Raw genomic sequence first — 57,671 nt, 5'->3', positions numbered from 1 at the left:
CGTCACCCGCGGCGGCGACGGTGCCCTGGCCGTCCTGCCCGGCGGGCGGGTCACGGCCGACGCGTTCGCCACCGAGGTCGTCGACACCGTGGGGGCGGGCGACGCCTTCATGTCCGGCACCCTGCACGCCCTCGCCGCGCACGGGCTGCTCGGCCCGGACGGCCGGGAGCGGCTGCGCACGGCGGACCGGTCCACTGTCGCCGACGTCCTGCGCCACGCCGCCGCCTGCGCCGCCGTCACCGTGGCACGGGCCGGGGCCAACCCGCCGGACGCGGCCGAACTGCGGGCGGCGCTCGCCCGCGACCGGTCGCGGCGCGGCGGACGGGTGAACGCGTCACCCGCGCATGGCCCGGACGGCCGAACCGTGACCCGTTCGGGTCATTGAGCGCATCCTCCTCGGGGCTACGGCCGTTCGACAACCGGTAGGCGTGATCGATTACGAGGAGGGGGCGGAACATGGGGCGGGCCGACACGGGTGTCGCGGTGACCGGCGTGGGGATGGTGACTCCCGCGGGAGCGGACGAACGGACCCTCTGGGAGGGGCTGTGCGCCGGGGTGTCGCTGGCCCGGCGCTGTGAACAACTGGCCGGGCTGCCGGTCGACTTCGCCTGTCCGGTGGACGGGATCGACCTGGACGAGGCCGTCGGCGGGCGTTCGGTGTGGCGGATGGCGCGGTTCGTGAAGATGGCGCTGGTCGCCGCCCGCACGGCGGTCGCCGACGCCGGGCTGTCACCGCGGCGGTGGGACGGCGGCCGGGTGGGAGTGGTGCTCGGGGTCGGCGTGGGCGGGGTGGCCGTGCTCACCGACAACGCGCGCAGGCTGGAGCACGACGGACCGGAGGCGGTGTCGCCGCTCCTCGTCCCGATGATGATGCCCAACGCCGCCGCGGGGGAGGTCGCCATCGCGCTGCGGGCGCACGGCCCCAGCCTCGCCCCTGCCACGGCGTGCGCGTCCGGGGCGACCGCGATCTCCCTGGCCCGCGACCTGCTGACGAGCGGTCGGTGCGACGTGGTGGTGGCGGGCGGCGCGGAGTCGGTGCTGACCCCGCTGGTGGTGAGCGCCTTCGCGGGCATGGGCGCGCTCTCGCTGCGGACCGCCGACCCGGCGGCGGCGTCGCGCCCGTTCGCCGCCGACCGGGACGGATTCGTGATCGGTGAGGGGGCCGCCGTACTGGTGCTGGAGCGCACGTGCGACGCGTACGCCCGCGGCCGGCATCCGCGCGCCCTGCTGGCCGGCACGGGATCCGGCACCGACGCGCACCACCCCACGGCCCCCTCCCCGGACGGGTCCGGTGCGCGCCGGGCGGTGGAGGCGGCGCTGCGCGAGGCCGGGTGGGCCGCCCACGAGGTCGACCACATCAACGCCCACGGCACGTCCACCCGTCTCAACGACGCGATGGAGGGCGGCCTGATCTCCGGCATGTTCCCGCACCGGCCGTCCGTGACCGCGCCGAAGGGCGTGCTCGGACACACCCTCGCGGCGGGAGGCGCGATCGAGGCGGTGGCCACCGTACTGACCCTGGAGCACGGCCTGGTGCCCCCGGTCGCCAACCTGGACTCGCTGCCCGACGGCTCCGACCTCGACTGCGTGGTCAAGGAGCCCCGGGCGCAGGACGTCGAGCGCGCGCTCAGCCATTCCTTCGGCTTCGGCGGGCACAACGTCGTGCTCGCCTTCCGGCGCGCCGACGAGGACCGTCCGCTGCCCCGGCGAGGGCATTCCGGCGCGGGGCGCGACGGCGTACCGGCCCCGGTGTCCTAGCCGTTGACTGAATCGTTGATGTCTCATGACCGCAACGATCGACGGCCCGTTCACCGAACGGTCCACGGAACTCCTCACCGCGGTGCTCCTCGGCGAGGACCACCACCGCGAACACGGTTTCTGGCGGCGGCTGATCGCCACAGAACCGTTCCGGCGACCGGACCGCCCCACCACCGAGCAGCGTCTGCGCCTCGCGTACGACCGCTTGCGCGCGCTCAACGACGGCCTCGTCCACGGCCTCGACGGCGACGGCGACGACGGCCTTGCCACCGGCCCCGACGGCGGCGCGCGGCTCGCCACCGACCCGCGCGCCCTCGCGGCCCTGCACGAATGGCTCGGCCCGGTCGACCCGGCGCTCACGACCGTGGCCGCCATCCACTACAACCTCTTCCTCGGCAGTCTCCTCGACCACGACGGCCCCGGCCGCCGCGATCTGTCGGACTTCCTCCGGCTGCGCAGCACCGGCACCTTCCTGTGCACGGAGGTGGCGCACGGCAACGACGCGGCGGCCATCGAGACCGTCGCCCGCTACGACCGCGCCCGCGACGCGTTCGTGCTGCACACCCCGCACGCCGGGGCGCAGAAGTTCATGCCCAACACCAGTCCGGCGGGCGGCCCCAAGGCGGGGCTCGTGGCCGCCCGGCTGCTCGTCGACGGCGCCGATCACGGGGTCTTCCTCTTCCTCGTACCGCTCACCGACGCCGAACGCCCCCTGCCCGGTGTGCGGGTGCGCAGGCTGCCCGCGCGCATGGGGAGCCCGGTGGACCACTGCCTGACCTCCTTCGACCGGGTCCTCGTGGGGCGTGACGCGCTGCTCGCCGGGGACCATGGGCGGATCGGCGACGACGGTGTGTTCAGCAGCGCGATCGGCAACCGCAGGCGGCGCTTCCTCGCGTCGATCGGGAGGGTGACCGCCGGAAAGATCTCGATGAGCGCCTGCGCGGTCGGCTCCGCGCGGGCCACGCTCGCCGTCGCCGTCCGCTACGGCGGCCACCGCCACGTCTCCGGGCCGCGCGGCACGGGACAGGTGCCGGTGATGGCCCACCGCAGCCACCACGGGCCGCTCGTCCGCGCCATGGCCACCGTCTACGCGATGAGTCTGCTGCATCGCAGGGCCCTGGACCACTGGGAGGCGGCACGCAAGGACGCGGCGGAGACCTGCCGGGAGGACGCGGAGCGGCTGGTCGCCGTGGCCAAGGGGTGGATCACCTGGCAGGCCAGGTCGGTGATCGTGGAATGCCGCGAACGCTGCGGCGCGCAGGCGCTCCTGGAGAACAACGGCATGAGCGCGCTGCTCACGGGGGTGGAGGGCGCCATCACCGCGGAGGGCGACAATCTGGCGATCCACGCCAAGGCGGCCGCGGAGATGCTCCTGGCCGCCGAACCGGCCGGGCACGAGGCCCCTTCCGGCGGCGAACCGGGCGAACTCTCCGACCCGCGGTTCCTCGTCGGGCTGCTGGCGGCCCTGGAGCGGATCTGGTTCGACCGCGCCGGGCGGCGCATGGGAAGCGCTCCGCACGGCGATCCGCTGACGCGGTGGAACGCCGCCTCCGGTCCCGCGCTGCGAGGCGTCGAGGCCCACGCCCACCGGCAGGCGGCCGAAGCGTTCACGGACGCGGCGGAGCGGCTGCCGCAGGGCCGCGCCCGTGAGCAACTCATTTGGCTGCAAAGGCTGTTCGCGCTGGACCGGATCGCTCTCGGCAGTGGCGACCTGCTGGCCGCCGGTTACATGACTCCCCATCAGGTCGACGAACTGCCGGACGCGGCGGACCGGTTGATCGCCGCCCTCGTCGACCGGCTCCCCGAACTCGCCGACGCCTTCGCCCTGCCTGCCGAACTCCTCGCGGACTGGCCCATCGCCGGGGACGGCTACATCGACGCCTACGACGACCCGGAGGCCGCCTGGCACCGGAACGGAGGAGGGGGCCCGGCCGCGGTCGCGGACGAGCGGCGGGAGCGGTGAACGACACGGGGACCACCGGCCACGGCCATCGGGTCAGGGAGGCGGCCGGTGTCCTCGTGGTCCGTGTCGTGCTGCTGCTCTTCTGGGGGACGCCGGCCGTTCTGGTCCGCTGGCACGCGTCGCCGCCGACCGGCCGTGCCGAATCGGTTCGCCATAAGGCGTAACTGGATCGACGTCACTCAGTTGATCCGGCGTCGGGACGATGTCGTCCCACTGCGCCGACAGTCGTACCGAATGACGGAGAGGAAGCTCATGAGTACGATTCATCCGCGGATCACCGAGGTCCTGACCCATACCTTCAAGGTGCCGCCCTCCGAGATCCACCCGGATTCCACGATGGACAGCCTGGAGATGGACTCCCTCGCCGTCGCCGAGTTCGCCGTCCTGCTCAGGGAGACGACGGGGGGCGAAACGGACCTGGACAGGATCCCCAAGGACGCCACGCTGGCCGAGATCTCGCGCTTCATCGACCCGCCGCGCGGCTGCGTGACGACGGCCCGCCCCGAGGCACACCTGAGCAACGCCCGATGAACAAGCCGGACATCGCCGTCACGGGCCTGGGAATGATCACCCCGGTCGGCAACGACACGGAATCCACCTGGAAGGGCGTGTGCGCCGGGGTCTCGCCGGTGCGCACCGTCCCGGAACTCGACGGCTGCGCGATCGACTTCGCCTGCACGGTCGACGGGATCGACCTCGACGCCGCGATCGGCGGCCGTACGTCCTTCCGGATGGGAAAGTACGTCAAGCTCGCCGTCGTCGCGGCCCGGGAGGCCGTCGCCGACTCCGGACTGGACCCGCAGCGGTGGGAGGGCGACCGGGTGGCGGTCGTCGTCGGCACCAGCAGCGGGGGTTCCGCGGCACTGACCGAACAGGCCGTGGTGCTCGACCGGCACGGGCCCGACGCCACGTCGCCCTCGGGGATCCTGCTCACCATCCCGAACATGCCCGCGGCCGAGATCGCGATCCAGTTCCGGGCCACCGGTCCCAGCCTGGCACCGTGCACCGCCTGCTCGTCCGGCGCCACCGCCCTGTCCGTCGCCCGTGACCTGCTGGCCACCGGGCAGTGCGACGTTGCGATCGCCGGCGCGACCGAGTCGATCGTCTACCCGGTCGCCATGACCGGATTCGCCCGGTCCGGTGCCGCGGCCCGGGCGGTCGGCGACCCGGCCCGGCTGTGCCGTCCCTTCGCGGCCGACCGGGCGGGACTGGTCATGGGTGAGGGCGCCGCCGTCATGGTGCTGGAACGCGCGGACGACGCGGCGGCCCGGGGCGCCGCGCCGAGGGCCCTGCTCGCCGGTACCGGCGCCACCACCGACGCCCACCACCCCACCAGCCCGCATCCGTCCGGCGCGGTGGCCCAGGCCGCCGTCGAGGCCGCGCTGCGGGACGCGGGCTGGGCGCCCGACGACGTCGACCACGTCAACGCGCACGGCACGGCGACACCGAGCAACGACGCCACCGAGGCCGCCCTCATCGGCCGGGTCTACCCGCACCGGCCACCGGTCACCGCGCCGAAGGGGGTACTCGGCCACTGCATGGGGGCGGCCGGGGCGATCGAGGCGGGGCTGACCGTCCTGACGCTCCAGCGCGGCGTCGTGCCCCCGATCGCCAACCTGGACGCCCCGGCGCCCGAGTTCGACATCAACTGCGTCGTCGGGCAGCCGTTGCGGCAGCCCGTCCGGCGGGCCGTGAGCCACTCCTTCGGTTTCGGCGGGCACAACGCGGTGCTCGCCCTCCAGCGGCCGTAGACCGCGGCCGGCACCTCGCGTGGCCGACCGTACGGCGGCGCACACCGGCCGGGTCGTGCCGGACCCGGTCACGACCCGGCCGGCCACCATCCCGGTGCCCGGCACCGGCGCGATCCGCCCGTGCCGGACACCTCACGCCCCGGTCCCGCGGGGCGTGAGCCCGCGGACGCGGAAAGGGCGGACCCGTGACACGCCCGGGTCCGCACTGCCCGCTCTCCGGCTCCCGGCACGGCGGCCGGGAGTGCGCCGGACCGGCTCAGAGCCTGTCGGGTGACCTCCGACCGGGCGGCCACGCCCTGGCACACGCTCCCCCAAGGCATTGAGGGCCAGGGGACCCCCCTCCGGCGTCGCCGGGATGCCCTGCTGGCTCCTTCCCCGAGCTCTCAACTCCGTTCGAGCGGGGGAGACCCCGTCCGAGGACATCCCGGCGCCTTGGAACCGCACGCACCGTGCCGCGTCCGCTTTCCGGCCGAAGGCCACCCGACAGGCTCTCAGCGGTGGCGTCCCCGGCCGGGCTCACTGCCGGGGCTCTCGCGACCGATGTTCTTGCCGTCCGTGTAGTCGATCTGTTCCTTGCGGAGTTCGGCGGAGATCTCCTTCTGCTCGGTCACCCGCTCGGTCTCCAGGCGCACCCGCTCGACGGGCACGGTCTCCTTGCGTGTGGTGGCGCGCTCGGCGTGCAGGGTGACCTCGACGTCCTGCTCGCGGATGTTCGTGGGTCCCGTCGTCCTCTCGCCGGGCTGCAGCGGCTCGCGGACCACCCGTACCTCTTCGTGCGTCAGCGGCACCGTCCTGGTGACGTTCTCCGTGACGACGTACTTGTGCAGGTGGGCCCTGCCGCTCTCGTACTCCTCGGTGCTGACGCGCAACTGCTCCTCGGAGCGGATCAACTCCTCCTTGCCGCGGAGTTCGGCGGACCGCTCGGTGCCCGCTCCGGCGCCGGCCAGCGGCCGGCCGGCCGCTGTGGTGTCACGGTGCCTGCCCGTGCCCGAACCGGCTCCGGCCATGCCGGACGTGCGCGGCGTGGTGCGGGAGGTGTCCGTGCCCGGGGCGGAGGAGCCGGTCGTGGCCGATGTCCCGCGCCCGGTTCCGGCCGCGCCCATGGCCCCGGTCGTGGTTCCGGTGCCGGCCGGGCCGCCGAGCCTGCCCGTGATGTTCCTGGCGAGGCCGTAGTGACGGTAGAGCTCCTCCTCCTCCGCCACGGACAGATGCGCGTCCGCGTCCACCCGAGGGGCCTCCTTGACGCGGTCCTTCGGATGTGAAATGTGCAGGTCGGAGCCCACGCGGCGGGCTCCGGCAAGGGGTACGAAACTCTCCTTCATGCCGAACAGGCCGGTCTTCACCGTGATCCAGTCCGGGCGGCCTGTGCTGTCGTCGACATACACCCGTCCCACACTGCCGACCTTCTCGCCCGCGGTGTCGTACACCGTCAGACCGTCGAGTTCTCCGGAATCCGTGAATCCGTCAGCGGCTCCCATGACCGATTCCTCCTCACCCGGGCGCGTCCTGTGGCTGGGTCCATCAGGGGAGGCGCGTCCGATTCCCATCGCGCCTCACCCGGATGGACGCTGCAACCGCCCCGCCTCCGGAGGCCGGCCGCCGCACGCGTGCGGCGGCGGCGGTTGCGGCCTGGCACGGCGGTGGGCGGGCCGCACCTTCGTTAGGCCAATCGGGTGAGGGCGGCATCCGGCGGGTCCCACGACGGGGCGCACCGGCGCGCCGCGGCGGTCCGGGCGGGGCGGCACGGGCCGGGCCCGGGGGTGCCACGGGCCCGGCCCGTATGATCGTCCGGCCGTCCGCCGGCCTCGTCCTGCCGTACCACCCGGGGGTGTCCCATCAGTTCCGTACGCATCCGGCTGCCCCAGCAGCGCGGTGAGCTGCTCGCCCGACGCGAGGACGGTCTGGACCTCCACCACCTTGTGTGGCGGCTGGGGCCGGGGTGGCGGGTGTGCAGCAGCGCCGTGCTCGGCGGAGGCATCGGCCCGCGCGCGTGGATACTCAACGCCCAGGTCGCCGGTGGCTACCCGCGCATGGACCCGGACCGCCACCTCGCCGAGATCGCCGCAGCGGAGCGCCTCACCGGGCCCGGCGCGGGCCTGATGACGGCGGCCGACGTCACCGCGTACGCCCTCGCCACCGACGAGGGGGTGACGGCCACCGCCACCTGCGGCCTCGGCGTGCGCGGCTGGGCCGCAGTTCCCGCCCGGGAGACCGGTGCCGTCGACGGGGACACCGGGCGACCGCCGCGGCCGGGCACGGTCAACATCGTGGTCACCCTGCCGGTGGCGCTCTCCGACGCGGCACTCGTCAACGCGGTCGCCACGGCCACCGAGGCCAAGGTGCAGGCGCTCCTGGACGCGGGACTCGACTGCTCGGGCACCCCCACCGACGCCGTCTGCGTCGCCGCGCCCTGCCCGGGAAGCACCCCGGGCGAACCCTTCGCGGGACCGCGTTCCCGTTGGGGCGCGCGACTCGCCAGGGCCGTGCACGTGGCCGTCCGTGAAGGCGCGCTCCGGCAATCCTGGGAGTCCACCGTGCTGCGGGCCGACCGGAGCGCGGCAGACGAACCCGCTCCGAGCCCGGCAGATGAAAGGGAGTGCCCTCCTCATGCCCCCGAACACCCCCGCTGACCCCGGCGCCACCGGCCCCGGGGCCGATGCCGCCGGGCGGCCCGCCCCACGCTCCGCGTCGCCGTCCTGGGCACCGGGATCATGGGCGCCGCCATGGCCCGGAGCCTGCTCCGGGCAGGTCTCGACGTCCATGCCTGGAACCGCACCCGGGCCAGGACGGCTCCGCTCGCCGCCGACGGCGCCACGGTCGCGGAAACGGCGGCGGACGCCGTGCGCGGCGCGGACGTCGTGCTCACCATGCTGGTCGACGGCCCCTCGGTCGCCGCGACACTCGCCGCCGCCGCGCCGGGGCTGCGCCCCGGCCAGGTGCTGCTCCAGAGCTCGACCGTGGGACCGGACGCCGTCGTCGAGCTCTCCCGCGTCGCGGAGGACCTGGGACTCGTCCACCTCGACGCACCGGTCTCCGGCACCAGGGAGCCCGCCGAGCGAGGCGCGTTGACGGTCCTCGTCTCCGGTCCGTCCACCGTCCGGCCGACGGTGGAACCCGTGCTCGACGCGATCGGGCGGCGCACGGTCTGGATCGACGAGGAGCCCGGTGCGGCCTCGCGCCTGAAGCTCGTGCTCAACGCCTGGGTCATCACGATGGTCGACAACATCGCGGAATGCCTCGAACTGGCGGAGGGCCTCGGGGTCGATCCGCGGACCTTCCTCGACACCGTCAAGGGCGGCCCGCTGGACTCCGTCTACCTCCAGGACAAGTCCGCGGCCGTGCTCTCCGGCGACCTCACCCCCAGCTTCGCCCTGACCACCGCGCTGAAGGACGCCCGGCTGATCCTGGACGCGGCGGGGAGTTCGGGGGTACGGCTGGATCTGCTCGCCGCATCGGCCGACCGCTTCGGGCGTGCCGAGGCGGCCGGGCACGGCGGCGAGGACATGATCGCCACGTACTACGGGGGGCGGACCCGGAAGAACGGCACCGACGGCCCGGCGTAGGACTCCGGCGCGAAGAGCGCGGAAGCCGCCGGCGCGAGGAGGGCACGGGGGAGGACGCCGGGTACGGTCCCGTAGGCGCGCGGGCCGCGGCCGGCGGTCCTCTCGCGTCGCAGGATCACACCTCCACGCACATCCCGCTGCGCAGCTTCCGCAGGATCCGCCTGATCAGCCGTGACACGTGCATCTGCGAGACGCCGAGCTCCGCCCCGATCTGGGACTGCGTCATCTCCCGGCCGAAACGCATGTCGACGATGCGGCGCTCGCGGTCGTCGAGACCGCCCAGCAGCGGCGCGAGCGCGTGCAGGTTCTCCACCGTCTCGATGGCGGGATCGGGGCCGCCCAGGACATCGGCGAAGGTGCGCCCCGGACCGCGGTGCCGACGCGTGCCCACCGGTTCGGCCGGCATGTCCAGCGAACCCGCCGTGTACCCGTTGGCCGCCACGAGACCCTCGCCGACCTCGTCCTCGCCCAGCCCCAGCCGTTCGGCGAGCTCCCGGACGGTGGGGTCGCGGTCGAGCTCCGCGGCCAGCGACTCCGTGGCCCTGGCGATGTCGGCCCGCAGCTCCTGGAGCCGGCGCGGCACATGGACGGCCCAGCCGGTGTCGCGGAAGAAGCGCTTGATCTCCCCGGTGATGTAGGGGACCGCGAAGGAGGTGAACTCGACCTCCCGGGAGAGGTCGAAACGGTCGATGGCCTTGATGAGCCCGATCGTGCCGACCTGGACGACGTCCTCCATATCGCCGCCGCCCCGGCTCCGGAACCGCCCCGCGGCGAACCGGACGAGGGAGAGGTTCATCTCGATGAGGGTGTTGCGCGCGTACTGATGGGCCGGGGTGCCCTCCTCCAGGGCCCGCAGGCGGTCGAAGAACAGCCGGGACAGTTCCCGTGCGTCCAACGGGGCGAGCCTGCCCGCGTTCTCGATCCACGGCAGCTCGCCGTCGTCGGCGGCGCTCTGCGGGCCGCTCTCGATCCTCCCGGCTCCCGCACCGTCCGTACGGCCGGTCCGCGCGGTGTGCGCCGTCATCTCGTCACACTCCCCTGGTCGTAGGTGAGGTGTGAGCGCCTGCCCCCGAAAGCGGGCGCTCATGCGGAGGAGCGGCGGCCGGACGACGGGAGCGGCGGTCAATGGCCGGGAACCGTCGTGATGGCCGGTCAGGAGCACGGGGGGACCGCGCCACGCGCGGGGGCCGTCGGCCGCGCCGGGCACCGGAACCGCCCCACCGGTACGGGGGAGCCCGGTGGGGCGGCCGTCTCCAGACTGCCACAGTCCACGGCCGGCCGGGGCCGACCTCCGTACATCCGCTGGTGGTTGAGTCGAAATCGACGGTGGACGAACCACGCCCCGCCGACGACCGCCGCGAGGGTGCCCCGGAGAACCGGAACAATCCGTTCGAGTGGCTGGGAGTTGTGCGAGCCGACCCGCGGGCCGGAGCCGATAGGCTGTGCAGGAACGTTTCTTGACTGCGAGTTCGTGAGGGGTGCGTCCAGGTCATGGTGGGTCAGCGGCGTTGGTGGGGGCAGGCCTTGGCGACCGTGGCCGTTCTCGCGTTGGCCGGGTGCTCGGCGGTCGATGGGGCGACGTCACCCGCCACGACGGACGGTAAGCCGACCGCCACGGCCTCGGCCGGTTCGGGCGGCGGCCGGGCCGGCGGGCCCGCCTCGACCCTGCCGGGCGTGCCGACCGCCGAGCGGGCACGGCAGGACCTGGCAGGACTGAAGGTGGCCGCACACGGCTCGATGTCCGGCTACAGCCGCTCCAAGTTCCCCCACTGGGCCTCGCAGGGCGAGTCCTGCGACACCCGGGAGACGGTGCTGGGGCGCGACGGGACCGGCGTCGAACGGGACGACAAGTGCCGGGCGGTGTCCGGGAAGTGGGTCAGCGTCTACGACGACGAGACGTTCACCAACGCCTCGGACCTGGACATCGACCACATGGTGCCGCTGGCCAACGCCTGGCGCTCCGGGGCCCGCACTTGGACGCAGGACCGGCGCAAGGCGTTCGCGAACGACCTGACCCACCCGCAGCTGCTGGCCGTCTCGGCGGCCTCCAACCGCTCCAAGGGCGACCAGGGGCCGGACGAGTGGCAGCCGCCGTCCAAGACGTACTGGTGCACCTACGCCCGCTCCTGGGTCTCGGTGAAGGCGACGTACGAGCTGTCGGCGACCGCGGCGGAGAAGGACAGGCTGGGCGAGATGCTGGACACCTGCGGCTCATGAACGCGCGCGAACCGGCACGTCCGGGGCGGCTCGTGGACGACATCGTGGCGGGCCCCGGCGGGGCGATGACCGACGAGGTCGGTGTCATCACCGGGGAGTTGACCGTCGCGACCGTCCCGCGGCCCGATGGGCGCGCCGACATCGCCGTCCAGTACACCGAAGCCGACGAGTGGTACACCCTCACCGGCAGCCCCGTGCCGCTGCCGCCCGAGGGACTGGACGCCCTGCACCAGGCCGTCCTCGCCCGGATCCGCCACGGGGGCGCCGCGCGGGCCACGCCCTGAACCGGCCGCCCGTGGGCCGACGCCGGCCCACGGCTTCCCCGATCCTCCGGGCCCGTCCGCCGGGGACGGCTCTCCCGTGCGTGTACCGCTCGACGGCGCACCTGCTGCCGGACACCGGCGTCGGACCGCCGATCTGGTGATCGCCGCGCCGCACGGCCGTACCGTCGCCGTCAGCGGCGGCGACGACGCGACCGTCCGCGCACGGGATCCGCGAACGCTCCGTCGGATCGGCGGGGCGCCGCACTTCCCGTACCGGGGGCACACCCTGGCCCCGGTCGACGACGGCGGTCCGCTCGTCGGCTTCGGAGACGAACTCGCACTGCTCGCCGCACGCCCCGCCGGACGCCGACCGAAGCCGCAGCGCCGTGGTCCGGAGAGGGCCGTCCCGATCGCCGCGCCCTCGTGAACATGTGCCCGGCCCGGGAATACGGGCGCCGGGAGCGGCCTTCCCACTGCTGTGGCGAGCAGTGGCCGGACCGGCCGTGAGCACTGCGGACCCATGACCACCAGGCGCAGGAGAGAGGGAACCCATGCCCAAGGCTTACGTATTCACCCGTAACGGCGGTCCGGAGGTGGAGGCGCTGGTCGACCGGGACGTGCCCGTCCCCGGTCCCGGTGAACTGCTTGTCGCCGTCCGGGCGGCCGGGGTCAACCCGGTCGACTGGAAGCTGCGCACGGGCTACGTGAGGCCCGGCAGCGAGCCGCAGCCGTTCCCCACCGTGTTCGGCAGCGAGGCGGCCGGAGTCGTGGAGGGCGTGGGGCCGGGCGTCGAGGGGTTCACGGTCGGTGACGAGGTCTTCGGCAATCCGGTGACCGGCGGGTACGCCGAGTACACCCTCCTGCCCGTCGCCGTGACCGCGCACAAGCCGGCCGCGCTGTCGTTCACCGACGCGGCCGTGCTGCCCGTCGCGGCGGCCACCGCCTACGACGGCGTGCGCCAGATCGGTCCGGCCCCCGGCTCGACGCTGCTGGTCACCGGCGCCGGGGGCGGCGTCGGATCGGCCGCTGTACAGCTCGCCCGGCACGCGGGCGCCCGGGTGATCGCCGCCGCGAGCGCGGCCAAGAAGGACTACGTCGAATCGCTCGGCGCGGTGCACGTCGAGTCCGGCGACGGGATCGCCGACCGGGTACGGGCCGCGGCCCCGGACGGCATCGACGCGATCTTCGACCTGGTCGGCGGCGACACCCTGCGGGCCGTGGCGCCGCTGGTCGACCCGGCCCGGCTGATCAGCGCCGGGGACAAGCCGCTGGCGGTGGAACTGGGCGGGGCGGCCGTGGCCCGGGCCCGCGACGCCGTGGTCCTCGAGGCGGTGGGGGACCTCGTCGTGCGCGGAGTGCTGCGCACCCACGTGACCCGGACGTTCCCGCTCGCCGAGGCCGGTGCGGCCCTGCGCGCGGTGGAGAGCGGGCACACCCGCGGCAAGATCGTGATCGAGGTGGCCGGGTGACCGCCCCGGTGCCACGCACCCGCTGGACCGTCCGGTGCACGCCGCGCCGACCGGTCCGCAGGCCTCCTTCGCCGAACGGCGCGGCCGTGTTCTGCGCCACCCGGCGGACGCGGCCACCCGGCGGACGCGGCCACCCGGCGGACGCGGCCGCCCGGTGCGCGCTGCCGGACGCACCGGAGGCGGAGGACTGGGCGGACGCCGCGGCCCTCGCCGGACCCGGCGGGGTCGTGTCCCTCACGGCCTTCCGCGAGCCGCCGCCCGAGGACTGGGAGGTCACCTTCCACGCCGAGGGCGCCCAACTCGTCGACGCGGGCGTGGAGGCCGCGCCGTTCCCCGAGGCCGTACGGCTCGGGCCCGCCGACGTACCCGAGATGCTCGACCTGGTCGCCCGCACCCGCCCGGGACCCCTTCCTGCCCCGCACGGTGGAGCTCGGCACCTTTCCCGGTGCACGGTGCAGTCATGAATCTGGAACAGAAGCCTCCGGAACGGCGGAGCCGCAAGGCGCGCAGGACCTGGGACGCACTGGCGCGGGCCGCGGTCGAGGACTGGAACCGGGTCGTCGCCACCAGCTTCAGCGGCGTCTTCTCCTGCCTGCGTCACGAACTCCCCGCCGTCGTCGAGGCGGGCGGCGGCGCCGTCGTCACCATGTCGTCGGTCCTCGGCACCAACGGCTTCGCCGGATCCCCGGCCCATGTGGCCGCCAAGCGCGGCGTCGTCGGCCTCACCAGGACCGCCGCCCTCGAGTGCGCGGCGCGGAACGTCCGGATCGGGCGCGCACGGCCGCTCCGGGCCGGGCGCCGGGGGAGCGCGGGTGCCCGTGTCCTCAACGGGCCGCCACCAGCGGCCGCAGCGGCGAATCCCGCAGCCGGACCACCACCGGCCCGCAGCGTCGCGCCGCCACCGTCAGAACCCAGGCCACCAGGCCGCCGGTGACCAGCCCGATCAGCACGTCGTGCGGGTAGTGGACGCCGATCCACACCCGGGACGCCGCCATCAGCAGCGCGGCGGGAACGGCGATCGCGCCGAGTCTGCGGTCCGTCAGCCAGATCGCCGTCGCCGCCGCCGCCGCGATCGCCGCGTGGTTGCTGGGGAAGGACCAGTCCCCGAGCGGGGGACACGCCTCCACCGTCACGACGTCCAGGGTCCGGCACGGCCGCTGCTCGTGGAAGAGCGACTTCACCAGGTCGTTGACGACGAACGCGGCCACCACCGCGAGTGGGGCGCAGAGCGCCGCGGCGGTACGGGCGGGCGCCGCGGCGCGCGAGCGCCACCAGGACGCGAGCATCAGCAGGGCGAACAATGTCAGCCCGTAGTCCGACCAGAGACGGACGGCCGAGTCGAGGGCGTCGGGGGAGCTCCGGGCCAGCTCGTTGACCCAGACGTACAGGCCGCCGTCGAACGAGGCGGCGGTGGAGGCGAGCGGCATCAGCGGGTGTCTCCTTCGGCGGTGTGCCGACCGCGCGGGCGGGGCGGTTCGGTGCCGGGCGGGAAGAGGGAGACCGTGACCGCGACGGTGACCGCGACGACCGGCGGCCTGCGGGCGCCCCGTGACGTGTGGGCGACGGGCAGCGGGCGGGCGACCGGCGACGGGCCGCGGGGCGCCGGGCGCCCCGGTCCGTTCCCGGGGAGGGCCGGGGGCGCGGATGCCGGTGAGGAATCGGACACGACGGAGGGCCTCCCATAATGGTGAGCGGGCGACCTCGCGGCACGCCCGGACTGACTACAGTGGTGTAGACGGTCTACATCACTGTAGACGCCCGGAGCGGGAGGAGAGTTCCCATGACCCAGGTGAAGGGGATATCCGACGAAGAGCCCGGCCGTCGGCCGGACCGCGGAGCCGACGGGGAGCCGTCGCCCGGGGCCGCTCCGGAGAGCCCCTCGCGGTCCCGCGCAGGCTCGGAGCGGCGCCCGTCCGGTGAACTGGAGTCCGCGATCCTGGCGGCCCTATGGGCGGCCGGTACCGCGCTGACGCCCGGCCAGGTGCAGGCCGCGATCGGGCCGGAGCTCGCCCGCACCACCGTCACCACGATCCTGTCGCGGCTCCACGAGAAGGGCGCGGTCACCCGCACCCGTGCCGGGCGCGGCTTCGCGTACACCCCCACCGAGGACGCCCCCGGGCTGACGGCCCGCCGGATGCACAGCGAACTGCGCAAGGAACCGGACCGCGGCACCGTGCTCGCCCGCTTCGTGTCCCAGCTCAGCGACGAGGACGAGCGTCTGCTGAGGGACCTCCTCGACGGGGACCCGCGTTGATCTATGCCGTATGGGTGCCGCTGCTGACGCCCTTCGTCGCGGTGCCCGCCGCCCGCCGTCTGGCGGACGCCCTGCCGCCGGTACGGGCCGTGCGGCTGCTTGCCGCGACGGGCATCGGCCTCGCCCTGTGCGGCCTGCTCGCGCTCGCCCTGCTGGTGGTGCCCGGCGCGACCCGGTTCCCCGCCGTCTCCTCCTTCGGTGACCTCGTCGGGCCGCTGTCCGCGATCGCTCCCGCGGCGGCCGTGCCCCTCGCCGCCGCGGCGCTGGCCGTGCTCGTGGGGTGCGCCGTCGCCGTCGCCCGCGCCTCCCGCCGCCACTGGGCGCAGCTGCACCGGCCCGCCCGGCCCGGACGGACCGAGGGCGAACTCGCCGTGGTGCGCGACAACCGTCCCGACGCCTACGCCCTGCCCGGCCGCCCCGGAACCTCCGGCCGGATCGTCGTCACCACGGGCATGCTGCGCGCCCTGGACCCGGACGAGCGCGACGCGTTGCTGGCCCATGAACGTGCCCACCTCGCGGGCCGGCACCACCTCTACCTCGCCGCCGTCGAGCTGGCGGCACTCTGCCACCCCGCGCTGCGGTCCCTGCGCGCTCCGATGGGCTACGCACTGGAGCGCTGCGCCGACGAGGCCGCCGCGGCGGCCGTCGGCGACCGGCGGATCGCCGCCCGGGCCATCGGCCGTGCCGCCCTCGCCGCACGCGCCGCCGAGGGAGAGGAGCGCCCCCGGCCGCGGGTGGCGCTCGGCGCCGCCGTCGGGCCCGTACCGCGCCGCGTCGCCGCGTTGCTCGGCCGCGGCACCCCGCGCCCCCGCGTCGGCCGGGCGGCCGCCGCGGCGCTGCTGGCCTGCCTCGTCGTCTCCGGAGCCGCGGCCCTCGACGCCACGAGCGATCTCCACAGCAGCATCGAAGTGGCCCAGGGCGAGGCCCCGCACCACTGACCTGGCGCCACCGCCCCGGCTGTTCGCACGCCCCGGCTGTTCCGGTGCGCCTGCTGTTCCGGTGCGCCTGCTGTTCCCGCGACCCCGCCGTTCCGGCCGGCTGGGCCGGCCGTCTCGCGACGCACGTACGGACGCCGGTCGCTCACCGGCCGGGTGCCGACGGGTGTGTACCACCCGCTTTCACTCTTTCGCGCCGGTGTGCGCCCTTTCGCGCTCCGTCGCGCCACCTCGACGATGAACTGCCGCACCCCCGACATCCGTTCCGGCCGTGCCGGGCGACGTCCGTCCCGGCCGTGCCATGCGCAGTGAGGAGATCTCCATGAGGCAGCGGCCGGTCGTCATCGATCCGGCGGGACGCGACATCCACGGCGAGGCGCGCTCGCTCCGCCGCCACGGTTGCGTCGCCCCGGTCGAGCTCCCCGACGGCATCAGGGCCTGGGCGCCCACCGGCTACCAGGTGCTCCGCCGCCTGCTCGCCGACGACCGGGTGTCCAAGGATCCGAACCAGCACTGGCCGCTCTGGCGGAACGGGGAGTTCCGGGAGAGCTGGATCAACACCTGGGTGGGCGTGTCGAACATGCTCACCGCCTACGGCGCCGACCACCGCCGACTGCGCAGGCTCATCTCGCCCGCCTTCACCCGACGGCGGGTCGACGCCCTGCGTCCGCGCATCGAGGAGATCACCACGACGCTGCTCGATCGGATGGCCGCCGCCCCAGACGGCCGGGCCGAGTTGCGCACCGACTTCGCCCATCCGCTGCCGATGGGGGTCATCTGCGAACTCTTCGGCGTGCCCGAGAACCGGAGGGCCGACACCGCGCGCCTCGTCAGCGAGATCTTCGACACCACCGCGACGGACGAGCAGGCCCTCGCCACCCTGCTGGAGGTCCAGGACCTTCTTGTGAGGCTGGTCGCCGCCAAGCGCGAGCACCCCGACGACGACCTCACCAGTGTGCTGATCGCCACCCGCGACGAGGAGGGATCCGGCCTCACCGAGACCGAACTCGTCGGCACCCTCCTGCTCGTCATCGGCGCGGGCCACGAGACCACCGTCAACCTCATCGGCAACGCCGTCCACGCCCTGCTCACCCACCCCGCGCAGCTCGCCCGGGTGCGCGCCGGCGACGTGCCCTGGAGCGACGTCATCGAGGAGACCCTGCGCTGGGCCCCGCCGATCGCCAGCCTGCCGCTGCGCTTCGTCGTCGAGGACATCGAACTCCCCGACGGCGCCACCGTCGCTCGCGGTGACGCGGTCCTCGCCACGTACGCCGCGGCCGGCCGGGACCCCCTGCGGCACGGCCCGGATGCGGACAGCTTCGACATCACCCGCTCCGACAAGGAACACCTCGCCTTCGGCCACGGCGTACATTTCTGCGTCGGCGCCCCGCTGGCCCGGCTGGAGGCGTCGATCGCCCTGCCCGCCCTGTTCGCACGCTTCCCCGGTCTGCGTGCGGACGAGGAGTCGGCACCGGCCGCCCGCCTCGACTCGTTCATCGCGAACGGCTTCGCCACCTTCCCGGTGCGTCTTCACTGAACCCGCGGCGGCGAGGACGGGCCGGAGGACAAGCGGGCGGGAAAACCGGAGGCCCGCCCGAGCCACCGCCTCTACACTGCGTCCCATGGGTTCGCGTCACTACTACTTCCGCTGAGTCCGGGCACGGACGCGCCACGCGACACCGGGTGACCCGAGGGCTGCCCCTCCCGCGTGCGACGCGCCGCTGCGCCCGTCCGACAACCCAGCCCGCCGCGCACGTGTGCACGTGCGCCGCCGCGGCATGTCATCTCAGGGAACGCGCCCATGAACCACGAACACCCCCGTGCCCAACTCGCCCTCAAGGACGTCTCCAAGCGCTACGGGGACCGTACCGTCCTCGACCAGGTGACGTTCACCGTCCGCCCCGGCGACAAGGTCGCGGTGATCGGCGAGAACGGCTCCGGGAAGTCCACCCTCCTCCGCCTGATCTTTGGAACGGAGGCACCGGACGGCGGAGAGATCACCGTCCGCTTCCCCGGCGGCACCGGCCATCTGCCCCAGACCCCCGCCCTCGACCCCGACCGCACCGTCCAGGACGTCGTCGACCTCGCCCTGGCCGAACTGCGCGCCCTGGAGCGCGAGATCCGCGCCGCCGAGGAAGCGCTCGGCGCCCCCGGAACCCCCGACCCGTCCCGGCTCGCCGCCTACGGCGAACTGCTGACGGCGTACGAGGAACGCGACGGCTACCGCGCCGACAGCCGCGTGGACGCCGCACTGCACGGCCTCGGGATCGGCCACCTCACCCGCGGACGGCTCCTCGGCACCCTGTCCGGTGGTGAACAGTCCCGGCTTGCGCTCGGCTGCGTGCTGGCATCCGCCCCCGAACTCCTGCTGCTCGACGAACCCACCAACCACCTCGACCTCCGCGCCACCACCTGGCTGGAGGACCACCTGCGCGCGCACCGCGGCACCGTCGTCGTCATCACCCACGACCGGGCCTTCCTGGAGCGGACCACCCGCGTCGTCCTGGAGGTCGACCGCGACCCGGGCCGGGTCGTCCGGTACGGCGGCGGCTGGGACGGCTACCGCACCGCGAAGGCCGCCGCCCGCCGTCGCCGGGTCCAGGACCACCGGGAATGGCTGGACGAGCTGGCCCGTGCGGAAGAACTCGTGAACGCGGCGGGGCAGCGCCTCGCCAGGACGGGGAAGGACCCGCGGCAGGGCTTCGGCAAGCACCGGCGGTCGCACGAGGCCAAGCTGTCGGGCCGGGTCGGGGCCGCCGCGAGACGGCTGGACGAACTGCGCGGGAATCCCGTGCCCGCCCCGCCCGAACCACTGTGCTTCCACGCCGACATCGCCGTCGCCGCCGGAGAGGAGACGGCGGCCCCCGGTCCGCTCGCCGAACTCGACTCCGTCGTCGTCGGCGACCGGCTCCACCTGCCCGCGCTGTGCGTGGACCCCGGGCAGCGCCTCCTGGTCACCGGTCCCAACGGTGCCGGGAAGTCGACCCTGTTGCGGGTCCTGGCGGGCGAACTCGCCCCCGACGCGGGCACGGTGCGCCACCGTGGCCGCATCGGGTACCTGCCGCAGGAACTCCCCGCCCGGCCGACCTGCCGCACCCTGCTGGCGGCGTTCGCGCAGGGGCGGCCCGGTCACCCCGACGAGCACGCCGAGAACCTCCTCGCCCTGGGCCTGTTCCGCCCCGAGGACCTGGCGGTGCCGGTCGCCCTGCTCTCGGCCGGGCAGCAACGCAGGCTCGCGCTGGCGCGCCTGGTCACCCGCCCGGCCGATCTGCTGGTGCTGGACGAGCCGACGAACCACATCGCCCTCGGTCTGGTGGAGGAGATGGAGGCGGCGCTCGCGCGGTACCGGGGAGCGGTGGTGGTCGTCTCGCACGACCGCGCCTTCCGCAGCCGGTTCACCGGCGACCGGATGGAACTGCGCGACGGCCGCCCGGTCGTGGCGGGCACCGGTGCGTACACAAGCGCCGGCGGCCGGGAGCACGGCGGCTGAACCGACGCCACCGCGGCACCGGCGGGAACGCGCCGCCCCCGGTCGGCGGCATCGCGCAGGAGGCCGGCCCGACGAGGGCCGACGGCCCGCCCGGGGACCGTCCCGGGCGGCCGTCACCCGCACCCGCGCAGGTGCTCGCCCAGCCGGGCGAGGAACACCCGCTGCCCCGCCACGAGCCGCCGCTCCGCCTCCCGGGGAGCGCACCAGGCGAACCGGTCCACCTCCGGGAACTCCCGCAGCACACCGGAGCCCCTCGGCCACTCCATGGTGAACGTCCCCGGCACGGCCGCCGCCGGATCCACGTCCGCCTCCACCGCCCACACCACCACGGTCTTGCCGCCGGACTGCCGGGCCTCGCCGAGCGCCACCCACGCGCCGTCCGGCACCGCGTGACCGAACTCCTCCTCGAACTCCCGGCGGGCGGCGTCCCGCGGCTCCTCCTCCGGGCCGTACTCGCCCTTGGGGACCGACCACGCGGCGTCCTCGCGTCCCGCCCAGAACGGGCCGCCCATGTGCGCGAGCAGCACCTCGAAACCGGCGCCGTCGTCCGTGGCCCGCACGCCCTCGGTCCGGTCGTCCGCGGCCCCGTCCGGACGGCGGAACAGGAGGAGGCCCGCACTGCGCCGGGCGCGTTTCGGAGGTGGCATGCCGTCAAGTCTGCGCCGCCCTGCGGCGGACCGTCGCGGACAGTGCCGCCGTCCAGGTGATCGTTCCCGTCACGGAGCCGACCCGACGTGTTCTCCCCGTGGTTCCCGAGTCCCTCTGGTGCGCGGCCCCCGGCGCGGGCCAGGCTGGCGGCCGGCAGTGCCCCGCCCGTGGCCCGGGCCGGGCAACCGACGAAACCGCAGGAGGACTTGTGGCCCTTGGAACAGTCGGCAGGAGCACCGCATCACCCGGGGGAGCGGCGCGGCGGCGCGGGAGGGCGACGCGTTCGCTCGTGCTGCTCGCGACCGTGTCCGCGCTGACGGCCGGCGCGATCACGCCCGCCCTCGCCGACACGACCCCCGACCCCCGCCCCCGTACCTCGGCCGAGATCCTCAGACCCGTCGCCCCGCCGCCCGCGAGCGGCCAGGCGGGAAGGCCCCGCTCGGTCGTGGACGGCGACGGCATCGAGACCGCGCGCACCTCGCGCCCGATCGCCCCGGGCGTCCGCCTGGACTCGTACGACCGGCTCGAATCCGACAAGTGGCTGCGGGTCGACTCGCTCTCCGTCGACCTCGACGGCGGCGGCGTGCGCGCCGACTACCTCTCCTCCGGCAAGGTCTCGGAACGGCGCACGGTCTCCGAACTCGCCGCCGGGCACGACCCGGGCCGGGGCCGCCGCACCGTCGCCGCGATCAACGCCGACTTCTTCGACATCAACCAGACCGGGGCCCCGCAGGGCATCGGCATCAAGGACGGGGCCGTCGTCCAGTCACCGGCACCGGGCGTCGACCGGGCCGTCGGCATCGGCCCCGGCGGCGCGGGCCGCATCCTGAACCTCTACTTCGAGGGGACGCTCACCCTGCCCTCGGGCAAGCGTCCGCTCACCGCCTACAACGCCGCCAATGTGCCCGCCGGGGGAGTGGGCGCCTACACCTCCGCCTGGGGAAGCGCCGACCGTGCGCTGACCGTGGACGACGCCGCCCCCGTCGCCGAGGCCGTCGTACGGGACGGCACGGTGGTCTCCGTGTCGGACACCCCCGGATCCGGGGACATCCCGGGCGACACCACCGTGCTGACCGGCCGTGAGGCCGGGGCCGCCGCACTGAGCGCCCTGAAGCCCGGCGACCCGGTGTCCCTGACCTACCGGGCCCGCAGCGACGGCGGATCCGTGCCGCGCACCGCCGTCGGCGGCCGGGAACTCCTCGTCGTCGACGGGGTCGCCCAGAACCACGAGGGCGAGGGCAACAACACCGCCGCGCCCCGCACCGCCGTCGGATTCTCCAGGGACGGCCGGACCATGCAGATCATCACCGTCGACGGCCGGCAGGCCGACAGCGGCGGCGTCACCCTCACCGAACTCGGCCTGATGATGCGCCGCGCCGGCGCGTACAGCGCGCTCAACCTCGACGGCGGCGGCTCCTCGACCCTCGTCGCACGGGAACCCGGGAGCGACGCGCTCCGCGTCGAGAACAGCCCGTCCGACGGCAGCGAACGCACCGTCCCCAACGGCCTCGCCCTCACCGCCCCCGACGGCAGCGGCCGGCTCAAGGGCTTCTGGGTCCGGCCCCGCACCGCCGCCGCCTCCGCGCCGGGCGTCGACCCGGTCAGGGGCGGTCACCCCGGCCGGGTCTTCCCCGGGCTGACCCGCCGCCTCACCGCGAGCGGATACGACGAGACGTACGGCCCCGCCGAGGGCACCCCGCGCTGGCGGTCCGTGCGCGGCTCGGTCGGCACTGTGGACCGGAGCGGCCTGTTCACCGCGCGGCACGGCGGCACCACCGAGATACGCGCCGAGAAGGGCGCCGCGCGCGGTGGCACCACCCTCACCGTCCTCGACGAACTGGCCCGCATCGAGCCGACCACCCGGCGCATCGGCCTCGCCGACGCGAACGCCACCGGCACGTTCGGGATTGTCGGGCTCGACGCCCACGGCACCTCCGCCCCCGTCGAACCGCGCGACGTCTCCCTCGACTACGACCAAACGCTCCTCGACGTCCGGGACGACGGCCGGGGCTCCTTCACCGTCACCTCGCGCGCCGGGAGCGGCGCCGGGCGGATCAGGGCCACCGTCGCCGGCACCACCACCGTCCTCGCCGTCACCGTCGGCCTTGCCGAACAGGCCGTCTCCTCCTTCGACGACGCGGACTCCTGGGCCTTCAGCCAGGCCCGGGCGAGCGGCTCCCTCTCCGCCACCCCCGACGGCCGCACCGGCACCGGGCTGAGACTCTCCTACGACTTCACGCAGTCCACCGCCACCCGCGCCGCCTACGCCGCCCCGCCCCGGCCGGTCGCCGTACCCGGGCAGCCCCAGTCGTTCACGCTGTGGATCAAGGGCGACGGCAACGGCGCCTGGCCGACCCTGCAGCTCAAGGACGCCGCCGGCTCCGACCAGTTGCTGCGCGGGCCGTACGTCACCTGGACCGGCTGGCGGCAGGTCACCTTCGCCGTGCCGCAAGGGGCCGCCACGCCGCTCACCGTGTCCCGCTTCTACCTTGCCGAGACGGCCGCCACGAAGCAGTACACGGGCGAGATCGTGATCGACGACCTCACCGCCCAGGTCCCGCCCGCCGTCGACCTCCCCGAACAGGCCGCACCGGCCGACCCGCTGATCGACCCGGCGGCCGTGACCGGGCGGCGCGACTGGCGGTTCGCGGTGATGTCCGACGCCCAGTTCGTCGCGCGGGCCCCGGACAGCGACATCGTCGCCCAGGCACGGCGCACCCTGCGCGAGATCAAGGCGGCCCGCCCCGACTTCCTGGTCATCGACGGCGACCTCGTCGACGAGGGCTCGCCCGCGGACCTTGCGTTCGCCCGCCGCGTCCTCACCGAGGAACTCGGCGACGCGCTGCCCTGGTACTACGTCCCGGGCAACCACGAGGTGATGGGCGGGAGGATCGACGACTTCGTCGACGAGTTCGGGCCCGCCCGGCGGACGTTCGACCACAAGGGCACCCGGGTCATCACCCTCGACACGTCCAGCCTCGGCCTGCGCGGCGGCGGCTTCGACCAGATCAAGGAGTTCCGCGCCCAGCTGGACGCGGCGGCGAAGGACCGGAACGTCGGCTCGGTCGTGCTGATCGAGCACGTGCCGCCGCGCGACCCGACCGTGCAGAAGGGCAGTCAGCTCGGCGACCGCAAGGAGGCGGCCCTCGTCGAGCAGTGGCTCGCCGACTTCCGCCGGACGACGGGCAAGGGCGCGGCGTTCGTCGGCGGTCACGTCGGGGTGTTCCACGCCTCGCACGTCGACGGAGTGCCGTATCTGATCAACGGCAACTCCGGCAAGGCACCGGCCGGTCCCGCGGACGAGGGCGGGTTCACCGGCTGGTCGCTGATCGGCGTGGACCGCGTGACCCCCGGTGAACAGGCCGCCGCCCGGCAGCGGCCGTGGCGGGGCGGCCCCGACTGGGTCTCCGTCCAGACCCGGGCCCATGTCGACGGCCTGTCGCTCGACGCGCCGGAGGTCGTCGGAGCCGGGAGCCGTACGAAGGTCACGGCGACCGTCACCCAGGGCTCCCGCGAGGTGCCCGTCGGCTTCCCGCTGTCCGCCGACTGGACCGGATCCCCGAACGTCCACATCGGCCGCGGGGACGACGCCCGGCACCGCCACACCGCGGTCCTCGACCCGTCGACCGGCACCCTCACCGCGCTCCGGCCCGGCACCGTCACGCTCGCCGTGACCGTCAACGGCACGACACGCAAGGCCGTGATCAGGATCGCGGCGGCCCGAACCGCCCCGGCGGCCTGATCGGCCCGGGCACCGTCCGGCCCGGGGCCGTCCCGCACCCGCCACGGGGGCGCGGGACGGCCCCGGGCCACCCGCCTACACCTTGCGGTACGCGTACGCCTCCGAGGCCGCGGCCTCCACCGCGTCGACGTCCCCGCCCGCCGACGCGGTCACCACGGCGGCCACCGCGCCCTCCAGGAACGGCGCGTCCACCAGCCGCGCCTTCTCGGGCAGTTCGTCGCCCTCGGCCAGCATCGACTTGACCGTCAGCACGGCACTGCCCAGATCGACCAGCAGCACCACGCCGACCCCCGAGTCCACCGAAGCGGCGGCCCCGGCGATCAGCTCCGCGCTCGTGCCGAGCCCGCCCTCGGCGGTTCCGCCGGCGGCGGCGACCGGAGCGGTCGCACCACCGGCCGCGAGCCCCTTGGCCAGCTCGGCGACCGACTCGGCCACCGGGCCGCTGTGCGAGACCAGCACGATCCCGACCTGGTTCACGCCGCTCACGCCCCGCCTCCGTCCGCCCCGGCCGTCTCGGCGAGCGTGGCGATCAGCAGGGCGGAGGACGTCGCCCCCGGATCCTGGTGCCCGATGCTGCGCTCGCCCAGATAGCTCGCCCTGCCCTTGCGCGCCTGCATCGGCACCGTCGCCAGCGCCCCCTCCTCGGCGGCCTTCCGGGCCTCCTCGAACGACGTCCTCAGCGCGTCGGCCACCGGCAGCAGCGCGTCGAGCATCGTCTTGTCCCCGGCCTGTGCCCCGCCGAGCTGGGCCACGGCCGCGACGCCCACCCCGAGCGCCTCCGCCAGCTGCTGCGGCGTCACCTCGGGCTCGTCGCCCAGGGCCTTTCCGGTGCGACGCAGCAGCGTCCCGTACAACGGCCCGGAGGCCCCGCCGACCGTCGACACCAGCTGCCGCCCGGCGAGCATCAGCACGGCTCCCGGGGTAGCGGGCGCCTCCCTGTCCAGGACGGCGGTCACGGCGGTGAACCCGCGCCGCATGTTGGTGCCGTGATCGGCGTCCCCGATCGCCGAGTCGAGTTCGGTGAGACGGTCCGCCTCTCGGTCCACGGCACTCGCGGCCGCGGTCATCCAACGGTGGAAGAAACCGGCGTCGAGCACATGATCTCCTTGTCGTCGGGTCAACGGCCCCAGCGCAGCGCGGGCGTCTCCACCGGCGCGTCCCAGAGGCGCAGCAACTCCTCGTCCGCCTGGCAGACCGTCACCGAACAGCCCGCCATGTCGAGCGAGGTCACATAGTTCCCCACGAGCGTACGAGCCACCACGATCCCCCGCCCGGACAGCGCCCGTTGCACCTCGGCATTGAACCCGTACAGCTCCAGCAGCGGTGTCGCACCCATGCCGTTGACCAGGACGATCACCGGTGCCGTCGGCCGCAGGTCGTCGAGCACCGCGTCCACCGAGAAGTCCGCGAGCTCGCGGGACGTCATCATGGGACGCCGTTCCCGTCCCGGCTCGCCGTGGATCCCGATGCCCAGCTCCAGCTCCCCCGGCGGCAGGTCGAACGTGGGGGACCCCTTGGCGGGCGTGGTGACGGCACTGAGCGCCACGCCGAAACTCCGTGAGGAATCGTTCACTCGGCGGGCCACGGCCGCCACCTGTTCCAGCGGCGCCCCCTCGTCGGCCGCCGCCCCGGCGATCTTCTCCACGAACAGGGTGGCGCCGGTGCCCCGGCGCCCCGCCGTGCAGAGGCTGTCGGTCACCGCGACGTCGTCGTCGACGACCACCTGCGTGACCCGCACCCCCTCGTCCTCGGCGAGCTCGGCGGCCATCTCGAAGTTCAGCACGTCACCGGTGTAGTTCTTGACGACGAACAGCACCCCCGCGCCGCCGTCCACCGCGGCGGCGGCCCGTACCATCTGGTCCGGCACCGGCGAGGTGAACACCTCGCCCGGGCAGGCGGCGGACAGCATGCCGGGGCCGACGAACCCGGCGTGCAACGGCTCGTGACCGGATCCGCCCCCGGAGACGAGCGCCACCTTCCCGGCCACCGGCGCGTCCCGCCGCACGACGACGCGGTTCCCGACGTCGACGGCCAGCCCGGGATGAGCGGCGGCCATCCCGCGCAGCGCGTCCGCGACGACGGTTTCCGGGGCATTGATCAGCATTCTCAACGGAGCCTCCTAGCGAGGGTGGCGGGCTGTCGCTGAACCGCAGCCGACTCTACTGAGGGAGGGGCACGTCGCGGGGGAGGCCGACGGAAGGATGTCCGACTCGATGCTGTGCGGGGGACCCCGGCGCACGAGGAACGAGGGCGCTGCGACGCGCGGCGGCGAAGAAGGGGAATGGTCCGTTCCGGTCAGCCCAGGACGCTGGGCCGGTCGATCACCCACAGCCACGTGCCGTCGGGCTGGCGGCGGGCCACCTCGACCGTGGCGTCCTTCCCGTCGGCCAACTGCACCGAAGTGAGCGCCAAGTCGCCGTGATGCAGCGTACGTTGCTGTTCACCATGCTGGAAGACGGGCCGGCCGGCCGTGAATCGCTCGTAGGCCCTGCGGATCTCCCGCTCGCCGGTCGCCACCGTGCCGTCGGGGAGGGCCAGGACCGCGCCGGGTTCGTACAGGGCGACGAGGCCGTCGACATCGCCCGTGTTGAGTCTCTCGACCACGAAACGGCCGAGGTCCTCGGGCTCGACGGCCCGCTCGCGCGACCTGTCACCGCTCATGTCCCGCATCTCCCTGTCAGGTCCATCCGGCCCGGGAACAGCACCCGGCTCCGTGATCCTGGCAGGTGGCGCGACCCGCTCCCGGCAGCCGACACCCACGTTCATTCGAACGCGTGAACTCACGAGGTGAAGATCATGTACAGGCCACTGATACGCACCGTCACGCTCGGGGTCGCCGAGCCCCATCCGCTTCCGGAGGCGGTCGTCGAGGAGAAGGCCCTCCTCGTCCGGCGGGCGGAAGCGGCCTTCCGTGCGGCCGGGTACGAGGTCCAGACCGTACGGCTGTCGACCCGGTCCGTCTTCGCCGACCTCGCGGGACGGACGCCGTCGGACATCGTCTCCTACGCCCACCGCCTGCAGACCGTCCTCGACGGGGCCGGGATCGGCTACTGCTCGCTGGGCCCGGCGGACGCGGCCGATCCCGGCTTCCCGCTGCACACCCTCGACACCGTCGGGGACCTGCTGATCGGCGCGGAGGCGCTGAGCTGCACCGTCCGCACGGGAACGCTGCGGCACGGGGTCCGCTCCGAGGCGTCCGGACCCGTGGCGCGGATCGTCCGCAGGCTCGCCGAGGAGACGGACCAGGGACTGGGGAACTTCCGCTTCGCCATGGTGGCCTGTGTCGATCCCGGCGGGCCCTTCTTTCCCGCGGCCCACCACGACGGGCCTTCGTCCCTCACGGTCGGCCTGCAGGGCGCGGGAATCGTCGCGGAGGCGCTGCGGGAGGTCGGCCGCCTCGACCCCGCCGCCATCACGCGCCGGGTCGGGCGGGCGCTGAGCGAACATGCCGCGCCCGTGGTGGAGCTCGCCGAGCGGATCTGCGAGGAGACGGGCCCGGCGTACGGCGGCATCGACCTGTCGCCCGCGCCCGCGGGCGACGACAGCATCGCCGCGGCCATGGAGCTCTGCCTGCCCGGACCGCTGGGCGGCCCCGGAACGCTGGCCGTCACCGCGGCACTCACCGAGGCGATCCGGAGCACGGGCCTGACCACCTGCGGCTACAACGGGGTGATGCTGCCGGTCATGGAGGACACCCGGCTCGCGCAGCGCTGGCACGAGGGCACGGTCGACGCCCAGCTGCTGCTGGCCTGTTCGGCGGTGTGCGGCACCGGACTCGACACCGTTCCCCTTCCCGGCGACATCCCCGAGGAGGAGATCGCGGGACTTCTGACCGACGTGGCCGCCATGGCCGTACGCCTGAGGAAACCACTGTCGGCCCGTCTCTTTCCCGTAGCCGGCAAGAAGGCCGGCGACCGCACGACGTTCTCCTCCCCCTATCTGGTGAACACCACTCTCAGGCGCTGAGCACCGTCCGGCAATACCCGGTGGACCGGTGATCCCGGACGAAGACAATCCCCACCGGCTTGTTCTGTCCCGCCGGCGGGACAGAACAAGCAACATGGTTGACGGCTCCCGGACGACAGTGCAGGGTCGGCGGCGACGAGTTCGACGCGATGCGATGTTCCTTTCCGCAGCGACGCGTTCCGGAGGCGGGCATGAAGTTCGGAATCGGAATCGGGCGCACCCTCACGGCCCGCGAATCGGCGAAACTGGCACGACAGGCCGACGAATTGGGGTACGAACACTGCACATTCATTGATTCACAGAACCTCTGCCGCGACTCGACCGCGATGATGGCCCTGGCCGCGGCGGCGACGACCCGAATACGCATAGGCCAGGCGGTCACCAATCCGTACACCCGGCACGCCTCCGTGCTGGCCAATGTGATCGCGACCCTGGACGAGATCTCGGAGGGCCGGGTATTTCTCGGCATCGGCGCCGGAGGAAGTGCCGTCGCCATGGTCGGAAAGAAGCCGAGGCCGCTCACGGAACTCGCCGAATACGTCCAGTTCTTCAGGGATTTCACCGGAGGAAAGGAAACCGAATGGCAGGGCCTGCCCATGCGTTCGGAGTGGGCCGAGCGCGAGGTACCGGTCCTCATCGGCACCCACGGCGCCAAGAGCTGCCGGCTCGCCGGAAGAATCGCGGACGGAGTGTTCCTGCCCGGCCTCTCACCCGAGATCACCACGTGGAAACGGGCACGCGTCGCCGAGGGCGCGCGGAGCGCCGGGCGTGAACTCGCCGATCTCGACGTGTGGTCACGCGGCACGGTGTTCGTGCACGACGACGTGGAAGAGGCGCGCGAATACCTGCGCTCCTACGCCGCCACCTCGGCGTACTTCCTCTGGCGCTCGGTGCTCGGCCGCTCCACCCCCGAGTCCGAGGAACTGGCCGCCATGCTCCCCGACGCGGTGCTGTCGGACATGGCCGCCCTGGCCGAGCGCTACGACTGGTACCAGCACGAGGTCGTGGGTGCCCCGCACGCCGCCGAACTCTCGGACCGCCTCATCGACTGCTTCGCGATCTACGGTCCGCCCTCCCGGTGCGTCGACCGGCTCCAGGAGCTGCGCGAGACCGGAGCCGATCAGGTCTCCCTGGTGCTCTACGGGGTCCCGGACCAGACGGCCATGATCAGCCGCTTCGTCGAGGACGTCGCCGCCCGTCTCGGGTGACGCGCGACGCCGACTGGAAGGAACCCCCATGCCGTTCATCACCGTGCTCGCGCTCAAGGGGCGCACGCTGGATCAGCGGCGCCTGTTCGCCGACGAGATCACCCGGCTCGCCGTGAAATGCCTGGACGCCGAGCCCGAAGAGGTGCGTGTCCGGTTCGTCGAGATGGACGCGACCGAATTCGCCCGGGGCGGGCGACTGTTCGCGGACCAGTCCTGAGACCCCTGGGGTGTTGCGAACATGACTCTGTCGGCCACCACTCTGTCGCCCGGCCAGGAACGCGTATGGCTCCTCGACGAGCTGCGCCCGCAGGACCGGACCCTCACCGTCGGTGAACTGATGCTCGTCACCGGCCCGTTGGAAGCGGACACGGTCCGGGACGCGCTGGCGGAGCTGACCGCCCGCCACCCCGCGCTGCGCACCGTCTTCCGGACGGGACGGGGCCGCCCCGAGCCGGTGGTCCTCCCCGCCGGGGAGATCGCGCCGCCGCTCGCGCGCGAGAGGGACACCACGGCACCCGACGACCGGATCCGCCGGGTCCAGGACTGGGCGAAGGACCTCTGCGCCCGGCCGTTCGACAAGGAACGGGGCCCGCTGTGGCGGGCGGGGCTGCTCTCGCTCGGCACGGGCGAGCACGCCCTGCTGCTCTGCGCGCACCAACTGGTCGCGGACCGGCGTTCCCTGGCGGTCCTCTTCGAGGAACTGGGCGAACTCTGCGCCGGGCCGCCGCCGGGCCACGACCGCACCCGGCCGTCGGCGGAGCACCACGCCGGTCCTCCCGCAGCCCCCCGGCACCGGCTCGAATCCCGCGCCGAGGCCCTGGCCGGCATGCCCGTCGGCGTCGAACTGCCCGCCGACCGGATACGCCCGCGCGCCCTGGCCCTGACCGGCGCGCACACCTCGCTGCGTCTTCCCGGGGCGACGGCCCGGGCACTCGCGGAGTACGCCCGCGCCCAGGACACCGACACCGGGACGCTGCTGCTCACCGCGTTCGCCGTCCTCGTCCACCGCTACACCGGTGTGACCGACATCGCCCTCGGCACCCCGCACCGCGCCCCCGCACACACCGTGGGCCCCCTGACGAACCTGCTGATCGTACGTGCCACGCTCGACGGGGATCCCTCGTTCTCCGAGACGCTGGAGCGGATCAGGCATGCCTGCGCCGAGGCACGGGCGTACGCCGACGTACCGTTCGCACAACTCGTCGAACGGCTCGACCCCGAGCGCGACCCGAGCCGCCGCCCGGTCTGCCAGGTCGGCTTCGAGATCCGGCCGGAGCCCGTCTGCGCGCTGCCGGGCGCCACCACCGCACCGCTGCCCCTCGACTCCACAACGGCCGACTTCGACCTGGCCCTCGTCGTGTCGCCCGGGGACCACGGAGCCCGGCTGACCCTCGCCTACGACACCGAACTCTTCGAGGAGGAGACGGTCCGCCGCCTCGCCGGGAACTTCGGCACCCTCCTGGCCGGGCTGCTGGCCAAGCCGGGCGAGAGCATCGGCCGCCAGTGGCTGCTCGCCCCCGAGGAGGAACACCGGGTGCTGCACGACGGCAACGACACCCGCGTCGACTTCCCGCACGACCGGCTGATCCACCGGCTCGTCGCCGACCAGGCGGCCCGCCGCCCCGGGGCGGTCGCCCTCGTCGGCGGCGGGGAGCGGGTGACCTTCGGCGAGCTCGACCGGCGCGCCAACCAGGTCGCGAACCATCTGCGCGAGCTGGGCGTGGGCCCCGAGGTCCCGGTCGGCATCTGCCTGCGCCGCTCGGTCGACATGGCCGTCGGCGTCCTCGGCATCCTCAAGGCCGCGGGCGCCGCGGTCCTGCTCGACCCCTCGCAGCCGACCCGCCGCCTGGCGTCCATGCTCGACGACGCGCGGACCTCCGTACTGCTCACCTCCGAAGCCCACCTCGGCCACCTGCCCGCCGAGTTCGGCGGGCACGTCCGCTGCCTCGACCGGGACCGCGCGCTCTTCGACGCCGCCTCCCCGGCGGCCCCGCCCGAGCGGGCGCACCGGCTGGGCCTGTGCCAGATCGCGTACACCTCGGGCTCCACCGGCGAGCCGCGCGGCGTCGCCTTCCACCACGGGGCGGTGCTGCTCGTCTCCCAGGGCACCCAGCGGGCGTACTCACTGACCGAGAAGGACCGCGGCACCTGGATCTCCGCCCCCGGCTTCGGGATCTCCTACGTCAACGAGCTGTGGCCCTTCCTCAGCGCGGGCGGTGCCGTGCACATCGCGGACGAGACCACCACCGCCACGCCCTTCCGGCTCCGCGACTGGCTGATCGACGCCGGGATCACCGTCACCGTCCTGGCCAAGGCACTCGCCGAGCGCGTGTGCGCGGTCGACTGGCCGGGCGAGGTACCGCTGCGCGTCCTGATGGTGTCCGGCGAACGCGTCGGCTGGCTTCCGTCGACGGTTCCGTTCGAGATCGTCACCATCTACGGCTCCACCGAGACCACGAACGCCACCACCTGCCTCAACGAGGCCGACGGGGTGCGCATCACGCCGAAGAGCGTGCCGCCCGCCGCGCGGCACGGCTCCAGCACCCCCGTGGGCCTGCCCGTGCCCAACGCCCGCGTGTACCTGCTCGACGACGCCCTCCAGCCCGTGCCGCTGGGCGTGGCCGGACAGATCCACGTGGGCGGCGACCTGATCCAGAGCGGATACCTGCACCGGCCGGAGCGCACGGCCGAGAAATGGATCCCCGACCCCTTCGCGGCGCGGCCCGGCGCGCGCATGGTCGCCACCGGCGACATCGGCCGCCGGCTGCCCGACGGAGCGATCGTCGTGCTGGGACGCGCCGACGAACAGGTCGGCCTCAACGGCTACCGCATCGAGCTCGGCGAGGTCACCACCCGGCTGCTGGAACACCCCGCGATCCGGCAGGCCGTCGTCACGGTCAGGGAGGACCGGCCCGGCGAACGCCGCATGGTCGCCCACCTCGTGACGGACACCCACCGGCGCCCGACCGGCGGGGAACTGCGCGACCTGCTCAAGGAGCAGCTGCCCGCCTACATGGTCCCCACCGCGTTCGTCGTGGTCGACGCCCTTCCGCTGCTCCCCAACGGCAAGGTCGACCGCCGTGCCCTGCCCGCACCCGACGCGCCCCGCGGCGGCACGGGCCCCACCGTCGCCCCCCGCACCGACACCGAGAAGACTCTGGCCCGGGTGTGGTGCGAGGTCCTGCACCAGGAACGGGTGGGCGTCCGCGACAACTACTTCGAACTGGGCGGCGACTCGCTCACCGGCATGGAACTCATGGCGTCCATCGGCAGAGTCCTCGGGGTGGACCTCCCGCTGCGCGTCCTGTTCGAGGCACCGACCGTCGAGGAGATGGCCGTGGTGGTCGAGGGCGCGGGCCGGGGGACACCGGGCGCGGGACCCGCCCCGGCGGGCGCGCCCCCGATCGTGCCCCGGCCGGACCAGCGGTACGAGCCCTTCCCGCTCACGGACATCCAGCACGCCTACTGGATCGGCCGCAGCGGCGGCATCGAACTCGGCGACGTGGGCTGCCACGGATACCAGGAGTGGGACGTCCCCGCACTCGACCCCGAGCGGCTGCGACGCGCCGTCGACCTGCTGGTCGCCCGGCACGACATGCTCCGCGCGGTCGTGACCCCCGACGGACGCCAACGCGTCCTGGAGGAGGTGCCGCCCTACGACCTGCGGGTGACGGACCTGCGCGGGCTCCCGGCCACCGAACGCGACGGACGCCTCGCCGGGATCCGCGAGGAACTGTCCCACGAACTCCTCCCGGTCGACCGCTGGCCGCTCTTCGACCTGCGGGTCACCCGCGTCGACGAGACCGTCTCCCGCGTACACGTCAGCTTCGACCTGCTGATCTTCGACGCCCGGAGCGCGCGGATCTTCACCCAGGAACTGTCCCGGCTGTACGAGGACCCGGACCTGGAACTGCCCGCGCTCGAACTGTCCTTCCGTGACTACGTCCTCGCCGAACGAGCCGCCCAGGACAGCTCCCCGCTCCACGCCGCGTCGCGCGCCTACTGGCAGGACCGCCTGGACGGCCTCCCGCCCGCCCCCCAACTGCCCTATCTGCGGAGCCTGGCATCGGTGCGCCGGCCGCGCTTCGTACGGTGCCCGGGGCGGCTGGAACCGGACGTCTGGCAGGCCCTCCGCCAGGCCGGGGCGGCGGCCGGCATCACCCCGTCGGCCCTGCTCCTCGCGGCCTTCACCGAGGTGCTGGGCACCTGGACCGCCACCCCCCGGTTCACCGTCAACCTCACTCTCTTCAACCGCCCCCCGCTGCACCCCCGGCTGAACGACCTGCTCGGCGACTTCACCTCCGGGCTGCTGCATGCCGTGGAGGGCGACGGCGCCACCTTCCTGGACCGGGCCCGGCAGGTCCAGGACCGGCTCTGGAGCGATCTGGAGCACCGCCACACCAGCAGCGTCCAGGTCATGCGCGACCTGGCGAGGCGCCAGGGCGGGGGGCTGCCGCGGGCGGCGATGCCGGTGGTCTTCTCCAGCCTGGTCGGCGTCCCGCGCATGGAGTGGGGCAGCCTCGGCACGTACGCGTACGGCGTCACCCAGACACCGCAGGTCGCCCTCGACCACCAGGTGATGGAGGTGGACGGCGGCCTCGACTACTGCTGGGACGCCGTGGCCGAACTCTTCCCCGACGGCCTGCTCGACGACATGGCCGCCGCGTACGGAAGCCTGCTGAGGGACCTCGCCGCGCGGCGGGAGACCTGGTCCCGGGAGCGGCCCGCGCAGCCGCCCGCCGACCAGCTCGAACGGCGCGCCCGGATCAACGCCACGGACACACCGGCGACGGCACAGGCGCCGGACACCGGCCTGCTGCACGAGCCGTTCCTGCGCCGGGCCGCCGAGAACCCCGGGGCCCCCGCCGTCGTCCAGGCCGGGCGCACCCTGACCTACCGGGACCTCGACACGGCCTCGGCCGGGATCGCGAACCGGCTCCTCGAACTCGGCGCCCGGCCCGGCCGGCTCGTCGCGGTCGTGATGAACAAGGGCTGGGAACAGATCGCCGCCGTGCTGGGCGTGCTGCGCGCCGGAGCGGCCTACCTCCCGGTCGACCCCGCACTGCCCGCCGCGCGGATCCGCTACCTCCTGGAGAACGGTCAGGTGGAGACGGTCCTCACCCAGCCCGCCGTGGACCGGGAGCGCACCTGGCCGCCGGGCGTCACCGCCGTCCCGGTCACACAGACCTCTCCGGCGCCGCCGGCCGGGCGGCCGTGCCCCGCCCCGGTCGGCCCGGAGGACCTGGCGTACGTCATCTACACCTCGGGCTCCACGGGCGAACCCAAGGGCGTCATGATCGAGCACGGGGCGGCCCGCAACACCGTCCTCGACATCAACCGGCGCTTTCGCGTCGGCCCCGACGACCGGGTCCTCGCGATCAGCTCCCTCAGCTTCGACCTCTCGGTCTGGGACGTCTTCGGCACCCTGGGCGCGGGCGGCACGCTGATCGTCCCCGAACCGTCCGAGAACCCGGACCCGGCGGCCTGGGCGGAACTCCTGCGCCGCCACCGCGTCACCGTCTGGAACTCCGTCCCCGCGCTCCTGCAGATCCTCCTGGAGTACATCCGGGGCAGGGGCGAATGCCTGTCGGACGACCTGCGGACCGTGCTGCTCAGCGGGGACTGGATCCCCGTCGCGGCCTACGGACAGCTGCGCGAGACGGCCCCCGGGGCCCGGCTGGTCTCCCTCGGCGGCGCGACCGAGGCGTCCATCTGGTCCATCGCGCACGAGGCGGGGCCGCCCGGCCCCGAATGGGCGAGCGTGCCCTACGGCAGACCGCTGGCCAACCAGCGCTGGCACGTCCTCGACGACCGGATGAGGCCCCGCCCCGACTGGGTGACCGGCGGGCTGTACATCGCCGGGCACGGCCTGGCACGCGGCTACTGGGGCGACCCGGAGAAGACCGCCGCCCGGTTCGTGACCGACCCGCACACCGGGGAACGCCTCTACCGCACCGGCGACCTCGGCCGATGGCGGCCCTCGGGCGACATCGAGATCCTCGGCCGCGAGGACTTCCAGGTGAAGATCCTCGGCCACCGGGTGGAGCTCGGCGAGATCGAGGCGGCGCTCCAGGACCATCCGGGGGTGGCGGGCGCTTGCGTCGTCGCGCTCGGCGCCCCCGGCGCGGCCCGGCGCCTCGTGGCGCACGTCGTGCCCGAACCGGACACCACGGCGCCGGAGGCGGACGAACTGCGCGAGTTCCTGGCGCAGCGGATCCTGGGCGACATCGTGCCGTCGCTCTTCCACTTCCTGCCCGCCCTGCCGCTCACCTCCAACGGCAAGGTCGACCGCACCGCGCTGGCGGCGCTCGGCGAACCCGCCGCACCCGGCGCGGCGTCCGAGCCGCCCGCCACCCCCACCGAGCAACTGCTGCTGCGCATCGAGGCGGACGTCCTCGGCGCCGACCGGCTGGGCCCCGGGGACGACTTCTTCACCTCGGGAGGTGACTCGCTCCGCGCCATCGCGGTGATCAACGGGGCCGCCGACGCGGGCCTCGACATCCCGGTCGAGCTCTTCTTCCAGCACCGCACGGTGCGCGAACTCGCGGCCCGGCTCGACGCGGAGACCACTCAGGACGGCCCGACGATCCTCGACATGAGGGACGAAACATGACGCTGCTGATCCACCAGCTGATCGCCGAACAGGCGGCACGGAGGCCGGACAAGCCCGCCGTGGTCTCCGCCGCCGCCTCCCTGACCTACGCCGAACTCGACCGGAGGGCGAACCGGCTCGCCGCCCACCTGCGCACCCTGGGAGCCGCCCCCGAGGTCCGCGTCGGCGTCTGCCTGCCGCGCTCCGCCGACGCCGTCGTCACCCTGCTCGGCGTCGTCAAGTCCGGGGCCGCGCCCGTCCTCCTCGACCCGGCCGCCCCCGGCAACAGGATCGCGCTGATGCTCCGCGACTCGGGCGCGCGGGCCCTCGTCACCACCACGGACGCGGTCCCCGGGGAGATCCTTGGCGAGGCGGCGGCCGACGGCATCCGCCCGGTGCTGCTCGACCGCGACACGGCAGCCGTCGACGCCCACCCGCCGACGGATCCGGGGACGGCCGGTCTCACCCCGGACAGCGCCGCCCACGTCGTCTACACCTCCGGCTCCAGCGGGGAACCCAAGGGCGTCGTCGCCCGCCACGGAACGGTGCTGCACTGCGCCCGCTGGACGCACCAGGAGTTCGCCGTCACCGCCGACGACCGCTCGACCTGGGTGTCGTCACCGGGCTTCGGGGTGTCCCTCGTCAACGAGCTGTGGCCGTTCCTCTCCGCCGGGTGCACCGTGCACCTGCCCGACGAGGCGACCCTGCTCTTCCCCGAGCGGCTGCGGGACTGGCTGACCGCGCGCCGGATCACGGTCGTCCAGCTGGTGGCGACGCTCGCGGCCGGACTGTGCGCGACCGCGTGGCCCGACGGCCCCGCGCCGCGGCTGCTCCTCGTCACGGGGGAGCGGTTCGAACCGGCGGCGGACGGCCCGCCCTTCGACGTGGCCGTCACCTACGGCTCCACGGAGACCACCCACATCACCTCCCGCGGCCGCCCCGTCCCGCACACCCGCGTGCACCTCCTCGACGAGAACCTCGCCGAGGTGCCGCCCGGCACGGAGGGCGAGATCCACATCGCGGGCCCCGGACTGGCGCGCGGCTACGCGGGAGACCCCGTCCTGACCGCGCTGCGCTGGCTGCCCGATCCGTTCGCCCCCGAGCCCGGGGCCCGCATGTACCGCACCGGGGACGTCGGCCGGCTCCTCGGCGACGGCACCCTCGACATCGTCGGCCGCACCGACCGGCAGGTGAAGATCCGCGGCAAGCGCGTCCACCTCGACGAGGTCGAACGAAGCATCCTGCGCGGCGGGGAGGCCGCCGAGGCAGCCGTGGTGGCCCGCGACGAGGGGGACCGGCGGCGCCTGGTCGCCTATGTCACCGGCGTCGCCCCGGACCGGGTGCCGCACCTGCACTCCGGGCTGCGGCGCGAACTGCCCGGCCACATGCTGCCGTCCGACTTCGTGCTCCTGGACTCCCTGCCCCGCACCCTGCACGGGAAGCTCGACCGGCAGGCGCTGCCGGAACCCGGACGCGACCGCTCGGCGTCCGCCGCCCCCATGAAGGAGGCACGCGACGAACTGGAACGCGAACTGACGCGGATGTGGTGCGCATTGCTCGGCCTCGACCGGGTCGGCACCGCGGACGACTTCTTCGACCTCGGCGGACACTCGCTGCTCGCCGTACAGCTGGTCGGCGCCGTCGAGGACCGCTTCGGAGCCTGCGTCGACCTGCCCGCCTTCTACGAACGGCCGACGGTCGCGGACCTCGCGGAACTGATCACCGCCGCCGCCCCCGGCCGGTCCGGCGCCTGCCTGGTCCGGACCGGCACCGGCCCCGGTGCCGACCTGCGCCTCGTCTGCTTCCCCTTCGCCGGCGGCGGCCCGGCCGCGTACCAGAGCTGGACGGACGCCCTGCCGCCGGAGATCGAACTGGTCCGCGTGCAGCCGCCGGGCCGGGGGGAACGCCTGGCCGAGACGCCCCTGGAGCACGTCGACGAGCTGGTGACCGAGGTGGGCAAGGCCCTCGCCGAGCTGGACCCGCTGCCCACCGCCTTCTTCGGACACAGCTCCGGGGCCGTGGTCGCCTACGAACTGGCGCGCTGGCAACGACGGCACGGCCACACCCCGCCGGTGCACCTCTTCGCCTCCGGCTCCGCGGCCCCGCACGTCCCGGTGACCACCCGGGTCCACCGCATGACCGACGGCGAACTGCGCGAACACCTGCGAGGACTCGGCGGCACCCCGCCCGAACTGCTCGACGACCCGAGGCTCCTCCAGGTCATGCTGCCGACGCTGCGCGCCGACTTCGCCCTGCACGAGACCTACACGCACCGGCCCGAACCGCCGCTCGACTGCCCGATCACCGTCTTCGCCGGCACCGAGGACACCGAGGTCGACCGGGCGGAACTCCCGCCGTGGCGGACCCTGACCCGGGCCGCCTTCGAAACCCTCCTGGTGACGGGCGGCCACTTCTACCTGGACACGGCACGCGACGCGCTCCTCTCCCGGATGCTCGACGCGCTCGCCCCGCCGCTCGCCCGCCCGCGGAGCGGGAGATGACGGCCGTCGTGGCGCAGGAGCCGGAGATCGTCGAATCGGCCGACGGCGTACCGATCGCCTGCTGGCGCTCGGGCACCGGCCCCCCGCTGGTCCTCGTCCACGGCAGCGGCGAGGACCACACCCGCTGGCGGCCGGTACTGGCCCGGCTGAGCGCCCGGTTCACCGTGTACGCCGTCGACCGCCGGGGCCGCGCGGCCAGCGGCGACGCGGACCCCTACGACCTGCGCGACGAGGCACGCGACATCGCCGCCGTGATCGACCGGGCCGGTCCCGGAACCTGTCTGATCGCCCACTCCTACGGCGCGATCTGCGCGCTGGAGGCGGCGACGCTCACCTCCGGGATCGGCCGGATGGTCCTCTACGAGCCCCCGATCCCGGTCGGCGGGAGCAAAGAGCCGTCCGGGCTGGGCGCGCGCCTCGGCGCGCTGATCGAAGCGGGCGAGGAACTGCGCGCCCTCGGCCTGTTCCTCGTCGAGGTGGCGGGCGTGAGCCCGCGCGAGGTGGACGTGCTGCTGCGCATCCCCGGCTTCCGTGAACGGGCACCGCTCGCCCGGACGCTGGCCCGCGAGATCGAGGGCGCGCGGCGCTACGTCATCGAACCGGACAGGTTCCGTCACCTGACGGTCCCCGCCCTGCTGCTGGCCGGTGGCGACAGCCCATGGGAGCTGCGGCAGGCGGTCGACGCGGTGGACGGGATGCTCGCGGACTCCCGGGTCGCCGTCCTCCCGGGCCAGACGCACCGGGCCATGGACACCGGCCCCCGGCTCTTTCTCGACACCGTGCTCGGCTTTCTCCAGCGACAGTGACACCCCGTCAACCACTCAGGACAGGAAAGGAATCCGGAATCATGAAGCGTTCCGCCGTGAACCCGTGGGAATGGTCGCTCAAGTTCGGCTTCAACCAGGGCGAGGCCGTCGAGGAGCACACCCGGATGCTCGTCTGCGCCGGGCAGACGTCGCTCGACGCCGACGGCGAGGTGGCGCACCCCGGTGACATGGCCCGGCAGATCGGTCAGGCGCTCGACAACGTGGAGGCGGTTCTCGCCGAGGCCGGCATGGACCTCACCAACGTCGTCCGGCTCAACATGTACACCACCGACATGCAGCTGTTCCTGGAGCACGTGAGCGTCATGGGCAAGCGCCTCGAAGCGGTGCGGGCGGCCCCGCCCGGATCGCTGCTCCAGGTCTCCGGGCTGGCGTTCCCGGAGCTTCTGGTGGAGCTCGAGGCCACGGCTGTGAGCTGACGGATGAGCGGGCAGGAGCAACGGGCGGTGCCGCTCCGGCAGGTCTTCCGGCTGCACCCGGGACCCCGCTCCGGGGCGGAACCGCAGGCGGGGCGGCACTCCGGGGACACCCCGGAGCCGGGCCGGGGCCGTACCGCGGACCCGGCCGCCGGGCACACCCCGGCCCCGGAGGGAAGCGGGGGGCCGGTGCCGGAACGCGGCCCGGTGGCGCGGCTGTGGGCGGCGGGCCGCCTCTCGATGACGGTCCTCCTCGACGACAAGGAGCCGCTGTACACGCTCCTGCCCCGCACCCGCCCCCCGGCCCGGCCGGACACGGCCCCGCCCGGCGCCCTCGCGCTGTCGCGGTTCGCCGTGATCCGGTGGTACGGGGACGCGTTCGTCATCGAGTCCCCGCGCGCCTGGTGCGACGTCCGGCTGCGCGACCCGGCGCTGCTCGGCGTGCTGACCGGCGCCGGCGGACGGGGCCGCGACGGCCTCCCGGACGCGGTCGTGGAGCGGCTGGGACGGGATCTGTGGTGGGCGGGCCTCGCCGTCCCCCCGGCGGACACCGAGGGCACGGAGCCGTCGCTGCGCCAATGGGCCCCGCACGAGCTGTGGTTCCACAGCCGCACCCGGATGTCGGGACGGCAGCCGGACGAGGGCTTCGGGAAGACCGACTGGGCACGGGGCGCCTTCGCCCCGCTCCCCGCCCGGCGCCCGTCGTTCCCCGGCCCCGGCATCGGGCTCCGCCGTCCCGACCTGGGCCTGCTCCGTACCACCGACCCGTCCCTGACCACCGTCATGGAGACCCGCAGGACGATCCGTGCCCACGACGACGCGTCCCCGCTCACCCGTGACCAGCTCGGGGAGTTCCTCTTCCGCTGCTGCCGCAACCGGTGGAAGGCGGAGCTGCGGGGGGTCGAATACGTCAGCCGCCCCTATCCGGCGGGCGGTTCCGGGTACGAGCTGGAGGTCTACCCGGTGGTCGGGAACGTCACCGGCCTCGCCCCGGCGCTGTACCACTACGACCCGCAGGATCACCGGCTGGAGCGGGTGTGCGGGCGGACGCCCGACGTGCGGCGCCTGCTCGCACTGGCGGCCCGGCTCGCCGACCAGGAGCGGCCGCCGCAGGTCCTGCTGGTGGTGGCGGCCCGGTTCGGCCGCCTGATGTGGTCCTACCAGGGCATGCCGTACGCGCTGATCATGAAGCACACGGGAGTGCTGTTCCAGACGATGTACACCGTCGCGACGGCGATGGGACTGGCACCGTGCGCGCTGGGGACCGGGGACTCCGACGCGTTCGCACGGGCCACGGGCCTCGACCCGTACGCCGAGGCGAGCGTCGGGGAGTTCATGCTCGGCAGCCGGCCGACGACCGGATCCATGTGAGCGCCGATCAGGGGAGAGCCGTATGCAGACACCGTTGATCACGAGTGAGGGCCGGTGCGCGGTATGGGAGGAGCCGGTCGGTCCCGCGGGCGTGCGCATCCGCGAGCGCGCCGTGTCGGACCCGCTGCCCGGTCAGGTGACCGTCAGGGTCAGGGCCGCCGGACTCAACCACCTCGACCTGTGGGTGGTCACCGGGGCCCAGCGCGTCGAACCGCCCCGGGTCATCTCCGCGGACGGCGCGGGTGTGGTGGAGGCCAGCGGCTGCGACGAGTGGCCGGTGGGCGACGAGGTCCTGTTCTACCCCGTGTCGGCCTGCTGGCGGTGCGAGCACTGCCGGGGCGGGCAGCAGGTGCGGTGCAGCAGGTTCGCCGTCCTCGGGGAGCACTCCGACGGCGCGGCCTGCGAGCTGGTCCGGCTCCCCGGCCACGCACTGCGGCGCAAGCCGGCGGGCCTCGGCTGGGAGGAGGCCGCCGCCATGCCGCTGGCGTATCTGACGGCATGGCGGATGATCGTCACCCGCGCACGGCTCAAGGCCGGTGAGACGATGCTGGTCACCGGGGGCAGCGGCGCGGTGGGCACCGCGGCCGTGCTGATCGGGAAGCACCTCGGGGCGAGGGTGCTCGCCACGACCCGGTCGAAGGAGAAGGAACCGCAGCTCAGGGCAGTCGGTGCCGATGGCGTGTTCAGCTCGTCGGGCTTCTCCCGCTCCGTCCTCGACGTCACCGACGGGCACGGCGCCGACGTGGTCTTCGAACACGTCGGCGCGGCCACCTTCGACGAGTCCCTGCGCTCGGCCGCCTTCGGCGGACGCGTGGTGACCTGCGGGGCCACCAGCGGCCTCGTCACCCCGGTCAGCCTGCCGCGGGTGTTCGTGCGCCAGCTGGAGATCCTGGGGTCGACGGCGGGCAACGCCGAGGAGTTCACGGACCTGGTACGGGCCGCGGACGGGGGGCTGAGGCCCGTCGTGGCCCGGACGTACCCCTTCGCCGAGGTGAGCGACGCGCTGGCGTTCCTCGACAAGTCCGACCAGGTGGGCAAGGTGGTCCTCACCATGTGACGCGTCCTCGTGAGGCGAGGCGTCCCGACACGGCGGAGCGGGGGCGGGTCCGGTGCGCGACCGGACCCGCCCCCACACACACACGGCCTCACCCGGCGCCGGCCTCCGGGCCGGGCCCTCTCGCGGGCCCCCCGACGTGCCGCAGCGCGCGGTCGACGAGCGCGCCCGCCACCCCGAGGTAGCGGCGCGGGTCGAGCAGGTCCTCCAGCGGGTGCGAGGCCAGGAGCGTGCCCAGCTCGGGATCGATCGCCACCGCCTCGGCGAACGGCACGCCGTCCGCGGACGCCTTGTGCGTGATGCGGGTGACGCACCGCTTGGCACGGACCCGGCCCAGCTCGGCCGTGAGCCGGACGGCCAGCCGCTCGGCCAGGATCCGCCCCTCGGTCGCCCCGGCGTTGGCCCACATCCGGTCCGGCAACGGCACCAGCCCCTCGGCCAGTTCGGCCGCCGTGCGTGCGGACCCCCCGGCCAGCCGCAGCACCTCGCGCAACGGCTGCCACTCCGCCTGCCAGGCGCCGCCCGGCCGCTCGTCCTCCGCGAGCATGCACCGGGCCAGCACCGAGACGTACGCCGGGACCTGGAGCGCGGCCGACACCAGCAGCGAGGCGAGAACCGGATTGCGCTTCTGCGGCATGGCGGACGAGGCGCCCCGGCCCTCGCCGCCCGGTTCGAGGCCCTCGCCGACCTCGGTGCGCGTCATGTTCTGGACGTCGAGCCCGAACTTCCCCAAGGCGCCCGCCACGATGGCGAGTTCATTGCCCAGCGCCACGAACGGCGCCCGCGAGGTGTGCCAGGGCAGCAGCGGTTCGGCCAGCCCCGTCTCGTCCGCGAAGGCCCGGACGAGGGCCAGCGCCGCGGGCGTGCCCTCCTGCGCGGGGACCCCGTCGGCCAGGGCGAACTCGTGATAGGCCGACAACGTCCCCGCCGCACCGCCCAGTTGGGCGGGCAGCGCCGACGCCGCGGCGGCCAGCCGCCGATCGGCGTCGTCGACGGCGCACATCCAGCCCGCGGTCTTCAGCCCGAAGGTGGTCGGCACGGCGTGCTGGGTGAGCGTACGGGCCGGCATGACGGTGTCGCGGTGCTCGGCGGCGAGAGAGGCGAGCGCCTCGACCACCCGGCGCAGATCCGCCCGGACGAGGGCGACCGCACGCCCGGCGACCAGCATCGCCGCGGTGTCCATGATGTCCTGGCTGGTGCTGCCGCGGTGCACGTGGTCGGCCGCCTCGGGCGCGTACGCCGCCACCCGCTCGGTCAGGTCCGCCACCAGAGCCACCACGGGATTCGCCGCGTTCCGGGCCCGCCGGGCCAGCGAGACCGGATCCAGCCGGGCGTCCCGGGTGACCTCGGTGATCGCCTCGGCCGCGCTCCCGGGGACGAATCCGAGCCGGGCCTGGGCCCGCGCGAGGGCGGCCTCGGCGTCCAGCATGGCCTGGAGCCACGCCTCGTCCGAGACCGCGGCCTCGACCGGGGCACCGGCCCGGACCGTGGACAGCAGACCGGTGTCGGTTCCCGGCGGATGCTCGGACATGGCGGTCAGTTCCTCTCGTGAGCGGCGCGGGAGCGGGCGGATCCGGCGGCCTCGGACCCCGGCCGGGCCCCCGCGCGGAGCGCGGCCCTGGCCATGGCGTCGGAGTCGCCGAGGATCACGGAGTTCACCCCCGGACGGACCCCGGCGGCCGTGACCCAGTGGACGTGCTCGGTCGGCACGCCGTACGCGAAGCGGGCGGGATGGGGGAGGCCGGCGGCGTCCACCACGTGGTACGGAGCCCGGCTCACCGCGAGGCCGCCCGTCGGGTACCCGGCACCGTCCGGGTCGGGGACGACGTACGAGCGGCACTGCCCGCGGGCGAGCATGGACCTCATGAGCGGGTCGCGGGTGCGCCGGACGTCCGGCTCCGGAAGCCGGGCCTCGACCAGCGCGTCCACCAGCAGCGGGCGGTCGCCGGTCAGGTCCGACGCGACGGCGAAGCGGCCGGTCCCGGGGTCCGGGGCCACCGACATGCCGGGGCCCACGAGCCGCAGGACGCCCGCCTCCATGAGGGCCATCATCTCCCGGACCCGACGCACCGGCGGCCCGATGGACAGGAAGGCGTTCATGGGGGTGTACCAGCCGTCGAGGTCGTCCCGGTACGAAGCGCCGCCTATCCCGCCGTGGTCGACCACGAGCCGTATCTCGTTGCGCAGATCGCGCAGCACGTCGAGCGCGCTCTTGACGGGGTCGGTGACATTGCCGCGCACCGCGTGCGCCACGTCCCGCTTCAGATGGCCGAGCAGCCAGGCGTTGAACCCGGCGACCCCCTCCAGCGCGCCGGGCGGGCAGGGCCGGTTCACCGCGTCCCAGTCCCACCGGTCGCGAGGGCCGATCCCGTACTCGCCCAGCAGCCTGTCCTCGTCGCTCCCCCCGCCCCCGGCCAGCACGGTCTTGACGTACCGGGGGAGGAAGTCGGCGGCCGCCCCGGGGCCGCGGCGCTCCGCGAGGAGCGCCGCGTAGTACACGCTCTCGACCTCCTTGGTCACCAGCGGCCACACCTGCCGCCGGAATCCGGCCGGCGCGCCCGCGTGCGCCGCCGCGCGCAGGGAGGCGAGGACGTCGGGGGTCAGGAACAGCGGCTCGTGGCGCTCGGACACGCCCTTCTCGTTCTCGCCCCGGGCGTGGTACGGGACGCCGCGGCGCGAGCCCGCCAGCAGCCGCGGCTCCTCGCCCGACGGCTCGTACACGAACCCGCCGTCGCGGGGACGGAAGCGGCCCCCACGTCCGGACGTGAACAGGGCCATGTAGTCGAAGAAGTTGAGGCCCAGCCCGCACAGGGCGACGAGGTCCCCCGCGCCGATCGCGGAGAGGTCGACGTCGGCCGGGTTGGCCGGCGGGACGTGGACGCGGCCGTGCGCGCGGGCGTGCCCGGCCAGCGCCCGCGTCCCGTCGCCCGGGTCCGTGTCGCAGTGGCCCTGCGCCAGGACGACCGCGTCGACGCCGCTGACCGTCGTGCCGTCGTCCAGCACGACGTCCTGACGGCCGTCCGCGCGGTCGTCGATGGCCACCGCCGTCGCCCGCCGGACGTCGACCACGACGCCGGGGGGAGCGGTGCGGCAGACGAACCGGAAGGCCCAGCGCAGGTAGTGGCCGTAGAAGGCCCGGGTCGGATAGGTGTCGGGTCCCAGGCTCGCGGCCTCCCGCAGGACCCCGGCCGGCAGGCCGTCGTCGAGCCCGTCGGCCAGGGGCAGGAGGCCCGCCCACGCGTGGAGGCTGGGCCCTTCCACGATCGGCCCCGCGCAGCTGACGCCGGGGTCGGTGAAGATCGTGATCTGGGACGCCACGGTGTTCATGAGCAGCTCGCCGGACTGGTCCGTGCGCCAGACCCGGCCGGCGCCCGCCGGATACGGATCGATCACATGGATGACGCAGTTTCTCTTCCCGGCGACGACGGGCGCGTTGGCACAGAGCCTCTCCACCACGGAGAGTCCGCGAGGCCCCGCGCCGATCACGGCGACGGACATCTCGGCCATGGATCATTCGGCCTTGACGAGGACGGCCTCAAGATACTCGACCGGGGCGACGAGGCAGCCGTCGGTCGCCCGGTTCCGTTCGTGCCACATGACGACGAGATCGCGTTCGAGCGCAGCCGCCCGGTTCTTCGAGAGCACCGAGAACGTCATCCGGGTCGGCCCGAAGTTGGACCGGAAATGCTCCATCCAGTGTTCCGGCGAGCGATAACGGAAGACGAAGTCACGGGGGGTGGAACGGATTTCGGCGACGCCTTCGCCGAACAGCGCGCGCAGTGATTCCGGGTCGCCCCAGTCGGTGGGGTTCGGCACACCGGGAGTGGGCGGGATGTACGTGGACATGATCCGGAAGAGTTCGCCGAGCGCGCCGTTCCCCGTCCAGCAGGCGAGTCCGATCCGGCCGCCCGGACGGCAGACCCGCAGCAGTTCGGCCGCCGTCCTCTTCTGGTCGGGCGCGAACATCGCCCCGAAGGCGGAGACCACGACGTCGAACTCGCCGTCGTCGAAGGGGAGACGCTCCACGTCGCCCTCCACCAGCGCGGCGTGGACGCGCTCCACCTCCAGCCGCCGCCGCGCCGCCTCCAGCATGGCGGGGGAGAAGTCGAGCCCCGTCACCTCCGCGAACCGGCGGGCGGCGGCGATGGTCGCGTTGCCGCTGCCGCAGGCGGCGTCCAGGACCCGCGAGCCGGGACGCAGGTCGAGCGTCTCCATGAGCTGCTCGCTCGCGATGACCGTCGATCCGGCGACCGACGTGTAGTCGCCGTCCGACCATCCGGCCTTCTGGAAGTCCTTGAGCGAGGTCGCGCGAGGCGCGGGAACTGAGGTCATGTCGGGCTCCAGCCGGATTGAGGGTGCGTCAGCCAGTCTCTCAGGGGTGCCGCCCGGTCCCGCGCACCGCTGATCAGGTCCAGTACGCCGGGGCCGCCGAGCCAGGCGGAGGTGGGCCAGGTCCGGTCGGCGGTGAGACTCCGGTGCCGCAGGAGCCTGATGTGCGAATGGTCGGCGGAGAGCCGGAGATCCCGGTCGAGCCGGAACACGCGCCCCGCGCCGTAACGCGGCTCCGGGGCGGCGGCGAGAGCCCCGGCCGGTTCGCGGACGGCCCGCCACAAGAGCTCCCGGTGCGCTTCGAAGCAGTCCTTGCTGTTGTCACGTCCGAGACCGCCGAAGAATTCCTTGAATTCAGCGCCCCAGCCCGTGAATTCGGTCACGGGAGGTCACTCCCCCATGGCCCGCCGCAGGCTCAGCGGCCGCATGTCCGTCCACACCTCATGAATGTGGGAGAGGCATTCCTCTTTTGATCCGGAAACACCGGTCGTGTGCCAGCCGGCGGGAATCTCCTGATCGGAACGCCAGATCGAGAACTGTTCCTCGTCGTTTTTCACCACGCTGTAGGTGGCGCTTCCGCTTTCCTGCACGATGGGTTCCTTCCAGTGCTCAACTGGACCTGGGGAGCGATGCTCCCGCCTCTCACATGGGGAGTCAAGAACATGTCCGATTCAGGGGACTTGGCCATTGCGGAGGGTATAGCATGAGCCGCCGTTCGCCGTCGACGGGGGAGCGGACATCGATTCGTTCACGAATAACAGCGAGGAGCGACAGATGAATACGGGTGGGAACGCACGGGTGGCGACTCGACACGGGCCCTGGCCCGCGCTGGTGGTAATCGCCCTCGGATACTTCATGAACGTGCTCGACAGCACGGTTGTCAATGTAGCGATTCCGCAAATCGTCACCGGGGTCGGTGCGACGACCGAACAGATCCTGTGGGTCGTCAACGGCTATTTACTGCCGTACGCGATGTTACTGCTCGTCGCGGGCCGCCTGGGAGATATCAGAGGACATCGCAACGTCTTCGCCGCCGGCCTGCTCGTCTTCACCGCCGCCTCCCTGGTCTGCGGGCTCGCGCAGAACCCGGAGCAGCTGATCGCCGCCCGCGTCCTCCAGGGAATCGGTGCCGCGGCCGCGGCACCCCAGGCACTCGCCATCACCTCGGCCGTCTTCCCGCCCGCCAGGCTGGGGACGGCCTTCGGCGTACTGGCGGCGGTGATCGGTTCCGCCGCCGCCGCGGGGCCGCTCCTCGGGGGCCTGATCTCGGACACGCTGGGCTGGCGCTGGATCTTCTTCATCAACATCCCGCTCGGCCTGATCGGGCTCGTCTGCACCTTCGTGTACGTCCCCGCCACCCGCAACTGGGCCCGTCAGAAACTGGGCATCGTCCCGGTGCTCCTCGCATCGGCCGGCCTGTTCGTCGTGCTGTGCGCCCTGATCGAGGGCGAACGGTTCGACTGGGGCACGGTCCGGGGCTGGATCGGGATCCCCCACTTCCTCGTGCTGGGCGTGCTGATCCTGGTCGGCTTCACGCTCTGGGAGCGACGCAGGGCCGACGGACTGCTGCCCCGCGCCCTGTTCACGAGCCGCAACTACGCGCTGATGGTGTGGGCCTCGGCGGCCACGTACTTCGGCATCTTCGGCTCGCAGCTCGTCATGACCATCTACCTCCAGACGGCGCTCGGCGCCGGCCCGCTGGAGGCCGGACTGGTGCTGTCGCCCATGTGGCTGGCCTCGTCCCTGACCGCACCGATCGGGGGCCGCCTCTCCGGCCGGGTACGGCGCAGCCGGCTGCTGGCCGTCGGCTTCGCCGTCTTCTGCCTCGGCGTCGCCGTCACCGCCCCGTTCGCCGACGCCGACGCGGCCTGGTGGGAGTTCGTGGCGCCGCTGGTCCTGGCCGGGGCCGGGGCCGGACTCACCTTCGCGCCGCTGACCACGGTGGCGATGGGCGAGGTCGAGCCGCAGGCGGCGGGCGGTGCCTCCGGGCTCATCGAGATGTCCCGCATGATCGGCAGCGCGGTCTGCACGGCCGTCGTCGGCGCGATCCTGGCGACCGTATGGGCGTCCTCGCTGCGGGACGGCGCGGCCGACGCGGGCGGCCGGCTGTCCGGGGAGGACCGGGCGTCCCTGATCGACGGCGCCCGGCAGGCCGCCGACAGCGGGCTGAGCTCGGGGACCGAAGCGGTGGTGCCCTCCTCGCTCCCCTCCGGCCTGGTGCGCGTGTTCGAGGACCTGTCCGCGCAGAGCCTGGCCTCGGCCGCCCGGCCCGCGCTGCTCATCACCGCGGCGGTGATCGCGCTGGCCGCCGTCACGTCCCTGTTCCTCAAGGAGTCCGGGCGCACCGGGGCCCCGGTCCCGAAGGAGGCTCCGGTGACGGACCGGACGGCCTGACCCTTCCGCGTACCGCGGCGGCCCGTCCCGGTCGGTGGGGCGGGCCGCCCACGTGCGGCCCCCGGGCCCCCCCCCCCCCGCCCGCGCCCCCCCCCCCCCGCCCGGGGGGCCCCCCCCCGCCCCCCCCGCGGCCCGCGCGGGGGCAGCCGGGGCGGGGGGGCCCCCCCCCCCCGGGGGGCCCGGGGGGGCCCCCCCGGGGGGCCCCCCCCCCGCGCACGCACGTGGGCCCCGGTGCCCCTGACGACAGGGCCTAGAACCGCAGCTCCGGCCGGTAGACGTCCAGCCAGACGGCCAGGTCGAGGGTCCGTTCCAGACCGAGGCGGGTGAGCTTGTCCATCGCGCCCGCGTCCCGCCCCGTCGCCCCCTCCAGCCACGCCCGGTCGACCAGCGCGAACACCTCGTGCCCCCGGCTGCGCAGCAACTCCTTGGCCTGCTGCTGGAGGGCCCCGGCGTAGTACGGGTCCTGGGTCGACGGATAGGCGGCCTTCCTCCGGTCGGCCACCGGGCCGGGCAGCGCGTCGCGGACGGCGGCGCGCAGCAGGCTCTTCTCCCGGCCGTCGTGGTCCTTGAACGACCACGGCGCGTTGTAGACGTACTCGACGAGCCGGTGGTCGCTGAACGGCACCCGGACCTCCAGGCCGACGGCCATGCTCAGCCGGTCCTTGCGTTCGAGCAGGAAGCGCACGAACCGGGTGAGGTGCAGATGGGTCATCACCCGCATGCGGTACTCGTCGTCGTCCTCGGTGTCCAGCCGTTCGACACCGCGGACCGCCTCGGCGTACCGGTCGCGCCGGTAGCCGTCGAGGTCGAGCGTGTCCATGAGTTCCCGGCGCAGGCCCGTGCCGCCCTTGTCGAGCGGTCCCGCGTCGATGGCGATCCAGGGGAACTCCCGGGCCCGGCGCACCGCGGGGTCGTGGAACTGCCGGTACCCGCCGAAGAGTTCGTCCGCCGATTCCCCCGACAGCGCCACGGTCGACCGTTCCCGTATCGCCTTGAACAGCAGGTACAGCGAGAAGTCCATCTCGCCGAACCCCACCGGCACGTCGCGCGCGACGAGCGCAGCCCGGCGCACCTCCGGGTCGGCCAGCGCCCGGTGGTCCAGCACGATGTCCGTGTGGGTGGTGCCCACGTGCTCGACGACCTGCCGCACGAACGGGGCGTCGGGGGTGTCCCGCAGGTCGTCGGGCTGGAAGCTCTCGGTGCGGTCGGTGAAGTCGACCGAGAAGCTGCGCACGCGCTCGCCACCCAGGTGCAGCGCGGCGAGCGCGGTGAGCGCGCTGGAGTCCAGGCCGCCGGAGAGCAGGACGCCGCGCGGCACGTCGGCCACGAGCTGACGTCCCACGGTGTCGTCCAGCAGCTCGCGCACCCGGGCGACCGTGGTGTCCAGGTCGTCGGTGTGCGGCCGGGTCTCCAGCCGCCAGTAGGTGTGCTCGCGCATCCCGGCGGCGTCGACGGTGACCACCGTGCCGGGCTCCACCTGACGGATGCCGGACCAGATCGCGTGCCGCGGGGTCATGACGAACGCCAGCCATTCGCGCAGCCCGTCCGCGTCGACCACCCGGCCGGCCAGCGGATTGGCCAGGATCGACTTCGGTTCCGAACCGAACAGCACGCCCCCGGGCGTCCGGCAGACATAGAGAGGCTTGATGCCCATGCGGTCGCGGACCATCACGAGCCTGCGGCTGCGTTCGTCCCAGACGGCGAACGCGTACATGCCGTTGAGGCGCCGCGCCACGGACTCGCCCCAGCGCAGATATCCGCGCAGCACCACCTCGGTGTCGCCGGCCGTGGTGAACCGTTCGCCCGCGCGGACCAGTTCGTCCCGCAGCTCGGTGAAGTTGTAGACCTCACCGCTGAAGACGAGCGTGACATCCCCGTCCGGCAGCCGGGCGGTCATGGGCTGCACCCCGCCGGGCAGGTCGATCACGGCCAGCCGCCGGTGCCCGAGGGCCGCGTGGCGGCCCCTCCACGTCCCCGAGGCGTCGGGACCGCGGCATGCCATGGTCGCCGTCATCGCGTCGAGCGTCTCCCGCTCCCGGGAGAGGTCGCGGTCGAACGCGACCCAGCCGGTGATTCCACACATGAATTGCCTCCTGGAAAGGTGCGGTTACGGACCGGAACTCCGGATGTCAGGCGCGCTCGGGCCACAGCGTGGGAACGACGGAGCCGACGAGCAGCCGGGACGCCTCCTCGATGTCCGGCCCGAGCGGCGCCCCGAGATAGAACTCCTCGAAGCCGGCACGGCGGGCGACGGGTACGAGCCGCGCCAGACGCTCCGCGCAGTCGTCGGGGGTGCCGGAGACGAGCAGACCGTCCATCAGGTCGTCCGAGACCCTGCGGCCCGCCTCCTCTACGCCCCCGCCCTCCTCGAACGCGGCACGCACGGCGTCGGCCGACTCGACGTCGAGCCCGGCGCCCAGGAGCCCGGCCCGCAGCGCGGGGTTGCCGACGGAGAGCGCGGCCTGGCGGCGGGCGAAGGCGCGCGCGGCCCCGCGGTCGGCCGACACGCAGCAGTTCAGGCCGTACACCAGGCGCAGCGGCCGGCCCGCCCGGGCGCGCCGCGCGGCGAGTGCCGTGATCTCGGCCGGCGCGGTGTTCCCGTCGGGGCGTGTCCCGGCGCCGGACCGCAGGGCGGCGTACGACAACGGGGGATAGGTGCTCGTGCACAGCAGCCCGTCCGCGACGTCGTGGGCGAGCCGCAGCGTCCTGGGGCCGCCGACCGCGACCAGGACGGGTATCTCCCGGGTGACCGGATACGTGAGCCGGGCCGTCGCGCCCTCCCTGGCGTTCAACCGCTCGGCCAGCAGCGGGAAATCGGCGAGCGGCACCGCCTCGCCCGCCCACAGACGGCGGACGAGGGCGACCGACTGCCGCAGCAGCTCGGTCGCGTCGCGCTTGGAGAACAGTCCGGACACCAGCGAGCCCCCGGCGCCGACGCCCATCAGCACGGGGCGGCCGGGCGGCGTCAGTTCGCCGAGGGTGGCCATCGCCGAGGCCATGTCGATCGGATTGCGGGTCACGGGGAACGTGATGCCGCTGGCCACCCCGATGTCACCGGTGGCGGCGATCGCCGCGAGCAGCACGTGGGCGTTGCGGGCGAGCATCTGGTCCGGCACCCACACCACGTCGAAGGCCCTGGCGAGCACGGCGCTCGCCGACAGGACCTCACGGGCACCGGCCCAGGGGGCTATCTGGACTCCGAGCATCGCCCGGGGCTCCTTCCGGTCGGGTTCTGGTCGAGGCTGTGGCCCGGCTCGGTGATCCGGCCCAGGCAGACGAGCGTGACGACGCTGCCGAGCAGCAGTGCCGCCACGGCGTACAGGGGGAGCTGGTCCACGCCGTCGCTCAGTCCGTTGACCGCCACGGGCACGAGACCGGCGAGGGCGAAGCCCCCGTTGGTCGACAGCGCGACACCGGTGCCCCGGATCGCCGTGGGGAAGGACTCGTTGAGGAAGATCGGGAGCGGTCCGAACGCGGCGACGGTGCCGCACGACACCAGCACCGCGACCAGCGCGATGGGCAGCAGGTCGGGCGTCCCGCGCAGATCGGCGAGGTGCCAGTAGAGGAAGGGAAGCGCGACCGCGTTCACCGCGGACACGGTCAGCAGCACGGACCGTCTCCCGAACCGCTGGCTGAGGTGTCCGGTCAGCGGGGCGAAGACGAGCGTCGCCGTCGTCACGGCCACCATCAGCTTGCCGACGGCGGGGGCGCTCAGGCCGTTGACGAGCTCCAGATAGCTGGGCAGGAAGCCCAGGGTGAGCAGGAAGTGGGTGCCGATGCCGAAGACCACCAGGACGTTCACGGCCAGCACCCGGCGGTGCGGCCGTGCGACCAGGCGGCGCAGCGGCCGTTCGCTCCGCGGCGCGACGGTCCGCTGCCACGAGGGCGACTCGCGCACGTACCGCGACACGACCAGACTGAGCAGGACGGGAACCCCGCCGGCGAAGAACATGGCGCGCCAGCCCCACGCGTCGAAGGAGTCGCCCGGGAAGATCCGGGTCGCGGCCAGGAACGCCAGCGCCGCGAGCACACTCCCGATCGCCGTCGCACCGCCTCCCACCAGGCCCGAAACCAGACCGCGCCAATGGGGCCGGACGCTCTCGGTGGCCAGCGTGAGCGTGGACGCGAACACCCCGCCGACGAAGAACCCTTGAACGAGGCGCAGCGACAGCAGCAGGATCGGGGCGAGCACGCCGATCCGTTCGGTGGTCGGCAGCGCGCCGAGGAGTACCGTCACCGTGCCCACCCCTAGCAGCGCCACCACCATCGCGCGCTTGCGGCCGTGGCGGTCCGCGAGCCCGCCCAGCAGGACGGCCCCCACGGGCCGCATCAACAACGTGGCGGCGAGCGTGACATAGGCGCCGGCCAGGGAGAGAAGCCCCTGACCGGACGGAAAGAAAAGATCGGCTATCACCGGTGCGACGTACACCACCGCGTATAGGTCGTAGAAGTCCAAGGCAAATCCAATTGCCGACGAGGCAGTTGCCCCGATGCCTTGACCACGTCTTGTGACTGTGCTTGTCAATTGCATTTGTTCGGTCTGCATGACAACCCGCTCTCCGTGAATGCCGAAGTCACTGGCCGGGTGTGCGACAGGGAACGTTAGCACTGCACCGGCAATGTCTCGCCACGATCTCGCGCGTTCAATTCGGGCCTTGACAAGGCGGGTTGGGTACTTCAAAGCTGGGGGCGGTCAGGAAGCGTATCCAAGTACTGTCCCGCTATCCCGGCGGGCGTGCGACGGCGGCTATGGAGCCTCGCCGTCCGGCCGGTCCTCCCGAATCGATCCGGTATACGGAATCCCTTCACCCGCGACGCGTCGGTCCTGCGCCGCGCACCGGTCCGTCGGGGATCCGGAACACCGAGCCACCGGGGATTTCGGGACAGGCTTCAGGAAAATCAATGACGAGGTGGTCGCCCATGCCCAGCAGTGCGCCGAGCCCGAGCGGTCCGACCGCGGTGAATCTCTTCAGTCACGATGTCCTGGTCGATCCGTACCCCACGTACGCCCTGCTCCGGGAGACCGAACCGGTGCACTGGGACGACCGGCTGAACGGCTGGGTACTGACCCGGCACAGTGATGTGCACGCGGCACATCTCGACCCCGACACATTCTCTTCCCAACGGCTCGGGGCCATGGTCTCCGACCGTGTCGGACCCGACTCCTCCGCCGAGATGCAGAGGTTCATGCAGTTCGCCCCCGAATGGATGCTGTTCCGGGACTCCCCGGACCACGCCCGGGTGCGCAAACTGATGAACCGTGAATTCCGGGCGCGCGACATACGCAGGCGCGGACCCGGTATCCGGCAGATCGTCGCGGGCCTGGTCGACGACCTGCTGGAGAAGCAGGAATTCGACCTGGTCGCCGATTTCAGCTACAAGCTGCCCGGCCTCGTGCTCGCCGCGCAGTACGGGCTGCCGGAATCGGACGCGGCACTGCTCACCGACTGGTGGTACGAGATCCGCAACATGCAGCGCGTCTTCCTCGGCGCAGACCCGGCCGATGTCGCACCCACCGGCAGTTCCGTGGCGAACGCCTTCGGCGAGATGGTGCCGTACCTCGGAGAGCTCATCAAGGACCGCCGGCGCACCCCCCGGGACGATCTCGCCACCCGGGTCGTCGAGTACGCCAGGGAGACACCGGAGGAGGGCGAGGAACGGCTCAGCGAACAGGAGATGTTCGCGCACCTCCTGCTGCTGCCGCTGGCCTCGTTCGGGACCACGATGGACCTCATCGGCAACGGTCTGCTCGGCCTCTTCGACCAGCGCGACCAGTGGGAGCTGCTGAAGTCCGACCCCACGCTCGTCTTCAGCGCCGTCGAGGAAGTGCTCCGCTACGACGCCTCCGTGCAGCTCACCCACCGCGTGGCGACACGCGACACCGAGGTGGCCGGCACCACGATCCGCGAGGGCGAGCTGATCTACATGGTCCGCGGTGCGGCCAACCGCGACCCCGAGCGGTGGACCGACCCGGACCGCATCGACATCACCCGCGGCGACTCCGGGCACGTCGGATTCGGCGTCGGCATCCACCGGTGTCTGGGCGCCGGACTCGCCCAGCAGGTGACCGCCGCCGCCTACGCCGAACTGTCCGCCCGCATACCGGACCTGCGGGCCGACACCTCCCGCCCGCACCGCTGGAAGGCGGACACCCCGCAGTTCCGCGGACTCGCCGAGTTCCCGGCGACCACGGGGAAGTCATAGCCATGACCAGCCACGCGCCCACGCGTACCCGCGAGGCGTTCTGGATCGGCGGCCACTGGGCGCGGCCCCTCGGCGACGGCGCGATCGACGTCGTCGACCCCAGCACCGAACGGCCGTTGGGGTCGGTCCCGGCCGGCACGGCCGCCGACGCACAAGCCGCGGCGGCCGCCGCCCGGCAGGCCCTGCCCCGGTGGTCCGCCACCCCGGTGTCCGAACGCCTCGGCTTCCTCGAACGGCTGGTCGCCGGGCTGTCCGCCCGTGCCGACGAGCTCGCCGACGTCCTCACCGCCGAGGTCGGCGCGCCGGTGGCCGTGGCACGCCGCACCCAGGTCGGCCTCGCCGTCGCCCTGGCGGCCTCGTACCTGGACATCACCCGGGACTTCGCCTTCGAACGACGGGTGGGCAACTCGCTGGTCCTGCGCGAACCCGCGGGAGTGGTCGCGACCATCACCCCGTGGAACGTGCCGCTGCTGCTCACCCTCCAGAAGGTCGTCCCCGCGCTCATGGCCGGCTGCACGGTCGTGCACAAACCGAGCGAGCTCACCCCGCTGCACGCCTACCTGCTGACCGAGGTGATCGCCGAGTGCGATCTGCCGCCCGGTGTGTTCAACCTCGTCGTCGGCGAGGGCCCGGTGGTCGGCGCGGAACTGGCGCGCACCCCGGACGTCGACCTCGTGTCGCTGACCGGGTCGACGCGGGCGGGCCGCGCGGTGGCCGCGATCGGCGCCGAGCGCGTGAAGCGGATCCATCTGGAACTCGGCGGCAAGAACGCCGCGATCCTCCTGGACGACCTGGACGACGCCGGGCTGGAGTCGGCGGTGCGGGCGTGCGTCGACCAGATGTGCTTCAACACCGGCCAGGCGTGCCTGCAGTGGAGCAGACTCCTGGTGCCCGCCGACCGCCACGACGAGGTGGTCGACCTCGCCGCCCGGTGCGCACGGGAGTACCGGGTCGGCGATCCGCGCGACCCCGCCACCGACCTCGGCCCGCTGGTCTCCGCGGCCGCGCTGGACCGTGTACGCGCGGCCGTCGTGCGCGCGGTCGAGGAGGGCGCGCGGCTCGCCACGGGCGGCCCCGGCCGCCCCGAGGGGCTGACCCGCGGCTACTACGTGAGCCCGACCGTCCTCGGCGGCGTCGACCCCTCGATGGCCGTCGCCCAGGAGGAGGTCTTCGGCCCCGTGCTGTCGGTCATGCCCTACGACGGGGAGGACGAGGCCGTACGGATCGCCGACGGCACCCCGTACGGGCTGCACGGCGCGGTGTGGTCGGCGGACACCGCGCACGCGCAGCGGGTCGCTCGCCGGCTGCGGACCGGGCAGGTGGACATCAACGGCGGCCCGTTCAACGTCCGCGCCCCGTTCGGCGGCCACCGGCAGTCGGGGGTCGGCCGGGAGTGCGGCGAAGAGGGACTGGACGGCTTCTGCGAGATCAAGTCGCTCCAACTGCCCGTGGCCCCAGCGGATTCAGTGAAATCGGCCGGACCCGTGGTGCCCACGGGCCCCCGGCTGCGTGACGCGTCATGAAGGCCCGTCCATCGATCGGAGGAAGCAGCGTGGATCACCGCATCAGGAAGGTCGTCATCCTCGGAGGCGGCACCGCGGGCTGGATGGCCGCGGCGTACCTGGGGAGGGCGTTGCAGCGCACGGTGAAGATCACCGTGCTGGAGGCACCGACGATCCCACGGATCGGGGTGGGCGAGGCCACCGTGCCCAACCTCCACCGGGCGTTCTTCAGTTATCTCGGCATCGCCGAGGACGACTGGATGAGGGAGTGCAACGCCAGCTTCAAGACGGCCGTCAAGTTCATCAACTGGCGCAGCCCCGGCGAGAGCGCACCGCGCCCCAAGCCGCTCGGCGACCGCACCGACCAGTTCTTCCACCCCTTCGGTCTGCTCCCCTCGGCCGACCACATCCCGCTGTCCCACTACTGGGCGGCCAAGTACCTCGCCGGCGAGACCGACGAGCCGTTCGACTACGCCTGCTTCAAGGAACCGGCGATGATGGACGCCAACCGCGCCCCGCGCTGGGACGACGGCCGGCCGGCGACCAACTACGCCTGGCACTTCGACGCGCGGCTCGTCGCCGACTTCCTCCGCCGCTTCGCCGTCGACAAGCAGGGCACCGAGCACGTCGAGGACGAGATGACAGAGGTGCTGCGCGACGAACGCGGATTCATCACCGCGCTGCGCACCGCGGGCGGGCGGCTGCTGGAGGCCGACCTCTTCGTCGACTGCTCGGGCTTCCGCGGCCTGCTCATCAACCAGACGATGGACGAACCGTTCCTCGACATGAAGGACCACCTGCTGTGCGACAGCGCGGTGGCCACCGCCATCCCGCACGACGACGCGGCCCACGGCGTCGAGCCGTACACCTCCGCGATCGCCATGTCGTCGGGCTGGACCTGGCGGATCCCGATGCTCGGCCGGTTCGGTACGGGCTACGTGTTCTCCAGCGACTTCATCAGCCGCGACGACGCCACCGCCGAGTTCGGCCGGCTGTGGGGCCTCGACCCCGAGAAGACCGCGTTCAACCAGATCAGATTCAGGGTCGGACGCAACCGGCGTTCCTGGGTCAAGAACTGCGTGAGCATCGGCCTCGCGTCGTGCTTCCTGGAACCGCTGGAGTCGACCGGCATCTACTTCACGTACGCCGCCATCCACCAGCTCGCCAAACACTTCCCGGACCGCCGCTTCGACCCGGTCCTCATCGACGCGTTCAACCGCGAGATCGAGGAGATGTTCGACGACACCCGGGACTTCA

General features: G+C 73.6%; 45 protein-coding genes and 3 pseudogenes (2 of these 48 cut by a window edge). 31 read left to right on the top strand and 17 right to left on the bottom strand.

Annotated elements, in window-relative coordinates; genetic code table 11:
- The 5 genes and pseudogenes from ACFYXM_RS23365 to ACFYXM_RS23345 form a co-directional block, all read left to right on the top strand.
- On the top strand, positions 1-385 hold the 3' end of the coding sequence (locus tag ACFYXM_RS23365; RefSeq protein ID WP_389292013.1) for a carbohydrate kinase. The gene continues 626 nt to the left of window position 1, outside the view; the window shows 385 of its 1,011 coding nt (coding positions 627-1,011); the start codon falls outside the window, past its left edge; the stop codon is at positions 383-385.
- 71 nt (positions 386-456) lie between these two features.
- A complete protein-coding gene (locus tag ACFYXM_RS23360; protein ID WP_389292011.1) occupies positions 457-1,758 on the top strand; it encodes a beta-ketoacyl-[acyl-carrier-protein] synthase family protein in 1,302 nt (433 codons plus the stop codon).
- Positions 1,759-1,783: 25 nt separating this feature from the next.
- A pseudogene (locus ACFYXM_RS23355) lies at positions 1,784-3,885 on the top strand (acyl-CoA dehydrogenase).
- An 88-nt stretch (positions 3,886-3,973) separates the two neighbouring features.
- On the top strand, positions 3,974-4,252 hold the full coding sequence (locus tag ACFYXM_RS23350; RefSeq protein ID WP_389292009.1) for an acyl carrier protein: 279 nt from the start codon (positions 3,974-3,976) through the stop codon (positions 4,250-4,252).
- On the top strand, positions 4,249-5,472 hold the full coding sequence (locus tag ACFYXM_RS23345) for a beta-ketoacyl-[acyl-carrier-protein] synthase family protein (protein WP_389292007.1): 1,224 nt from the start codon (positions 4,249-4,251) through the stop codon (positions 5,470-5,472). The genes ACFYXM_RS23350 and ACFYXM_RS23345 overlap by 4 nt, the downstream gene beginning before the upstream one ends.
- Positions 5,473-5,963: 491 nt before the next feature.
- Here ACFYXM_RS23345 and ACFYXM_RS23340 read toward each other — a convergent pair whose 3' ends face one another.
- Positions 5,964-6,950, bottom strand: a complete 987-nt coding sequence (locus ACFYXM_RS23340; protein ID WP_389292006.1) for a DUF2382 domain-containing protein — start codon at positions 6,948-6,950, stop codon at positions 5,964-5,966.
- 357 nt (positions 6,951-7,307) lie between these two features.
- On the opposite strand from ACFYXM_RS23340, the gene ACFYXM_RS23335 reads away from it, so the two are divergent.
- Both ACFYXM_RS23335 and ACFYXM_RS23330 read left to right on the top strand, forming a co-directional pair.
- Positions 7,308-8,102 carry an adenosylcobinamide amidohydrolase gene (locus ACFYXM_RS23335; protein WP_389292027.1) on the top strand — a complete coding sequence of 265 codons (795 nt, stop codon included), beginning with the start codon at positions 7,308-7,310 and terminating at the stop codon, positions 8,100-8,102.
- A 93-nt stretch (positions 8,103-8,195) separates the two neighbouring features.
- Positions 8,196-9,035 (top strand): NAD(P)-dependent oxidoreductase, encoded by an 840-nt coding sequence (locus ACFYXM_RS23330; RefSeq protein WP_389292005.1) that lies wholly within the window; start codon positions 8,196-8,198, stop codon positions 9,033-9,035.
- Between the two features lie 115 nt (positions 9,036-9,150).
- Here ACFYXM_RS23330 and ACFYXM_RS23325 read toward each other — a convergent pair whose 3' ends face one another.
- Positions 9,151-10,059: an RNA polymerase sigma factor SigF gene (locus ACFYXM_RS23325; protein WP_389292003.1), complete on the bottom strand. Its 909-nt coding sequence runs from the start codon at positions 10,057-10,059 to the stop codon at positions 9,151-9,153.
- A gap of 467 nt (positions 10,060-10,526) precedes the next feature.
- Between ACFYXM_RS23325 and ACFYXM_RS23320 the strand changes: the two genes are divergently transcribed.
- The 6 genes and pseudogenes from ACFYXM_RS23320 to ACFYXM_RS23295 form a co-directional block, all read left to right on the top strand.
- On the top strand, positions 10,527-11,252 hold the full coding sequence (locus ACFYXM_RS23320; RefSeq protein WP_389292002.1) for an HNH endonuclease family protein: 726 nt from the start codon (positions 10,527-10,529) through the stop codon (positions 11,250-11,252).
- Complete coding sequence (locus tag ACFYXM_RS23315; protein WP_389292000.1) at positions 11,249-11,536, top strand: hypothetical protein; 288 nt, start codon at positions 11,249-11,251, stop codon at positions 11,534-11,536. Before ACFYXM_RS23320 ends, ACFYXM_RS23315 begins: the two co-directional genes overlap by 4 nt.
- A 76-nt stretch (positions 11,537-11,612) precedes the next feature.
- Positions 11,613-11,942 (top strand): hypothetical protein, encoded by a 330-nt coding sequence (locus tag ACFYXM_RS23310; RefSeq protein WP_389291999.1) that lies wholly within the window; start codon positions 11,613-11,615, stop codon positions 11,940-11,942.
- Positions 11,943-12,066: 124 nt separating this feature from the next.
- Positions 12,067-12,984 carry an NADP-dependent oxidoreductase gene (locus ACFYXM_RS23305; protein ID WP_389291998.1) on the top strand — a complete coding sequence of 306 codons (918 nt, stop codon included), beginning with the start codon at positions 12,067-12,069 and terminating at the stop codon, positions 12,982-12,984.
- 22 nt (positions 12,985-13,006) lie between these two features.
- Positions 13,007-13,533 (top strand): annotated as a pseudogene (locus ACFYXM_RS23300) (GNAT family N-acetyltransferase); the annotation flags it as partial.
- Positions 13,523-13,768, top strand: a pseudogene (locus tag ACFYXM_RS23295) (SDR family NAD(P)-dependent oxidoreductase); the annotation flags it as partial. The pseudogenes ACFYXM_RS23300 and ACFYXM_RS23295, both read left to right, overlap by 11 nt.
- Before the next feature lie 40 nt (positions 13,769-13,808).
- Here the strand turns inward: ACFYXM_RS23295 and ACFYXM_RS23290 are convergent.
- Positions 13,809-14,411 (bottom strand): phosphatase PAP2 family protein, encoded by a 603-nt coding sequence (locus tag ACFYXM_RS23290; protein ID WP_389291996.1) that lies wholly within the window; start codon positions 14,409-14,411, stop codon positions 13,809-13,811.
- Entirely contained in the window at positions 14,411-14,650 is a 240-nt protein-coding gene (locus ACFYXM_RS23285; RefSeq protein ID WP_389291994.1) for a hypothetical protein, read from the bottom strand. Before ACFYXM_RS23285 ends, ACFYXM_RS23290 begins: the two co-directional genes overlap by 1 nt.
- 114 nt (positions 14,651-14,764) lie before the next feature.
- Here ACFYXM_RS23285 and ACFYXM_RS23280 point away from each other — a divergent pair, with 114 nt between their 5' ends.
- The 4 genes from ACFYXM_RS23280 to abc-f all read left to right on the top strand — a co-directional run bounded on the left by ACFYXM_RS23280 (position 14,765) and on the right by abc-f (position 19,663).
- Entirely contained in the window at positions 14,765-15,238 is a 474-nt protein-coding gene (locus tag ACFYXM_RS23280) for a BlaI/MecI/CopY family transcriptional regulator (RefSeq protein ID WP_389291992.1), read from the top strand.
- Positions 15,235-16,176: a M56 family metallopeptidase gene (locus ACFYXM_RS23275; protein WP_389291990.1), complete on the top strand. Its 942-nt coding sequence runs from the start codon at positions 15,235-15,237 to the stop codon at positions 16,174-16,176. The genes ACFYXM_RS23280 and ACFYXM_RS23275 overlap by 4 nt, the downstream gene beginning before the upstream one ends.
- 319 nt (positions 16,177-16,495) lie before the next feature.
- Positions 16,496-17,710 (top strand): cytochrome P450, encoded by a 1,215-nt coding sequence (locus ACFYXM_RS23270; protein ID WP_389291988.1) that lies wholly within the window; start codon positions 16,496-16,498, stop codon positions 17,708-17,710.
- 264 nt (positions 17,711-17,974) lie between these two features.
- The gene (abc-f, locus tag ACFYXM_RS23265) at positions 17,975-19,663 is read left to right on the top strand and encodes a ribosomal protection-like ABC-F family protein (RefSeq protein ID WP_389291987.1); all 1,689 of its coding nucleotides are present in this window, start codon (positions 17,975-17,977) and stop codon (positions 19,661-19,663) included.
- Between the two features lie 113 nt (positions 19,664-19,776).
- On the opposite strand, the gene ACFYXM_RS23260 is transcribed toward abc-f, so the two are convergent.
- Positions 19,777-20,310 carry an NUDIX domain-containing protein gene (locus ACFYXM_RS23260; protein ID WP_389291985.1) on the bottom strand — a complete coding sequence of 178 codons (534 nt, stop codon included), beginning with the start codon at positions 20,308-20,310 and terminating at the stop codon, positions 19,777-19,779.
- A 290-nt stretch (positions 20,311-20,600) separates the two neighbouring features.
- Between ACFYXM_RS23260 and ACFYXM_RS23255 the strand changes: the two genes are divergently transcribed.
- Positions 20,601-24,053: a phosphodiester glycosidase family protein gene (locus tag ACFYXM_RS23255; protein WP_389291984.1), complete on the top strand. Its 3,453-nt coding sequence runs from the start codon at positions 20,601-20,603 to the stop codon at positions 24,051-24,053.
- Positions 24,054-24,128: 75 nt separating this feature from the next.
- On the opposite strand, the gene ACFYXM_RS23250 is transcribed toward ACFYXM_RS23255, so the two are convergent.
- From ACFYXM_RS23250 to ACFYXM_RS23235, 4 genes are all read right to left on the bottom strand, one after another.
- Entirely contained in the window at positions 24,129-24,539 is a 411-nt protein-coding gene (locus ACFYXM_RS23250; RefSeq protein WP_389291983.1) for a PTS-dependent dihydroxyacetone kinase phosphotransferase subunit DhaM, read from the bottom strand.
- Positions 24,536-25,150 (bottom strand): dihydroxyacetone kinase subunit DhaL, encoded by a 615-nt coding sequence (gene dhaL / locus ACFYXM_RS23245; protein ID WP_389291981.1) that lies wholly within the window; start codon positions 25,148-25,150, stop codon positions 24,536-24,538. The genes ACFYXM_RS23250 and dhaL overlap by 4 nt, the downstream gene beginning before the upstream one ends.
- Before the next feature lie 20 nt (positions 25,151-25,170).
- Complete coding sequence (dhaK, locus tag ACFYXM_RS23240) at positions 25,171-26,163, bottom strand: dihydroxyacetone kinase subunit DhaK (RefSeq protein ID WP_389291979.1); 993 nt, start codon at positions 26,161-26,163, stop codon at positions 25,171-25,173.
- Between the two features lie 185 nt (positions 26,164-26,348).
- Entirely contained in the window at positions 26,349-26,714 is a 366-nt protein-coding gene (locus ACFYXM_RS23235; protein WP_389291978.1) for a YybH family protein, read from the bottom strand.
- Between the two features lie 135 nt (positions 26,715-26,849).
- Here ACFYXM_RS23235 and ACFYXM_RS23230 point away from each other — a divergent pair, with 135 nt between their 5' ends.
- The 9 genes from ACFYXM_RS23230 to ACFYXM_RS23190 all read left to right on the top strand — a co-directional run bounded on the left by ACFYXM_RS23230 (position 26,850) and on the right by ACFYXM_RS23190 (position 41,988).
- A complete protein-coding gene (locus ACFYXM_RS23230) occupies positions 26,850-28,019 on the top strand; it encodes a DUF711 family protein (RefSeq protein WP_389291976.1) in 1,170 nt (389 codons plus the stop codon).
- A 191-nt stretch (positions 28,020-28,210) separates the two neighbouring features.
- Entirely contained in the window at positions 28,211-29,227 is a 1,017-nt protein-coding gene (locus tag ACFYXM_RS23225; protein ID WP_389291974.1) for an LLM class flavin-dependent oxidoreductase, read from the top strand.
- 28 nt (positions 29,228-29,255) lie between these two features.
- Entirely contained in the window at positions 29,256-29,444 is a 189-nt protein-coding gene (locus ACFYXM_RS23220) for a 4-oxalocrotonate tautomerase family protein (protein WP_389291972.1), read from the top strand.
- Positions 29,445-29,465: 21 nt separating this feature from the next.
- Positions 29,466-35,840, top strand: coding sequence for an amino acid adenylation domain-containing protein (locus ACFYXM_RS23215; RefSeq protein WP_389291970.1), 6,375 nt, complete (start codon positions 29,466-29,468; stop codon positions 35,838-35,840).
- On the top strand, positions 35,837-38,320 hold the full coding sequence (locus ACFYXM_RS23210; protein ID WP_389291968.1) for an amino acid adenylation domain-containing protein: 2,484 nt from the start codon (positions 35,837-35,839) through the stop codon (positions 38,318-38,320). The genes ACFYXM_RS23215 and ACFYXM_RS23210 overlap by 4 nt, the downstream gene beginning before the upstream one ends.
- A complete protein-coding gene (locus ACFYXM_RS23205) occupies positions 38,317-39,126 on the top strand; it encodes an alpha/beta fold hydrolase (protein WP_389291966.1) in 810 nt (269 codons plus the stop codon). The genes ACFYXM_RS23210 and ACFYXM_RS23205 overlap by 4 nt, the downstream gene beginning before the upstream one ends.
- Positions 39,127-39,167: 41 nt before the next feature.
- A complete protein-coding gene (locus ACFYXM_RS23200; protein WP_389291965.1) occupies positions 39,168-39,563 on the top strand; it encodes a RidA family protein in 396 nt (131 codons plus the stop codon).
- A gap of 3 nt (positions 39,564-39,566) precedes the next feature.
- Positions 39,567-40,931, top strand: a complete 1,365-nt coding sequence (locus ACFYXM_RS23195; RefSeq protein ID WP_389291963.1) for a SagB family peptide dehydrogenase — start codon at positions 39,567-39,569, stop codon at positions 40,929-40,931.
- Between the two features lie 22 nt (positions 40,932-40,953).
- On the top strand, positions 40,954-41,988 hold the full coding sequence (locus ACFYXM_RS23190; protein WP_389291961.1) for a zinc-binding dehydrogenase: 1,035 nt from the start codon (positions 40,954-40,956) through the stop codon (positions 41,986-41,988).
- A gap of 88 nt (positions 41,989-42,076) precedes the next feature.
- Here ACFYXM_RS23190 and pcaB read toward each other — a convergent pair whose 3' ends face one another.
- From pcaB to ACFYXM_RS23165, 5 genes are read right to left on the bottom strand one after another with little or no spacing between them, the layout of a single operon-like run.
- The gene (pcaB, locus tag ACFYXM_RS23185) at positions 42,077-43,516 is read right to left on the bottom strand and encodes a 3-carboxy-cis,cis-muconate cycloisomerase (RefSeq protein WP_389291959.1); all 1,440 of its coding nucleotides are present in this window, start codon (positions 43,514-43,516) and stop codon (positions 42,077-42,079) included.
- A gap of 5 nt (positions 43,517-43,521) precedes the next feature.
- On the bottom strand, positions 43,522-45,492 hold the full coding sequence (locus ACFYXM_RS23180) for an FAD/NAD(P)-binding protein (protein WP_389291957.1): 1,971 nt from the start codon (positions 45,490-45,492) through the stop codon (positions 43,522-43,524).
- Between the two features lie 3 nt (positions 45,493-45,495).
- The gene (locus tag ACFYXM_RS23175; RefSeq protein WP_389291956.1) at positions 45,496-46,317 is read right to left on the bottom strand and encodes a class I SAM-dependent methyltransferase; all 822 of its coding nucleotides are present in this window, start codon (positions 46,315-46,317) and stop codon (positions 45,496-45,498) included.
- Entirely contained in the window at positions 46,314-46,697 is a 384-nt protein-coding gene (locus tag ACFYXM_RS23170; protein WP_389291954.1) for a hypothetical protein, read from the bottom strand. The genes ACFYXM_RS23175 and ACFYXM_RS23170 overlap by 4 nt, the downstream gene beginning before the upstream one ends.
- A 6-nt stretch (positions 46,698-46,703) precedes the next feature.
- Positions 46,704-46,904, bottom strand: a complete 201-nt coding sequence (locus ACFYXM_RS23165) for an MbtH family NRPS accessory protein (protein WP_107430570.1) — start codon at positions 46,902-46,904, stop codon at positions 46,704-46,706.
- A 184-nt stretch (positions 46,905-47,088) separates the two neighbouring features.
- Here ACFYXM_RS23165 and ACFYXM_RS23160 point away from each other — a divergent pair, with 184 nt between their 5' ends.
- On the top strand, positions 47,089-48,708 hold the full coding sequence (locus ACFYXM_RS23160) for a DHA2 family efflux MFS transporter permease subunit (RefSeq protein WP_389291952.1): 1,620 nt from the start codon (positions 47,089-47,091) through the stop codon (positions 48,706-48,708).
- Positions 48,709-48,958: 250 nt separating this feature from the next.
- Here the strand turns inward: ACFYXM_RS23160 and asnB are convergent, their stop codons facing one another.
- Genes asnB through ACFYXM_RS23145 form a run of 3 tightly spaced genes read right to left on the bottom strand, consistent with a single transcriptional unit; the run spans position 48,959 to position 53,164 of the window.
- Complete coding sequence (gene asnB / locus ACFYXM_RS23155) at positions 48,959-50,791, bottom strand: asparagine synthase (glutamine-hydrolyzing) (RefSeq protein WP_389291951.1); 1,833 nt, start codon at positions 50,789-50,791, stop codon at positions 48,959-48,961.
- A 46-nt stretch (positions 50,792-50,837) separates the two neighbouring features.
- Complete coding sequence (locus tag ACFYXM_RS23150) at positions 50,838-51,914, bottom strand: LLM class flavin-dependent oxidoreductase (protein WP_389291949.1); 1,077 nt, start codon at positions 51,912-51,914, stop codon at positions 50,838-50,840.
- On the bottom strand, positions 51,896-53,164 hold the full coding sequence (locus ACFYXM_RS23145; RefSeq protein WP_389291947.1) for an MFS transporter: 1,269 nt from the start codon (positions 53,162-53,164) through the stop codon (positions 51,896-51,898). Before ACFYXM_RS23145 ends, ACFYXM_RS23150 begins: the two co-directional genes overlap by 19 nt.
- Before the next feature lie 464 nt (positions 53,165-53,628).
- Between ACFYXM_RS23145 and ACFYXM_RS23140 the strand changes: the two genes are divergently transcribed.
- The 3 genes in view from ACFYXM_RS23140 to ACFYXM_RS23130 are tightly spaced (at most 2 nt apart) and all read left to right on the top strand, a layout consistent with a single transcriptional unit that may run on beyond the window.
- Positions 53,629-54,912, top strand: a complete 1,284-nt coding sequence (locus ACFYXM_RS23140) for a cytochrome P450 (protein ID WP_389291945.1) — start codon at positions 53,629-53,631, stop codon at positions 54,910-54,912.
- A 2-nt stretch (positions 54,913-54,914) separates the two neighbouring features.
- Entirely contained in the window at positions 54,915-56,435 is a 1,521-nt protein-coding gene (locus tag ACFYXM_RS23135; RefSeq protein WP_389291943.1) for an aldehyde dehydrogenase family protein, read from the top strand.
- On the top strand, positions 56,432-57,671 hold the 5' portion of the coding sequence (locus tag ACFYXM_RS23130) for a tryptophan halogenase family protein (protein WP_389291941.1). Its footprint extends 386 nt past the window's final position; 1,240 of the gene's 1,626 nt are visible here — the first part of the coding sequence; it begins with the start codon at positions 56,432-56,434; the stop codon falls past the right edge of the window. Before ACFYXM_RS23135 ends, ACFYXM_RS23130 begins: the two co-directional genes overlap by 4 nt.

Origin of the sequence: Streptomyces sp. NPDC002476, from assembly GCF_042889785.1 — a bacterium.
Classification (GTDB): Bacteria; Actinomycetota; Actinomycetes; order Streptomycetales; family Streptomycetaceae; genus Streptomyces.
Note: the sequence above shows the minus strand (reverse complement) of the source record. Positions and strands in the feature narration are given on the sequence as shown.

What these genes read in the sequence shown, in the direction of transcription:
- ACFYXM_RS23330 (WP_389292005.1), top strand. Translation starts at nt 8,196, where the DNA reads ATGGCCCGGAGCCTGCTCCGGGCAGGTCTCGACGTCCATGCCTGGAAC.
- ACFYXM_RS23270 (WP_389291988.1), top strand. Translation starts at nt 16,496, where the DNA reads ATGAGGCAGCGGCCGGTCGTCATCGATCCGGCGGGACGCGACATCCAC.
- asnB (WP_389291951.1), bottom strand. Translation starts at nt 50,791, where the DNA reads ATGTGTGGAATCACCGGCTGGGTCGCGTTCGACCGCGACCTCTCCCGG.
- ACFYXM_RS23325 (WP_389292003.1), bottom strand. Translation starts at nt 10,059, where the DNA reads ATGACGGCGCACACCGCGCGGACCGGCCGTACGGACGGTGCGGGAGCC.
- ACFYXM_RS23235 (WP_389291978.1), bottom strand. Translation starts at nt 26,714, where the DNA reads ATGAGCGGTGACAGGTCGCGCGAGCGGGCCGTCGAGCCCGAGGACCTC.
- ACFYXM_RS23140 (WP_389291945.1), top strand. Translation starts at nt 53,629, where the DNA reads ATGCCCAGCAGTGCGCCGAGCCCGAGCGGTCCGACCGCGGTGAATCTC.
- ACFYXM_RS23210 (WP_389291968.1), top strand. Translation starts at nt 35,837, where the DNA reads ATGACGCTGCTGATCCACCAGCTGATCGCCGAACAGGCGGCACGGAGG.
- ACFYXM_RS23190 (WP_389291961.1), top strand. Translation starts at nt 40,954, where the DNA reads ATGCAGACACCGTTGATCACGAGTGAGGGCCGGTGCGCGGTATGGGAG.
- ACFYXM_RS23230 (WP_389291976.1), top strand. Translation starts at nt 26,850, where the DNA reads ATGTACAGGCCACTGATACGCACCGTCACGCTCGGGGTCGCCGAGCCC.
- ACFYXM_RS23215 (WP_389291970.1), top strand. Translation starts at nt 29,466, where the DNA reads ATGACTCTGTCGGCCACCACTCTGTCGCCCGGCCAGGAACGCGTATGG.
- abc-f (WP_389291987.1), top strand. Translation starts at nt 17,975, where the DNA reads ATGAACCACGAACACCCCCGTGCCCAACTCGCCCTCAAGGACGTCTCC.
- ACFYXM_RS23340 (WP_389292006.1), bottom strand. Translation starts at nt 6,950, where the DNA reads ATGGGAGCCGCTGACGGATTCACGGATTCCGGAGAACTCGACGGTCTG.
- ACFYXM_RS23345 (WP_389292007.1), top strand. Translation starts at nt 4,249, where the DNA reads ATGAACAAGCCGGACATCGCCGTCACGGGCCTGGGAATGATCACCCCG.
- ACFYXM_RS23280 (WP_389291992.1), top strand. Translation starts at nt 14,765, where the DNA reads ATGACCCAGGTGAAGGGGATATCCGACGAAGAGCCCGGCCGTCGGCCG.
- ACFYXM_RS23175 (WP_389291956.1), bottom strand. Translation starts at nt 46,317, where the DNA reads ATGACCTCAGTTCCCGCGCCTCGCGCGACCTCGCTCAAGGACTTCCAG.
- ACFYXM_RS23260 (WP_389291985.1), bottom strand. Translation starts at nt 20,310, where the DNA reads ATGCCACCTCCGAAACGCGCCCGGCGCAGTGCGGGCCTCCTCCTGTTC.
- ACFYXM_RS23290 (WP_389291996.1), bottom strand. Translation starts at nt 14,411, where the DNA reads ATGCCGCTCGCCTCCACCGCCGCCTCGTTCGACGGCGGCCTGTACGTC.
- ACFYXM_RS23225 (WP_389291974.1), top strand. Translation starts at nt 28,211, where the DNA reads ATGAAGTTCGGAATCGGAATCGGGCGCACCCTCACGGCCCGCGAATCG.
- ACFYXM_RS23160 (WP_389291952.1), top strand. Translation starts at nt 47,089, where the DNA reads ATGAATACGGGTGGGAACGCACGGGTGGCGACTCGACACGGGCCCTGG.
- ACFYXM_RS23315 (WP_389292000.1), top strand. Translation starts at nt 11,249, where the DNA reads ATGAACGCGCGCGAACCGGCACGTCCGGGGCGGCTCGTGGACGACATC.
- ACFYXM_RS23220 (WP_389291972.1), top strand. Translation starts at nt 29,256, where the DNA reads ATGCCGTTCATCACCGTGCTCGCGCTCAAGGGGCGCACGCTGGATCAG.
- pcaB (WP_389291959.1), bottom strand. Translation starts at nt 43,516, where the DNA reads ATGTCCGAGCATCCGCCGGGAACCGACACCGGTCTGCTGTCCACGGTC.
- ACFYXM_RS23200 (WP_389291965.1), top strand. Translation starts at nt 39,168, where the DNA reads ATGAAGCGTTCCGCCGTGAACCCGTGGGAATGGTCGCTCAAGTTCGGC.
- ACFYXM_RS23195 (WP_389291963.1), top strand. Translation starts at nt 39,567, where the DNA reads ATGAGCGGGCAGGAGCAACGGGCGGTGCCGCTCCGGCAGGTCTTCCGG.
- ACFYXM_RS23320 (WP_389292002.1), top strand. Translation starts at nt 10,527, where the DNA reads ATGGTGGGTCAGCGGCGTTGGTGGGGGCAGGCCTTGGCGACCGTGGCC.
- ACFYXM_RS23205 (WP_389291966.1), top strand. Translation starts at nt 38,317, where the DNA reads ATGACGGCCGTCGTGGCGCAGGAGCCGGAGATCGTCGAATCGGCCGAC.
- ACFYXM_RS23135 (WP_389291943.1), top strand. Translation starts at nt 54,915, where the DNA reads ATGACCAGCCACGCGCCCACGCGTACCCGCGAGGCGTTCTGGATCGGC.
- ACFYXM_RS23150 (WP_389291949.1), bottom strand. Translation starts at nt 51,914, where the DNA reads ATGCTCGGAGTCCAGATAGCCCCCTGGGCCGGTGCCCGTGAGGTCCTG.
- ACFYXM_RS23350 (WP_389292009.1), top strand. Translation starts at nt 3,974, where the DNA reads ATGAGTACGATTCATCCGCGGATCACCGAGGTCCTGACCCATACCTTC.
- ACFYXM_RS23360 (WP_389292011.1), top strand. Translation starts at nt 457, where the DNA reads ATGGGGCGGGCCGACACGGGTGTCGCGGTGACCGGCGTGGGGATGGTG.
- ACFYXM_RS23305 (WP_389291998.1), top strand. Translation starts at nt 12,067, where the DNA reads ATGCCCAAGGCTTACGTATTCACCCGTAACGGCGGTCCGGAGGTGGAG.
- ACFYXM_RS23180 (WP_389291957.1), bottom strand. Translation starts at nt 45,492, where the DNA reads ATGGCCGAGATGTCCGTCGCCGTGATCGGCGCGGGGCCTCGCGGACTC.